Origin of the sequence: Streptomyces sp. NPDC002809, from assembly GCF_040295435.1 — a bacterium.
Taxonomy (GTDB): Bacteria; Actinomycetota; Actinomycetes; order Streptomycetales; family Streptomycetaceae; genus Streptomyces.
In genome coordinates this window covers 1-56257 of record NZ_JBEOVJ010000043.1, presented here as the reverse complement: position 1 = coordinate 56257, position 56257 = coordinate 1, and the positions used below count along the sequence as shown (strand labels likewise).

The 56257-nt window shown below is 70.4% G+C and carries 54 protein-coding genes (1 of these 54 cut by a window edge); 34 read left to right on the top strand and 20 right to left on the bottom strand.

The features are described 5' to 3' along the window. Positions 1-355, bottom strand: the 5' portion of a protein-coding gene (locus tag ABT025_RS24080; protein ID WP_350998091.1) for a hypothetical protein. 134 nt of this gene lie to the left of the window's left edge; 355 of the gene's 489 nt are visible here — the first part of the coding sequence; it begins with the start codon at positions 353-355; its stop codon lies off the left edge, out of view. A 251-nt stretch (positions 356-606) separates the two neighbouring features. On the opposite strand from ABT025_RS24080, the gene ABT025_RS24075 reads away from it, so the two are divergent. Beyond that, a complete protein-coding gene (locus ABT025_RS24075) occupies positions 607-849 on the top strand; it encodes a DUF397 domain-containing protein (protein WP_350998088.1) in 243 nt (80 codons plus the stop codon). A gap of 166 nt (positions 850-1015) precedes the next feature. On the opposite strand, the gene ABT025_RS24070 is transcribed toward ABT025_RS24075, so the two are convergent. After that, the gene (locus ABT025_RS24070) at positions 1016-1516 is read right to left on the bottom strand and encodes an ATP-binding protein (protein ID WP_350998085.1); all 501 of its coding nucleotides are present in this window, start codon (positions 1514-1516) and stop codon (positions 1016-1018) included. A 331-nt stretch (positions 1517-1847) separates the two neighbouring features. On the opposite strand from ABT025_RS24070, the gene ABT025_RS24065 reads away from it, so the two are divergent. Genes ABT025_RS24065 through ABT025_RS24055 form a run of 3 tightly spaced genes read left to right on the top strand, consistent with a single transcriptional unit; the run spans position 1848 to position 4924 of the window. Continuing rightward, positions 1848-2729, top strand: a complete 882-nt coding sequence (locus tag ABT025_RS24065; protein WP_350998082.1) for a Sco1979 family transcriptional regulator — start codon at positions 1848-1850, stop codon at positions 2727-2729. A 54-nt stretch (positions 2730-2783) separates the two neighbouring features. Then, entirely contained in the window at positions 2784-4241 is a 1458-nt protein-coding gene (locus ABT025_RS24060; protein WP_350998079.1) for an aldehyde dehydrogenase family protein, read from the top strand. A gap of 47 nt (positions 4242-4288) precedes the next feature. Continuing rightward, the gene (locus tag ABT025_RS24055; RefSeq protein ID WP_350998076.1) at positions 4289-4924 is read left to right on the top strand and encodes a PadR family transcriptional regulator; all 636 of its coding nucleotides are present in this window, start codon (positions 4289-4291) and stop codon (positions 4922-4924) included. A 34-nt stretch (positions 4925-4958) separates the two neighbouring features. On the opposite strand, the gene gad is transcribed toward ABT025_RS24055, so the two are convergent. Beyond that, a complete protein-coding gene (gene gad, locus ABT025_RS24050; RefSeq protein WP_350998073.1) occupies positions 4959-6383 on the bottom strand; it encodes a glutamate decarboxylase in 1425 nt (474 codons plus the stop codon). A gap of 124 nt (positions 6384-6507) precedes the next feature. Beyond that, positions 6508-7794, bottom strand: coding sequence for an ion channel protein (locus ABT025_RS24045; RefSeq protein ID WP_350998071.1), 1287 nt, complete (start codon positions 7792-7794; stop codon positions 6508-6510). A gap of 136 nt (positions 7795-7930) precedes the next feature. Here ABT025_RS24045 and ABT025_RS24040 point away from each other — a divergent pair, with 136 nt between their 5' ends. Beyond that, entirely contained in the window at positions 7931-8689 is a 759-nt protein-coding gene (locus ABT025_RS24040; protein WP_350998068.1) for a MerR family transcriptional regulator, read from the top strand. Between the two features lie 59 nt (positions 8690-8748). Here ABT025_RS24040 and ABT025_RS24035 read toward each other — a convergent pair whose 3' ends face one another. Next, positions 8749-9114, bottom strand: coding sequence for a YbjQ family protein (locus ABT025_RS24035; RefSeq protein ID WP_350998065.1), 366 nt, complete (start codon positions 9112-9114; stop codon positions 8749-8751). A 148-nt stretch (positions 9115-9262) separates the two neighbouring features. On the opposite strand from ABT025_RS24035, the gene ABT025_RS24030 reads away from it, so the two are divergent. After that, positions 9263-9979, top strand: coding sequence for a DedA family protein (locus ABT025_RS24030; protein WP_350998062.1), 717 nt, complete (start codon positions 9263-9265; stop codon positions 9977-9979). Between the two features lie 31 nt (positions 9980-10010). On the opposite strand, the gene ABT025_RS24025 is transcribed toward ABT025_RS24030, so the two are convergent. Further along, positions 10011-11708: a threonine/serine exporter family protein gene (locus tag ABT025_RS24025; protein WP_350998059.1), complete on the bottom strand. Its 1698-nt coding sequence runs from the start codon at positions 11706-11708 to the stop codon at positions 10011-10013. A 140-nt stretch (positions 11709-11848) separates the two neighbouring features. After that, positions 11849-12343: an inorganic diphosphatase gene (locus ABT025_RS24020; RefSeq protein WP_123525235.1), complete on the bottom strand. Its 495-nt coding sequence runs from the start codon at positions 12341-12343 to the stop codon at positions 11849-11851. Between the two features lie 86 nt (positions 12344-12429). Here ABT025_RS24020 and dacB point away from each other — a divergent pair, with 86 nt between their 5' ends. The 6 genes from dacB to folE all read left to right on the top strand — a co-directional run bounded on the left by dacB (position 12430) and on the right by folE (position 20113). After that, positions 12430-13935 (top strand): D-alanyl-D-alanine carboxypeptidase/D-alanyl-D-alanine endopeptidase, encoded by a 1506-nt coding sequence (dacB, locus tag ABT025_RS24015; RefSeq protein WP_350998056.1) that lies wholly within the window; start codon positions 12430-12432, stop codon positions 13933-13935. A 62-nt stretch (positions 13936-13997) separates the two neighbouring features. Then, positions 13998-15131, top strand: a complete 1134-nt coding sequence (locus ABT025_RS24010; RefSeq protein WP_350998053.1) for an Rv3626c family coenzyme F420 biosynthesis-associated protein — start codon at positions 13998-14000, stop codon at positions 15129-15131. Positions 15132-15332: 201 nt separating this feature from the next. After that, a complete protein-coding gene (tilS, locus tag ABT025_RS24005; protein WP_350998050.1) occupies positions 15333-16415 on the top strand; it encodes a tRNA lysidine(34) synthetase TilS in 1083 nt (360 codons plus the stop codon). Between the two features lie 99 nt (positions 16416-16514). Then, complete coding sequence (gene hpt, locus ABT025_RS24000) at positions 16515-17054, top strand: hypoxanthine phosphoribosyltransferase (RefSeq protein WP_350998112.1); 540 nt, start codon at positions 16515-16517, stop codon at positions 17052-17054. Positions 17055-17249: 195 nt separating this feature from the next. Continuing rightward, positions 17250-19286: an ATP-dependent zinc metalloprotease FtsH gene (gene ftsH, locus ABT025_RS23995; protein WP_350998048.1), complete on the top strand. Its 2037-nt coding sequence runs from the start codon at positions 17250-17252 to the stop codon at positions 19284-19286. A 221-nt stretch (positions 19287-19507) separates the two neighbouring features. Next, positions 19508-20113: a GTP cyclohydrolase I FolE gene (gene folE, locus ABT025_RS23990; RefSeq protein ID WP_350998047.1), complete on the top strand. Its 606-nt coding sequence runs from the start codon at positions 19508-19510 to the stop codon at positions 20111-20113. A gap of 67 nt (positions 20114-20180) precedes the next feature. On the opposite strand, the gene ABT025_RS23985 is transcribed toward folE, so the two are convergent. From ABT025_RS23985 to ABT025_RS23960, 6 genes are all read right to left on the bottom strand, one after another. After that, entirely contained in the window at positions 20181-20663 is a 483-nt protein-coding gene (locus tag ABT025_RS23985) for a DUF3180 domain-containing protein (protein WP_350998044.1), read from the bottom strand. A 58-nt stretch (positions 20664-20721) separates the two neighbouring features. Then, positions 20722-21333, bottom strand: a complete 612-nt coding sequence (gene folK / locus ABT025_RS23980) for a 2-amino-4-hydroxy-6-hydroxymethyldihydropteridine diphosphokinase (protein WP_350998041.1) — start codon at positions 21331-21333, stop codon at positions 20722-20724. After that, positions 21330-21689, bottom strand: coding sequence for a dihydroneopterin aldolase (folB, locus tag ABT025_RS23975; RefSeq protein WP_328894785.1), 360 nt, complete (start codon positions 21687-21689; stop codon positions 21330-21332). The genes folK and folB overlap by 4 nt, the downstream gene beginning before the upstream one ends. A gap of 230 nt (positions 21690-21919) precedes the next feature. Next, positions 21920-22402: a nuclear transport factor 2 family protein gene (locus tag ABT025_RS23970; RefSeq protein WP_350998037.1), complete on the bottom strand. Its 483-nt coding sequence runs from the start codon at positions 22400-22402 to the stop codon at positions 21920-21922. Continuing rightward, the gene (folP, locus tag ABT025_RS23965; protein ID WP_502972013.1) at positions 22399-23259 is read right to left on the bottom strand and encodes a dihydropteroate synthase; all 861 of its coding nucleotides are present in this window, start codon (positions 23257-23259) and stop codon (positions 22399-22401) included. The genes ABT025_RS23970 and folP overlap by 4 nt, the downstream gene beginning before the upstream one ends. A gap of 42 nt (positions 23260-23301) precedes the next feature. After that, entirely contained in the window at positions 23302-25143 is a 1842-nt protein-coding gene (locus ABT025_RS23960; RefSeq protein WP_350998034.1) for a phosphatidylglycerol lysyltransferase domain-containing protein, read from the bottom strand. 140 nt (positions 25144-25283) lie between these two features. On the opposite strand from ABT025_RS23960, the gene ABT025_RS23955 reads away from it, so the two are divergent. After that, entirely contained in the window at positions 25284-26405 is a 1122-nt protein-coding gene (locus ABT025_RS23955; RefSeq protein ID WP_350998031.1) for an alpha/beta hydrolase, read from the top strand. Between the two features lie 32 nt (positions 26406-26437). Here the strand turns inward: ABT025_RS23955 and ABT025_RS23950 are convergent, their stop codons facing one another. Beyond that, the gene (locus tag ABT025_RS23950; RefSeq protein ID WP_350998028.1) at positions 26438-27634 is read right to left on the bottom strand and encodes a betaine/proline/choline family ABC transporter ATP-binding protein; all 1197 of its coding nucleotides are present in this window, start codon (positions 27632-27634) and stop codon (positions 26438-26440) included. A 129-nt stretch (positions 27635-27763) separates the two neighbouring features. On the opposite strand from ABT025_RS23950, the gene ABT025_RS23945 reads away from it, so the two are divergent. The 4 genes from ABT025_RS23945 (at position 27764) to ABT025_RS23930 (ending at position 31452) form a co-directional block, all read left to right on the top strand. Continuing rightward, entirely contained in the window at positions 27764-28477 is a 714-nt protein-coding gene (locus tag ABT025_RS23945) for an ABC transporter permease (RefSeq protein ID WP_350998025.1), read from the top strand. A 4-nt stretch (positions 28478-28481) separates the two neighbouring features. Further along, complete coding sequence (locus tag ABT025_RS23940) at positions 28482-29156, top strand: ABC transporter permease (RefSeq protein ID WP_350998023.1); 675 nt, start codon at positions 28482-28484, stop codon at positions 29154-29156. Between the two features lie 70 nt (positions 29157-29226). Then, positions 29227-30213 carry an ABC transporter substrate-binding protein gene (locus ABT025_RS23935; protein ID WP_350998020.1) on the top strand — a complete coding sequence of 329 codons (987 nt, stop codon included), beginning with the start codon at positions 29227-29229 and terminating at the stop codon, positions 30211-30213. A 192-nt stretch (positions 30214-30405) separates the two neighbouring features. Then, positions 30406-31452 (top strand): hypothetical protein, encoded by a 1047-nt coding sequence (locus ABT025_RS23930; protein ID WP_350998018.1) that lies wholly within the window; start codon positions 30406-30408, stop codon positions 31450-31452. Between the two features lie 45 nt (positions 31453-31497). Here ABT025_RS23930 and ABT025_RS23925 read toward each other — a convergent pair whose 3' ends face one another. Together ABT025_RS23925 and ABT025_RS23920 are read right to left on the bottom strand one after the other, a co-directional pair. Further along, positions 31498-32640 (bottom strand): NADH-quinone oxidoreductase subunit D, encoded by a 1143-nt coding sequence (locus ABT025_RS23925; protein WP_136326460.1) that lies wholly within the window; start codon positions 32638-32640, stop codon positions 31498-31500. A 60-nt stretch (positions 32641-32700) separates the two neighbouring features. Continuing rightward, positions 32701-33708 (bottom strand): SAM-dependent methyltransferase, encoded by a 1008-nt coding sequence (locus ABT025_RS23920; protein ID WP_350998014.1) that lies wholly within the window; start codon positions 33706-33708, stop codon positions 32701-32703. A gap of 96 nt (positions 33709-33804) precedes the next feature. On the opposite strand from ABT025_RS23920, the gene ABT025_RS23915 reads away from it, so the two are divergent. The 3 genes from ABT025_RS23915 to ABT025_RS23905 all read left to right on the top strand — a co-directional run bounded on the left by ABT025_RS23915 (position 33805) and on the right by ABT025_RS23905 (position 36409). After that, positions 33805-35019 (top strand): sensor histidine kinase, encoded by a 1215-nt coding sequence (locus tag ABT025_RS23915; protein ID WP_350998011.1) that lies wholly within the window; start codon positions 33805-33807, stop codon positions 35017-35019. A 103-nt stretch (positions 35020-35122) separates the two neighbouring features. Continuing rightward, positions 35123-35797, top strand: coding sequence for a response regulator transcription factor (locus ABT025_RS23910; protein WP_350998009.1), 675 nt, complete (start codon positions 35123-35125; stop codon positions 35795-35797). A gap of 3 nt (positions 35798-35800) precedes the next feature. Then, positions 35801-36409: an AAA family ATPase gene (locus ABT025_RS23905; protein WP_350998006.1), complete on the top strand. Its 609-nt coding sequence runs from the start codon at positions 35801-35803 to the stop codon at positions 36407-36409. A 214-nt stretch (positions 36410-36623) separates the two neighbouring features. Here ABT025_RS23905 and ABT025_RS23900 read toward each other — a convergent pair whose 3' ends face one another. Continuing rightward, positions 36624-37742, bottom strand: a complete 1119-nt coding sequence (locus tag ABT025_RS23900) for a DUF5937 family protein (protein ID WP_350998004.1) — start codon at positions 37740-37742, stop codon at positions 36624-36626. Between the two features lie 253 nt (positions 37743-37995). Continuing rightward, positions 37996-39213: a threonine aldolase family protein gene (locus ABT025_RS23895; RefSeq protein WP_350998002.1), complete on the bottom strand. Its 1218-nt coding sequence runs from the start codon at positions 39211-39213 to the stop codon at positions 37996-37998. A 186-nt stretch (positions 39214-39399) separates the two neighbouring features. Here ABT025_RS23895 and ABT025_RS23890 point away from each other — a divergent pair, with 186 nt between their 5' ends. The 10 genes from ABT025_RS23890 (at position 39400) to ABT025_RS23845 (ending at position 47583) form a co-directional block, all read left to right on the top strand. After that, positions 39400-40356 (top strand): Rossmann-like and DUF2520 domain-containing protein, encoded by a 957-nt coding sequence (locus ABT025_RS23890; RefSeq protein ID WP_350998000.1) that lies wholly within the window; start codon positions 39400-39402, stop codon positions 40354-40356. After that, entirely contained in the window at positions 40353-41399 is a 1047-nt protein-coding gene (panC, locus tag ABT025_RS23885) for a pantoate--beta-alanine ligase (RefSeq protein ID WP_350997998.1), read from the top strand. Before ABT025_RS23890 ends, panC begins: the two co-directional genes overlap by 4 nt. Then, positions 41396-43129 carry an L-aspartate oxidase gene (locus tag ABT025_RS23880; protein WP_350997995.1) on the top strand — a complete coding sequence of 578 codons (1734 nt, stop codon included), beginning with the start codon at positions 41396-41398 and terminating at the stop codon, positions 43127-43129. Before panC ends, ABT025_RS23880 begins: the two co-directional genes overlap by 4 nt. Before the next feature lie 2 nt (positions 43130-43131). Continuing rightward, positions 43132-44175 (top strand): carboxylating nicotinate-nucleotide diphosphorylase, encoded by a 1044-nt coding sequence (gene nadC / locus ABT025_RS23875; RefSeq protein ID WP_350997992.1) that lies wholly within the window; start codon positions 43132-43134, stop codon positions 44173-44175. Next, a complete protein-coding gene (locus ABT025_RS23870; RefSeq protein ID WP_350997989.1) occupies positions 44175-44972 on the top strand; it encodes a type III pantothenate kinase in 798 nt (265 codons plus the stop codon). The genes nadC and ABT025_RS23870 overlap by 1 nt, the downstream gene beginning before the upstream one ends. A 181-nt stretch (positions 44973-45153) precedes the next feature. Continuing rightward, the gene (locus tag ABT025_RS23865) at positions 45154-45729 is read left to right on the top strand and encodes a hypothetical protein (protein ID WP_350998106.1); all 576 of its coding nucleotides are present in this window, start codon (positions 45154-45156) and stop codon (positions 45727-45729) included. Positions 45730-45772: 43 nt separating this feature from the next. Beyond that, on the top strand, positions 45773-45952 hold the full coding sequence (locus ABT025_RS23860; protein WP_350997986.1) for a hypothetical protein: 180 nt from the start codon (positions 45773-45775) through the stop codon (positions 45950-45952). Positions 45953-46074: 122 nt separating this feature from the next. After that, positions 46075-46536: a BlaI/MecI/CopY family transcriptional regulator gene (locus ABT025_RS23855; protein ID WP_350997983.1), complete on the top strand. Its 462-nt coding sequence runs from the start codon at positions 46075-46077 to the stop codon at positions 46534-46536. Positions 46537-46545: 9 nt separating this feature from the next. Beyond that, positions 46546-47103, top strand: coding sequence for an amino-acid N-acetyltransferase (locus tag ABT025_RS23850; RefSeq protein WP_350997980.1), 558 nt, complete (start codon positions 46546-46548; stop codon positions 47101-47103). Between the two features lie 144 nt (positions 47104-47247). Continuing rightward, entirely contained in the window at positions 47248-47583 is a 336-nt protein-coding gene (locus ABT025_RS23845) for a histone-like nucleoid-structuring protein Lsr2 (RefSeq protein ID WP_350997977.1), read from the top strand. Here the strand turns inward: ABT025_RS23845 and ABT025_RS23840 are convergent. Beyond that, positions 47562-48182: an SCO3374 family protein gene (locus ABT025_RS23840; protein WP_350997974.1), complete on the bottom strand. Its 621-nt coding sequence runs from the start codon at positions 48180-48182 to the stop codon at positions 47562-47564. The genes ABT025_RS23845 and ABT025_RS23840 overlap by 22 nt on opposite strands. Positions 48183-48612: 430 nt before the next feature. On the opposite strand from ABT025_RS23840, the gene ABT025_RS23835 reads away from it, so the two are divergent. The 3 genes from ABT025_RS23835 (at position 48613) to ABT025_RS23825 (ending at position 53852) form a co-directional block, all read left to right on the top strand. Continuing rightward, complete coding sequence (locus tag ABT025_RS23835) at positions 48613-51141, top strand: ATP-dependent Clp protease ATP-binding subunit (protein ID WP_350997971.1); 2529 nt, start codon at positions 48613-48615, stop codon at positions 51139-51141. A gap of 220 nt (positions 51142-51361) precedes the next feature. Beyond that, positions 51362-52555 (top strand): outer membrane protein assembly factor BamB family protein, encoded by a 1194-nt coding sequence (locus ABT025_RS23830; RefSeq protein ID WP_350997968.1) that lies wholly within the window; start codon positions 51362-51364, stop codon positions 52553-52555. A gap of 571 nt (positions 52556-53126) precedes the next feature. Beyond that, complete coding sequence (locus tag ABT025_RS23825) at positions 53127-53852, top strand: M23 family metallopeptidase (RefSeq protein ID WP_350997965.1); 726 nt, start codon at positions 53127-53129, stop codon at positions 53850-53852. Between the two features lie 21 nt (positions 53853-53873). On the opposite strand, the gene ABT025_RS23820 is transcribed toward ABT025_RS23825, so the two are convergent. Continuing rightward, on the bottom strand, positions 53874-54458 hold the full coding sequence (locus tag ABT025_RS23820) for a TetR/AcrR family transcriptional regulator (protein WP_350997962.1): 585 nt from the start codon (positions 54456-54458) through the stop codon (positions 53874-53876). Between the two features lie 123 nt (positions 54459-54581). On the opposite strand from ABT025_RS23820, the gene ABT025_RS23815 reads away from it, so the two are divergent. Next, complete coding sequence (locus tag ABT025_RS23815) at positions 54582-56156, top strand: MDR family MFS transporter (RefSeq protein WP_350997953.1); 1575 nt, start codon at positions 54582-54584, stop codon at positions 56154-56156. Positions 56157-56257 lie beyond the last annotated feature (101 nt).

Here is a 56257-nt window from a genome sequence, read left to right as displayed (position 1 = left end):
CGGTGTCGCCGTCGGCACATGTCAGCGCCAGCATCGGCTTGTTGCCCATGTCCTTGGCGGTGCCCGAGCAGACGTGGGAGTCCGCGACGACCACGGCCTTCCCGGATGCGACGGAGAGCACGACGGCCTTGCCGTCCGTCTGCCCGGCCCAGGCGCCCTCCAGCGCCTTGAGGCCGCCGGTGGCTTCGTCCGCCCCCGAGCCGGGGTCGCTGCTGCCGGCGGGCGGCGGGGTGGCGGTGGAGCCGGATGCCTTGTCCGCGCCGTCCTTGTCGCTGTCACTGCTGCACCCGGTGAGGGCGAGCGCGGTCAGCAGTCCGGTGGCGACGACGGCGCCGGTACGTACGAGCTTGTGCATGCTGAATTCCCCCTGGATGACGAATGACCGTCCAAGCTACCAGTGGGTCGCAACCTGGGCGGAACGGTCAACTTCCGGAATCGGGAGCCGAACAGGCCGTTCGCTCGTCTTTCTCCTGTGGAGAGCTGTAACCGAAGGAACACCCCGCGTGCACGTGCATCTGCCCATGCATCCGCTCATGCACGGGAAATTGAACACAGCTATGATCCGAGACAGTTGACACTTGCACTTTGCAACTCGGGGAGCGTCCTGTGGACCACGTGTACAACGGCATGGCGGCCACAGAGCTTCGCGGAGTCGTATGGCAGAAGAGCAGGCACAGCAACTCCCAGGGATCCTGCGTGGAGTTCGCGAAGCTGCCCGGCGGCGACGTGGCGATGCGCAATTCGCGCCACCCCGACGGGCCGGCGCTGGTCTATACGACCGCGGAGATAGAGGCCCTGCTGCTCGGTGTGAAGGACGGCGAGTTCGACCACCTCATAGCGGAGGCCTGAGCGCCTTCATGACGGAGGCCTGAGCGCCGTCACGACGGACGTCCGAGCGCTGTCATGACGAAGGGGCGAGCGCTGTCATGACGAAGGGCCGGGTGTCGTCATGACGGGGCGTCGGTCTTCGGCGGCGCGGCGCGTTCTCGTCCGCGCCACGCCCGAGGCCCATGCGTCACGCAGGGTCGGACAGCCGGAAGAGCGCCCAGACGACCTTTCCGCGCGGCACCGGTCCGGCGACGGTGCTCTCCGTCGTCAGTACGGGTGAAGGGTGCCAGCCCCAGCAGTCGCTGAAGGAATCCACCAGGAAGAGGCCACGGCCGGACTCCGCGCAGTCCGCGGCCTCCGACGCGACGGGGCTCGCCTGGCTGGGGTCGCGCACGGCACACACCAGTCGTGAGGTCCAGCGCATCAGGTGCAGCCGCACGGGCGGGTCCTGGGACTCGCGCGCGGTCTCGGCCGGCAGGGCGTGCCGCAGGGCGTTGGTGACCAGTTCGGAGACGACCAGTGCGACGTCGTCGAAGCGTTCGCTCAGGCCCCAGCCGCTCAGCGTCGACCGGGTGAACTGCCTTGCGCCGCCGACGGCTTCGTAGCGGGCGGGCAGGGCGCAGGTGGCAGATCCCGAGACGGCGGAGGGATCGATGGGGGGGAGCCCCTGTCGTAAGGGCTCGAGCATCGTCGATCCATTCGTCCCCATGCGAGGCACTCCCGGGATTCGCGGCTGTATCGGTACTGCGGGTACACGGGTACAGCGGCACAACACGAACGAGCACGCAGGTGTGCGAGGCCCATGGTTCCGAATGCGCAGAGCAGATGCAAGGGCAGATGCACGTGCACGCGCCTGACCTGTCCGATACCGTGCCGGTTCTTGGTCATTTCTTCCTGTACGGAGTTTCGAGACCTCGGGGAAGTCTTCCCATTTCCGTAATCGAATGTGTACGGGCTGAAGCATTTTGATGGCAGAATCCGGCTCTTGGGGTTCGGGGGACCCCGATGTCCAGGAAGCGATGGGGAAGGCTGGACCGGTGGCGGCAGGCGAGTCGAGTGGATCCGTGGTGCGACGCATCCTGCTGGGGTCGCAACTCAGGCGACTGCGGGACTCGCGTGGCATCACCCGTGAGGCGGCCGGCTACTCCATCCGGGCTTCCGAATCGAAGATCAGCCGCATGGAGTTGGGACGGGTGAGCTTCAAGGCCAGGGACGTCGAGGACCTGCTCACGCTCTACGGAGTCACGGACGAGGCGGAGCGCGGCTCCCTGCTCGGACTGGCCCGCGAGGCCAACGTGGCGGGCTGGTGGCACAGTTACGGGGACGTGCTGCCCGGCTGGTTCCAGACGTACATCGGTCTGGAGGGTGCGGCCTCGCTCATCCGGATCTACGAAGTCCAGTTCGTGCACGGTCTGTTGCAGACCGAGGACTATGCGCACGCGGTCGTCTCGCGAGGCATGCGCGGGGCCCCTGCCGCCGAGATCGACCGCCGGGTCGCGCTGCGTCTGGCCAGGCAGAAGGCCCTCGTCTCCGAACGGGCTCCCCGATTCCACGCCGTACTGGATGAGGCGGCACTGCGCCGCCCCTACGGCGGACGGGAGGTGATGCGCGCCCAATTGCGGCATCTGATCGAAATGTCGGAGCAGCCGAACATCACTCTCCAGGTGATGCCGTTCAGCTTCGGCGGGCATGCGGGTGAGAGCGGTTCCTTTACGATGCTGCGATTCCCGGAATCCGATCTGTCGGACATTGTCTATTTGGAGCAGCTGACAAGTGCGCTCTATCTGGACAAGGCCGAAGAAGTCGCCCAGTACGAAAAGGCGATGGTGCGGCTCCACGAAGACAGCCCGGGCCCGGAGGAGAGCCGCGATCTGCTCCGAGGGCTTCTCCAACTCTCCTGATATTTCAGTACGATGACGTGCCGACAGGAGTCTGCACCTGCAGTAAGGGATCGCATGTCCTTCTTCCACGAGCTGGCAGCGCAGTACATCGACGGTGAATGGCGCACCGGCACCGGCTCGTGGGACATCATCGATTTCAATCCCTACAACGGGGAAAAGCTCGCCGCCATCACCATCGCCACCGCGGACGAGGTCGACCAGGCCTACCGCGCCGCCGAGCGCGCCCAGCGGGACTGGGCCGCCACAAGTCCGTACGAGCGCCGAGGCGTTCTGGAGCGGGCCGCGCGGATCACGGAGGAACTGGCCGACGACATCGTCGAGGCGGTCATCGACGAACTGGGCGGCACCCGGGCGAAGGCGCTGTACGAGCTGAGCGCCGCCCAGGACTTCCTGCGCGAGGCGGCGCATCAGGCGCTGCACCCCGAGGGCCGGATCCTGCCCTCCCCGGTGGACGGCAAGGAGAACCGCCTCTACCGGCTGCCGGTCGGCGTCATCGGCGTCATCAGCCCCTTCAACTTCCCTTTCCTGGTGACGATGAAGTCGGTCGCACCGGCCCTGGCGCTCGGCAACGCGGTCGTCATCAAGCCCAACCAGAACGCGCCGGTCACCGGCGGCGGGCTGATCGCCCGCATCTTCGAGAGGGCCGGGCTGCCGGCCGGGCTGCTCAACGTCGTCGTCACCGACATAGCCGAGATAGGCGACGCGTTCATCGAGCACCCCGTCCCCAAGGTGATCTCCTTCGCGGGGTCGGACCGGGTGGGCCGCCATGTCGCCGCGACCGCGGGCGCGCTCTTCAAGCGCACCATTCTCGAACTCAGCGGCAACAGCGCCCTGGTGGTGCTCGACGACGCGGACATCGACTACGCCGTCGACTCCGCCGTCTTCAGCCGCTTCGTCTACCAGGGCCAGGTCTGCATGGCCGCCAACCGGATGCTGGTGGACCGGTCGGTCGCCCCCGAGTTCACCGAGAAGTTCGTCGCCCGGGTGGCCGCGCTCCGGGCCGGTGACCCGCGTGACCCGGAGACACAGATAGGCCCGGTCATCGACACCTTCCAGGCCGACGCGCTGACCGCCCTGGTCGATCAGGCGCTCGCGGAGGGAGCCACGGCGCTGGTCCGGGGCCGGACCCGCGGCAACCTCGTCGAGCCCACCGTGCTCACCGGGCTCCCGGACGGCTCTCCGCTGCTCTCCCAGGAGATCTTCGGCCCGGTGGCGCTGCTGATGGAGTTCGACGGCGAGGAGGAGGCCGTACGGATCGCCGACGACAGCCCCTACGGGCTCAGCGGCGCCGTGCACACCGCCGACGCCGAACGCGGGGTGCGATTCGCCCAGCGGATCGACAGCGGCATGTTCCACGTCAACGACGCCACCGTCCAGGACGATCCGCTGGTCGCCTTCGGCGGCGAGAAGAAGTCCGGGACCGGCCGGCTGAACGGCGAGGCGACCGTGGAGGCGTTCACCACCCAGAAGTGGATATCGATACAGCACGGCCGGAGCCCTTTCCCGCTCTGACCGGCGCACCACTACTCTCGTCAAAGTTGAGTAGAGAGGTGGGTGGGATGTCCGCGATCCGGTTGTTGGTCCTGTGCGCCGTGCGGCAGCACGGCCGGGCGCACGGCTATCAGATCCGCAACGACCTGGAGTACTGGGGCGCGCACGAGTGGTCCCACGCCAAGCCGGGGTCGATCTATCACGCACTGAAGCAGATGGCGAAGCAGGGCGTCCTGCTCGCCCACGAGGTCGCCCCGAGCACGGTGGGCGGTCCGCCGCGTACCGAGTACGAGATCACCGAGCAGGGCGACGAGGAGTACTTCGCGCTCCTGCGTGCGGCGCTGACCTCGTACGACCAGAAGCTGGACGTGCTGTCGGCCGGGCTGGGCGGGATCGTCGACCTGGAACGGGCCGAGGCGGTGGCCCTGCTCAGGGAGCGGGTGGCCGGCCTGGCCCGGTGGCGGACTTCGGTCACCGAGTACTACACGCCCGAGGCAGGGCCCGAGTCGATCGGTCACATCGGCGAGATCATGAACATGTGGGTGCATTCCGCGGACGCGGGTGCGGAGTGGACGCTGGGGCTGATCGAGCGCATCGAGGGCGGGGCGTACACCTTCGCGGGTGAGGGCGCCCCGTTCGTCGGCGTGCTGGCCGAGGGCGAGAGGAATCCGTACGCGACCGGCTCCGCCGCCGACGAACGCTGACCGTTCCTTCCGGCGGTGGAGCGAGTCGTCCGTTCTAGTGGTGGAACGAGGTCGCCGGGCCGTGCTCGGTGCTCAGCGGGTGCGACTGGCTGCGAAGCTCCGGCAGCAGCAGTCGCAGGTCCTCCAGCAGCAGTTCGGCCAGGTCCGAGGAGAAGCCGTTGCGGCACACGATCCGGAGCACGGAGAGGTCCTCCCGGTTGGCCGGGAAGGTGTACGCGGGCACCAGCCAGCCGCGTTCGCGCAGCCGGCGTGACACGTCGAACACGTCGTACGCCGTCACCTCCGGCTTGGTGGTGAGCGCGAAGACGGGCAGTTGGTCGCCCCGGGTGAGCAGGCGGAAGTCGCCCAGTTCCTCGATCTTCTTCGCCAGTCCCGTCGCCACGTCCCGTGAGGCCTGCTGCACGGCCCGGTAGCCCTCCCGGCCCAGCCGCAGGAAGGTGTAGTACTGCGCCACGACCTGGGCGCCCGGGCGGGAGAAGTTCAGCGCGAAGGTCGGCATGTCGCCGCCCAGGTAGTTCACCCGGAAGACGAGCTCCTCGGGCAGTTCGTCGGGCGAGCGCCACAGCGCCCAGCCGACACCCGGGTAGACCAGGCCGTACTTGTGCCCGGAGGTGTTGATCGAGGAGACCCGGGGGAGGCGGAAGTCCCACACCAGGTCCTTGTCCAGGAACGGCGCCACCATCGCGCCCGATGCCCCGTCGACATGGACGGGGATGTCCAGGCCGGTGCGCTCCTGCAGGGCGTCGAGGGCGGCGCAGAGCTCGGCGATGGGCTCGTAGCTGCCGTCGAAGGTGGAGCCGAGGATGCCGACGACGCCGATGGTGTTCTCGTCGCAGAGATCGGCGGCTGCCTGCGGGTCGAGATGGAAGCGGTCACCGTCCATCGGGACGAGGCGCGGCTCGACCTCCCAGAAGGTGCAGAACTTGTCCCAGCAGACCTGCACGTTGACGCCCATGACGAGGTTGGGCCGCGCGGTCGCCGGATAGCGGTCGGCGTTCCTGGCCGACCAGCGGCGTTTGAGCGCCATGGCGGCCAGCATGCAGGCCTCGCTGGACCCGGTCGTCGAACAGCCGACGGCCGTGGCGGGGTCGGGGGCGTTCCAGAGGTCGGCGAGCATCGACACGCACCGCCGTTCCAGCTCGGCGGTGCGCGGGTACTCGTCCTTGTCGATCATGTTCTTGTCGCGGCACTCGCCCATCAGCACACCGGCCTGGGGTTCCATCCAGGTGGTGACGAACGTGGCGAGGTTGAGCCGGGAGTTGCCGTCGAGCATCAGCTCGTCATGGACGAGGCCGTAGGCGGTGGCGGGCGGCAGCGGTCCGTCCGGCAGCTTGTGCCGGGGCGGTGCGGACTCCATCCCGGCGGTCGGATCGGCCTCACCGAAGAACGGGTTGAGCGCGAGCCGGCGCCGCTCGTCGGACGGTTCACTGCGGTGTGCGGAGCCCTTGTGGAGCGGCATCGCTGACCTGCCCTTCTCGGTTCCCGGTGGCACGAGGCCGGATGAAACAGACGAATCAGACGATACGGAAATGAGGGGTGTTCGGCGCGCCGGGCGGCCGGCTGCGGTGCCGCCCGCACGGGTTTCACCGCAGCGGCGTACCGTCCGCGCGCAGCTGCATCCGAGGCCGCCCGGTCACCAGCAGCCAGGCCGGCAGTGTGGCGACGCACAGGAGGGGGAGCAGGTTCATGTCGGCGGCCAGTACGGCCGCGGTGAACAGGCTCAGCCAGCCCTGCCGGGTGACGGCCAGCAGGACGCCCAGCACCCCGCACGTCACGGCGAGGGCCACCGGCACCCCGTCGACGAGGGCGTGGGCGCACAGGCCGAGCGCGACGCCGCAGAACACCGCGGGGAAGATCCGGCCGCCCCGGAAGCCGCAGGTCGCCGCGATCACCAGGGCGACGGTCTTCACCACCGCCATCACGGCGAACTCACCCGCCGACCAGCCGCCCGGATCGGCGGCGAGCTCCTTCACCTCGTCGAGCCCCTTGAACAGGGTGAGGTGCCCGCCGAGGGCCCCGAGCAGGCCGAGCAGCAGTCCGCCCAGGGTCAGCGCCAGGACCGGATGCCGCAGGGCGCGGAAGGCGCGGTGCGCATACGGGAAGGCGTACACCGCCGCCAGTCCGAGCACCGCTCCCGCGGAGGCGATCACACAGGCGGAGAGCAGGTCGCCCCAGTCGGCGTGGGTGTAGTCGGGCAGCGACAGGTCGAAGCTGGGGTGGGCGGTCAGCGTCATGGTGAGCGCGCCCGCGGCCCCCGCGGCGAGGGGCCCGAAGAGCCGGTCCCAGAGTGCCCCGGGCTCGGCGCGGGAGGCGAGCGTCTCGGAGAGGATCAGTGCGGCGGCGACCGGGGTGCCGAAGAGCGCGCCGATGGTGCCCGCCGCGGCGAGCGAGACCCACAGTGCGGCGGGGGTGCCGGGTGCGAACCGGCGCCCGGCCCAGTAGGCCAGTGCGATGTTGGCGGCGGTGATCGGATTCTCCGGACCGAGGCTGACGCCGCCCGCCAGGGCCAGCACGGTCACCACCAGCAGCCCCGGCACCACCCCCGGCGCCAGCGGCGGGTCGACCAGCCCCGTGGTCGCCGGGTCCGGCCCGGCCCGGCCGGGCACCGCCCGGATGACCAGGCCGGTCACCAGGCCCGTCGCGGTGAGCATCACGATCATCCACAGCGAGGAGTACCGGCCGACCGACAGTGCGTCGGGCAGCGTCTCCCAGAGGACGTCCTGCAACTGCTCCGCGAGCAGGCTGACGCCGAGCAGGACCAGGGCCGAGACCACACCCACGGCCAGTGCGGGCACGATGAGCAGCAGCAGCCGGAGTGCGGGGGCCGGTTCGGCGGAGACGGCGGAATCTGCGGCAGGTTCGGTGGCCATCGGCTCACCATAGCGATGCAAAAGGCCTATAACCCCTCAAATGGTGCAGTGCTTGAGGTGTTTCGGGCTTGCACCTCACGTCACGTCAGGGCCGAGGCTCGGACACGTACCCGCCGCACGGAAGGAGTGGGGAGCCATGGAGCACTCCGTGGGACAGGTCGCCGGATACGCCGGAGTCACGGTGCGCACCCTGCACCACTACGACGGCATCGGACTGCTCTCGCCCGGCGGGCGCAGTCACGCGGGTCACCGGCGGTACGACGACGCCGACCTCGACCGGCTGCAGCAGATCCTGTTCCACCGGGAGCTCGGCTTCCCGCTCGACGAGATCGCGGCGCTGCTCGACGACCCGGACGCGGACCCGCAGGAGCACCTGCGCCGCCGGCACGCGCTGCTGTCGCACCGGATCGCCGAACTGCAGCGCATGGCCACAGCCGTCGAGACAGCCATGGAGGCACGGAAGATGGGCATCGACCTCACGCCCGAGGAGAAGTTCGAGGTCTTCGGGGACAAGGACCCGGAGCAGTACGCGGACGAGGCCGGACGCCGCTGGGGCGGCAGCGACACGTACGCCGAGTCGCAGCGCCGGGCCGCCCGCTGCACCAAGGAGGACTGGCAGCGGATGCAGGCCGAGGTCACCTCCTGGGGCGAGCGCTACGACGCGCTCATGGAGGCCGGTGAGCCGGCCACCGGCGAGCGGGCGATGGACCTCGCCGAGGAACACCGGCTCCACATCACGACCTGGTTCTACGACTGCACGACGGAGATCCACCGGGGGCTCGGCGCGATGTACGTCGCCGATCCGCGGTTCAAGGCGTTCTACGAGTCCATGCGGCCGGGACTGGCCGAGCACCTCCGTGACGCGATCGACGCCAACGCGGAGCGCCAGGAGTAGCCGGATGTGCGGTCACGGGGGCGGGGCGGTCGGGGAGACGCCCGCCCCCGTGGCGCTGCTCAGTTCCGGCTGATCACCGCGGCGGTTCCGTACGCGCAGACCTCCGTGCCCACGTCGGCCGCCTCGGTCACGTCGAACCGCATCATCAGCACCGCGTTGGCGCCGCGCGCCTTCGCCTGCTCGACCAGCCGCTCCATGGCCTGGTTGCGGGTCTCGACGAGCGTCTTGGTCAGCCCCTTCAGCTCGCCGCCGATCATGGACTTCAGCCCGGCGCCGATCTGGCTGCCCAGGTGGCGGGAGCGGACGGTCAGCCCGAACACCTCGCCGATGACCTGGGTCACCTGATGGCCGGGTACGTCATTGGTGGTGACGACCAGCACATCGGACTGTGCCGTCTGGCCGCCGCCGTAATCGTCAATGCCCATGGGATGGCACCTCCTGGAGAAGAGTTTTGCCCTGGTTCATCCCTTGTGCATCTCCACGGGGGCCAGTGGAACCCGGAAGCGCTTCACGGCGTTGATAGCTTTGGGCGGCCACGCAGCCGCCATCGACCACATCCTGGAGTCCGGACCCTTGAATACGCTTGCGCTCGGACCCAGCTGGCTGGACCCGGACCATCTCATCGGGCAGTTCGGGCTGATCGGCGTGCTGGTCGTCGTCTTCGCCGAGTCCGGGCTGCTGATCGGGTTCTTCCTGCCCGGCGACTCGCTCCTGTTCACCACGGGTCTGCTGGTGACGACGGACAAGCTGGACACCCCGCTGTGGCTGGTCTGTGTCCTGGTCGCCCTGGCGGCGATCATCGGCGACCAGGTGGGCTATCTCTTCGGCCGCAAGGTCGGCCCCTCGCTCTTCAACCGCCCGGACTCCCGCCTCTTCAAGCAGGAGAACGTCGAGAAGGCCCACGAGTTCTTCGAGAAGTACGGGCCGAAGTCGCTGATCCTGGCCCGCTTCGTGCCCATCGTGCGGACGTTCACGCCGATCATCGCCGGTGTCAGCCGGATGAACTACCGCTCGTTCATCACGTTCAACATCATCGGCGGAGTCCTCTGGGGCGTCGGGGTGACGCTCCTCGGCGCGGGGCTCGGCCGGATCGAGTTCGTGCACAAGAACATCGAGGCCATGCTGATCCTGATCGTGCTGATCTCGGTCGTGCCGATCGGCATCGAGTTCCTGCGCGCCCGCGGCAAGGCGAAGAAGGAAGCGGTGCAGGGCGAGGGCGAGGAGCAGGGCCCGGCCACCGGTGGCAGCTCGGTCGCGAGCCGACGCGGCGGCCGTCACGCCAAGCGCTGAGGCCGGTCCCGAAGGGCCGCGGGCCCCCGTGTCAGAAGCCGCGTGTCCGCTTGGCCGCGCGGCGGTTCGCTCCGCCGACCGCCCCCGGCACCCGCATGAACAGCCGGGAGATCTCGCTTCCCAGGTTCACCCCGATCGCGATGGCCAGCGCCGTCGCCACCGCGGTCGACAGTGAGGCGAGCCCCCGGTCCAGCTCGTTCTGCGCGACGCCCAGCAGACCGAAGTACGTGGCGGATCCGGGCAGCAGCGGGCCGATCGCAGCCGTGATGAACGGCAGCGACGAGGTGTAGCGGTAGCGCGAGAACAACTGCCCGAACAGCCCGACGAGACCGGCCGCGGCAGCGGTGGCCGCCACTGGGGAGAGGCCGCCCGTCCGGGCCATAGCCCCGTAGACGACCCAGGCCACGCCCCCGTTGAGGGTCACCGCCAGCACCGTGGCCCGCTCCTGCTGGAGCAGGATCGCGAAGGCCAGGGTCAGCACCATCGACGCCAGGATCTGCACCACCGGCCGGTCATGGGTGATGAACCGTGCCTCCGGGTCCAGCTCGGCCCCCAGCTGAAGCCCCCCGTAGAGGGCCAGCAGCACCCCGGCGACGATGGCGATGAAGAAGTACATGACCTCCAGCAGCCGCGCCGATGCGGTGATGTAGTAGCCGGTCAGGCCGTCCTGCACGCCCGCGACCAGCGCCCGTCCCGGCAGCAGCGCGAACAGGCCACCCGTGATCACCGCCGACGGCCGAACGTCCGACCAGTGGGTGAGGGTCAGCGCCACACCCATCGCGGCCGGCGGCATCGCCGCCACGACGAACTGGTAGAACTCCGGAAGCCCCCGGCCGGCACACAGCCAGGCCAGCCGGTCACCGAGCATCGCGCCGAGCGCCGCGATCAGGAACACCACGGGACCGCCGCCGACCAGCACCGATGCCGCGCCCGCGAGCCCGCCGGCGGCCAGCGTGAGCACCCAGCCGGGGTAGGGGTGCCGGTTCCGGCGGATCTCCGCCAGGCGCCGGTAGGCCTCCTCCAGCGAGATCTCGCCCTCTTCGGTGGTGATGTCGTCGATGAGTCGGAAGACGGCGGCCAGTCGGGTGTAGTCGGTGCCGCGGCGGCGTACGGTACGGCTCGCAGTCACCGGGTCCTCGACCAGCGACGGCTGGTGCGAGATCGACAGCAGCGTGAAGGTGACGGTCGGTTCGCAGCGGTCGAGACCGTAGCTGCGGGTCACCGCGAACATCGCAGCCTCGACGTCCTCGGCCCCCTCACCGCCGGCGAGCAGCAGCTCCCCGATACGCAGGGTCAGGTCGAGTACGCGCGGCACCGCGGGGCCCGCGTCGTCGTGCCGCTGGACCGGTTCCGGTGCCGGGCGTTCGGCGACCGGCATCCGCAGCATCGTGCGCATCCGGTCCTGCCAAGGGGCCTCCTTGGTCAGCTGGATCATCGGGATGCCGTGCGCGGGCGTGAAGGCGGGCGGGGAGTTCCGGGCGTCGTACGTGCGCGGCGGGGCAAAAGCGGAGCCGATCGTGTCCGAGCCGGAAGCGGAACCCGTCCCCTGGCCGGACGCCGGCCCCTGCGACTCGGGTGCCAGACCGGACGGCAGGGAGAACTCGGACGTCGGATGGTCGTCGTCCGACGACGGGGCGGACTTCCCGACCCCGGCGGGCTGGGAGAAGGCGCTGCGCGCCTCGTCGGACTGGGGCTTCTGGTCATCTGGACCGCCCGGTTCCGCCACCACTCGACCTCGATCCTCATCGGCTGCGCGTCCTCGGCTGCGCTCCTGCCCAGTATGGCCGCGCCCATGGGCGGTCATGCGAACGGGCGGCACACCCGTGAAGGTGTGCCGCCCGGCAGCTGCTCAGAACCGCAAGCGGAACGTCAGTGCGCGCCGCCCTGCGCCTCGAGGCGCTTGTACGAGTTCTCGATCTCGGCCTCGGCCTCGACGCGGCCGACCCAGTCGGCGCCCTCGACGGACTTGCCGGGCTCCAGGTCCTTGTAGACCTCGAAGAAGTGCTGGATCTCCAGGCGGTCGAACTCCGACACGTGGTGGATGTCGCGCAGGTGCTCCACCCGGGGGTCGGAGGCCGGCACGCACAGCAGCTTGTCGTCGCCGCCGGCCTCGTCCGTCATGCGGAACATGCCGATGGCACGGCACTTGATGAGGCAGCCGGGGAACGTCGGCTCCTCCAGGATGACCAGCGCGTCCAGCGGGTCGCCGTCCTCGCCGAGGGTGTTCTCGACGAAACCGTAGTCCGCCGGGTAGCTGGTCGAGGTGAAGAGTCGACGGTCCAGGCGGATCCGACCGGTCTCGTGGTCCACCTCGTACTTGTTCCGCGAACCCTTCGGGATCTCGATAACGACGTCGAACTCCACGGGTGGCTCCTCCATGATCAACACATACGACTGATGGTTAAGTGTCCCTCACGGAGATGTGTGCTCGCGAAAGGGGCTGTTCAACGGTGGCCGAGCCGGTGAAAAGACCGTCGATCAACCCGTTCTCCCGCGTCGACAGGACGGCCCTCGCGGACCGCCTGGGCATGCGTAACGGACTGAGCAACCGGCAGTTCACGGCCGTTTCCGCCGTCCTGGGCCTGGCGCTCGCAGCCGGCGCCGTCCTTGCCGCCGGTCCCTGGGACTCGGGTCAGCGTAAGGCCGAGCACGACCGGGCGGCCTCCCAGGACCGCACAGGTGGCGCACATCACGAGCCCGCCGCGCCCTCGGGGCCGGCCCCGGCACCCAGCGCACCGGCCGTCCTCGCCGCGCTGGGCACCGGCGCCGACCACTCCGAGCCGGACGCCGCGGTTGCCCCGGACGGAGCAGCGGACGGACTGCGCGACGTGCTGGGCCCGCTGCTGAAGGACCCCGCGCTCGGCACCCGGCGCAGCGCCGTCGTCATCGACACCGCCACCGGCAAGCGGCTGTACGGGCTGGGGGCCGACGCCCCCATGACGCCCGCGTCCACCGTCAAGATCGCCACCACGGCCGCGGCCCTGACCGCGCTCGGCCCCGCCCACCGCATCCCCACGACCGTCCGGGCCTCCGCCGACCTGCGCACCGTGACGCTGGTCGGCGGCGGCGACCCCACCCTCGACCGGGCGGCCCTGCGCACCCTGGCCGCCGACACGGCCCGCGCCCTCAAGGAAGGCGGGGTCCGCTCGGTGCGGCTGCGGTACGACACCTCCGGCTACTCGGGGCCCGCACTCCACCCGATCGGCCCCAACGAGAACATCGCTCCCGTGAGCGCTCTGATGATCGACGAGGGGCGGCTCGACGACACCTCGAGCGGACCGGCGCCGCGCAGCGGTGACCCGGCCCGCGACGCCGCGGACGCCTTCGGCGAACTGCTGGACGAGGCAGGGGTCGCCACAGCCGACAGCCCGGCCCCCGGCCGGGCGGCCGCCAAGTCCCGGCCCGTGGCCAGGCATCTCTCCGCCCCGCTGTCCGCCCTCGTCGAGCGGGCGCTGACCAACAGCGACAACGACATCGCCGAGGCACTCGCCCGGCAGACCGCGCTCGCCACGGGCGAGACGGCCGACTTCAAGGGCGGCCGACGGGCCGTCACCACGCAGCTGAAGAAGCTGGGTCTGCCGCTGAAGGGCGTGGTCGTCGCCGACGGCAGCGGGCTCAACCGCAAGGACAAGGTCACCGCCGCCCTGCTCGCCGGACTCCTCGCCCGCGCGGCCGACCGGGACCACCCGGAGCTGCGGCCCGTGCTCACGGGTCTTCCGGTGGCCGGCTTCAGCGGCACGCTCAGCGGCCGTTACACCACGAAATCCGGCGGCACCGGGCTGATCCGCGCCAAGACGGGCACCCTCACGGGCGTCAACAGCCTCTCCGGCACGGTCGTCGACCCGCACGGCCGGCTGCTCGCGTTCGCCTTCCTCGCGTCGGGCACCACCGCCCCGTCCGAGGCACAGTCGGCCCTCGACGCGCTCGCGACCGCTCTGGCCGCCGGCAGACGCTGAGCGGCTCGACACCGCCCCCCATTTCCCGGTCGCTCCAAGGGCCGAGCACGTACGGTTGAGCCATGACGAGCGTCGGTGGTGCCGGGATGGTCGACTGGAATCTCGCGGTCGCGACTGCGACCCGGCTTGTACGGCCGGGTCCCGAGATCAGCCGCGAGGAGGCCCGCGAGGTCGTCGCGGAGCTGCGCAGGCATGCCAAGGCGGCGGAGGAGCACGTCCGTTCTTTCACCCGGATGATCCCGGAAGGGACCGAGCCGGAGGACACCCCGGTCCTGGTCGTCGACCGGGCGGGCTGGATCAAGGCGAACGTCGCGGGCTTCCGGGAACTGCTCCGCCCCCTCCTGGAGAAGATGGAGGAGCGGCGCGGCGGCGGCACGGGCGGTGCCGTGCTCGGCGCGGTCGGCTCCAAGGTGACCGGTGTGGAGGTGGGGATGCTGCTGTCGTTCCTGGCCTCCCGGGTCCTCGGACAGTACGAGACGTTCGCCCCCGCCACCCGTGAGCTCCCGGCCTCGGCCGACGGCGGCGGCAGGCTCCTGCTGGTCGCCCCGAACATCGTCCACGTCGAGCGGGAGCTGGAGGTCGACCCGCACGACTTCCGTCTCTGGGTCGCCCTCCACGAGGAGACGCACCGCACGCAGTTCACCGCGGTGCCCTGGCTCCGCGACCATCTGCAGGGCGAGATCCAGTCATTCCTCGACGAGACCGACGTCGACCCGATGACGGTGCTCGAACGGCTCCGCGAGGCCGCCCAGTCGCTGGCCGGCGGCCGGCCCGAGGGCGAGGAGGGCGAGGACGGCGGCCGCAGCCTCGTCGAAATCGTTCAGACGCCCGCCCAGCGGGAGATCCTCGGCCGGCTCACCGCGGTGATGTCCCTCCTGGAAGGGCATGCCGACTACGTGATGGACGGCGTCGGCCCCGAAGTGGTGTCCTCCGTCGGCGAGATCCGGGAGAAGTTCCAGCAGCGCAGGGCGCGCGGCGCGAGCCGTCTCGACCTGGCGCTGCGCAAGCTCCTGGGGCTCGACGCCAAGCTCCGCCAGTACCGGGACGGCGAGCGGTTCGTGCGCGCCGTGGTCGACGAGGTCGGCATGGACGGCTTCAACCGGGTCTGGACCTCGCCCAACACCCTTCCGACGAAGGCGGAGATCGCCAAGCCGGAGGACTGGATCGCGCGGGTGCACCGTAAGGCAGAGTCATGATCACGGCCTGTGCGCAGGGCGGGGACCCGAGGGCAACGCGCCGGTAATCACCCATCCGAGGGACCGTAGGGGCATGGGAAGGCGTGCAATGCTCGATGAACGGCATTGCTCTGTCACCATCGACGCACTCTGAGTGACGGCACTTTTCTCCGTCCCGGCACTCGGAGGCACCTCTCCAGAACTTCACGAAGGGCACCGGACATGGGTCCCCATCCTGCGGTCGCGGCGATACGCCTGGCGGTCCGCCGCGTACTCCACGACGTACTCACCGAATTCGCCGATCAGACCGAACGCACCGGACACGCACCGCACCCCGAGCTCGCCGAAGCCGGGTCGGGCAGGCGGCGCCCCGCACTTCCCGAACGCACCGATACCCCCCTGGTACTGGTCGCATGCTCCGGCGGCGCCGATTCCATGGCGCTCGCCTCCGCCCTCGCCTTCGAGGCCCGCAAACTCGCCGTCCGGGCCGGCGGCATCACCGTCGACCACGGCCTCCAGAGTGGCTCCGACACCCGCGCCACCGAGGTCGTAGCCCGCCTCACCGCCATGGACCTCGACCCGGTCGAGGCCGTGGCGGTGCGCGTCGGCCACGACGGTGGCCCCGAGGCCGCGGCCCGCGACGCCCGCTACGCGGCTCTGGACGCCGCCGCCGAACGTCACGGCGCCGCAGCCGTCCTGCTCGGCCACACCCGCGACGACCAGGCGGAGACGGTGCTACTGGGCCTCGCCCGCGGCTCCGGCATCCGCTCCCTCTCCGGCATGGCCGCCGCGTCCGGGCCGGCGGGCCGCTACCGCCGGCCCTTCCTCCAGCTCGACCGGCAGACCGCCCGCACTGCCTGCCTGGCCCAGTCCCTGCCCGTCTGGGACGACCCGCACAACATCGACCCCGCCTACACCCGCTCCCGGCTGCGCCACGAGGGCCTGCCCGCCCTGGAGAAGGCGCTGGGCAAGGGAGTCGTCGAGGCGCTGGCCCGCACGGCACAGCTCTCCCGCGACGACGCCGACGCCCTGGACACCTGGGCCGCCGAGGCCGGACGTGACGTTCGCGACGACGCGGGCCGGCTGGAGTGCGCCAAACTGCACGCGCTGCCGTCCGCCGTCCGCCGCCGCGTCCTGCGCCGGGCGGCCATAGAGGCGGGTTCCCCGGCGGGTTCCCTGTTCGCCCGGCACATCGAGGAAGTCGACCGTCTCATCACCGGCTGGCGCGGCCAGCAGGCCATCAACCTCCCCGGCCGCGTCGAAGCCCTGCGCCAGGGTGGCAGACTGGTGATTCGGCAGAGCTGACGCACAAGCGGCTGACATGCAGGCGAGCGGCCGCGCAGGCCCGGGACACCACCCCGGACCCGGCAGGCAAAGAAAGAGACGCGGGTGAACGAGAAGGACATGGGCACCGACCTTCAGTCGGTGCTCCTCACCAAGGAAGAGATCGACGCGAAGCTCGTCGAACTGGCCGCGAAGGTCGACGCGGAGTACGCGGGCAAGGACCTGCTCCTCGTCGGAGTCCTCAAGGGCGCGGTGATGGTCATGGCGGACCTGGCGCGCGCGCTGTCCACCCCCGTCACCATGGACTGGATGGCCGTCTCGTCGTACGGCGCGGGCACCCAGTCCTCCGGTGTCGTCCGGATCCTCAAGGACCTGGACACCGACATCAAGGGCAAGCACGTCCTGATCGTCGAGGACATCATCGACTCGGGTCTGACCCTGTCCTGGCTGATGTCGAACCTGGGCTCGCGCGAGCCCGCATCGCTGGAGATCTGCACCCTGCTGCGCAAGCCGGACGCGGCGAAGGTCGCGCTCGACTGCAAGTGGGTCGGCTTCGACATCCCCAACGAGTTCGTCGTCGGCTACGGGCTGGACTACGCGGAGAAGTACCGCAACCTCCCCTTCGTCGGCACCCTCGCCCCGCACGTCTACGGAGGCTGACCGCGGTGCGGCGCAGCCCGCGCCGGCTCCGGGAACCCTCATAGCTCTCCCGCCGTTGAGCCTTCGAAGGCGGGTTTGACAGACTTCCTCGGCGGTCGTCGGTACCAATGCCGGTGTACCGTCCGAAGAACAGTCTTAACTCACAGCAGCATTTACCTACGGGCAGGAGGGACGGGGCGACTTCGCTCCGTATGGATGGACGTGAAGCGATACTTCCGTGGGCCGGTCATGTGGATCGTGCTGGCCGTCCTCGCCGTGGTCGTGGTGATGAATGTCGTCGGTTCCGGCGGCGGCTACAAGTCGGTGGACACCGGCGAGGTAATCCAGGCGATCAGTAAGAACCAGGTGGAGCAGGCCGAGCTGACCACCGGTGACGATCACATCATCAAGATCGAGCTGAAGGACAACCAGAAACTCTCCGGCGAGTCCGGCAGCAAGTCCGGCAGCAAGTTCCAGGCGAGCTACATCGGCGACCAGGGCGTCCAGCTCGCCGACATGCTGCAGAAGAAGTTCGAGAGCGGTGACATCGAGAAGGGTTACACCGTCTCGCCGTCGAAGCAGTCCCCGTTCGTCTCGATCCTCTTCTCGCTGCTGCCGTTCGTCCTCATCGTGGTCGTCTTCCTGTTTCTGATGAACCAGATGCAGGGTGGCGGCTCCAAGGTCATGCAGTTCGGCAAGTCCAAGGCCAAGCTGATCACCAAGGACACCCCCAAGACGACGTTCGCCGATGTGGCGGGGTCGGACGAGGCGGTCGAGGAGCTCCACGAGATCAAGGAGTTCCTCCAGGAGCCGGCGAAGTTCCAGGCCGTCGGCGCCAAGATCCCCAAGGGTGTGCTGCTGTACGGGCCTCCCGGTACGGGCAAGACGCTGCTCGCACGCGCCGTCGCCGGCGAAGCGGGCGTCCCGTTCTACTCGATCTCCGGTTCCGACTTCGTCGAGATGTTCGTCGGTGTCGGCGCCTCCCGTGTCCGTGACCTCTTCGAGCAGGCCAAGGCGAACGCCCCGGCGATCGTCTTCGTCGACGAGATCGACGCTGTCGGCCGGCACCGTGGTGCCGGTATGGGCGGCGGTCACGACGAGCGCGAGCAGACGCTGAACCAGCTGCTCGTGGAGATGGACGGCTTCGACGTGAAGGGCGGCGTCATCCTGATCGCCGCCACGAACCGTCCGGACATCCTCGACCCGGCGCTGCTGCGTCCGGGCCGTTTCGACCGGCAGATCGCGGTCGACCGGCCGGACATGCTGGGCCGTCTGGAGATCCTCAAGGTCCACCAGAAGGGCAAGCCGGTCGCACCGGACGTCGATCTCGGCGCCGTCGCCCGTCGTACGCCCGGCTTCACCGGTGCCGACCTGTCGAACGTGCTGAACGAGGCCGCGCTCCTCACCGCGCGCGGCAATCTGAAGCTGATCGACAACAACATGCTCGACGAGGCCATCGACCGCGTCGTGGCGGGTCCGCAGAAGCGGACCCGGATCATGTCCGAGAAGGAGAAGAAGATCACCGCGTACCACGAGGGCGGACACGCCCTGGTCGCGGCGGCCTCACCTCAGTCGGACCCGGTCCACAAGATCACGATCCTCTCCCGCGGCCGCGCCCTCGGTTACACGATGGTGCTCCCGGAGGAGGACAAGTACTCCACGACGCGCAACGAGATGCTCGACCAGCTGGCTTACATGCTGGGCGGGCGCGCGGCGGAGGAGCTGGTCTTCCACGACCCGACGACCGGCGCTGCGAACGACATCGAGAAGGCCACGGCAACGGCCCGCGCGATGGTCACGCAGTACGGCATGACGGAGCGCCTCGGCGCGATCAAGTTCGGTGGCGACAACACCGAGCCGTTCGTGGGCCGCGAGATGGGTCACCAGCGCGACTACTCGGAAGAGGTCGCCGCGCTGGTCGACGAAGAGGTCAAGAAGCTCATCGAGACCGCGCACAACGACGCGTGGGAGATCCTCGTCGAGAACCGCGACGTTCTGGACGCCCTGGTTCTCCAGCTCCTTGAGAAGGAGACCCTCGGCAAGGCGGAGATCGCCGAGATCTTCGCTCCGATCGTCAAGCGCCCGGCACGTCCGGCGTGGACCGGCTCCGCCCGGCGCACGCCGTCCACCCGGCCGCCGGTGCTCTCCCCGAAGGAGCTCGCCCTCACCAACGGCGCCACCACGGCGAACGGCTCGGTCACGGACACGGTTCCGGCGACCGAGGCGGTCCCCGAGGAGCGTCCCGAGAGCTAGACACCGACCCCGGTGTGGCCCCTGTCACGGGGGCTTCACCGGGCCCGGAATGGATGCCGCGCCCCCCAGGTTTTAGCCTGTGGGGGCGCGGCTTTTCCCTTGAGGCCTGTCCGGCGGATCATGGCCGGGGTCGCGGTGTCCGGCACGACCTTGATCCGCCGGACAGGCTCTACACCTGCGTGGATGTCCACGCAGTGACAGTTCAGAGGAACGAGGCACAGATGACCGACCCGGTGACGCTGGACGGCCAGGGTTCGATCGGCGAGTTCGACGAGAAGCGGGCCGAGGCGGCCGTGCGCGAGCTGCTCATCGCCGTCGGGGAGGACCCGGACCGGGAAGGGCTGCGGGAGACGCCGGGGCGGGTGGCGCGGGCGTACAAGGAGATATTCGCGGGCCTGTACCAGGAGCCCGAGGACGTCCTGACGACCACGTTCGACCTGGGCCACGACGAGATGGTGCTGGTCAAGGACATCGAAGTGTTCAGCACGTGTGAACACCACCTGGTGCCGTTCCGCGGAGTGGCGCACGTCGGATACATTCCGGCGACCAGCGGCAAGATCACCGGTCTGTCGAAGCTGGCCCGTCTCGTCGACGTCTACGCCCGCCGGCCGCAGGTCCAGGAGCGGCTCACGACGCAGATCGCCGAGTCCCTGATGGAGATTCTGGAGCCGCGCGGAGTCATCGTCGTCGTGGAGTGCGAGCACATGTGCATGTCGATGCGCGGGATCCGCAAGCCCGGGGCGAAGACGCTGACCTCGGCGGTTCGCGGACAGCTCCGCGACCCCGCGACGCGTGCCGAGGCCATGAGCCTGATCATGGCGCGCTGACGCACCGGCCCGGACAGGAAGGGGCGGTGGCCCGCGCCGCCGCGTTCCTGCTGGCGTCGGCGGTGTCCTACGCCGCCGCCGCGTTCTTGTTGTCGTCCTCGTCGTCCGGGAGCTTGCAGACGCGCTCCAGGAACAGGGCGGCCGCGATCACGGCGATGCCCGCCAGAACCGCGAGGCCCGCGTAGATGGCCTGATCGCGGCGGGGCGGGTTGTCGAGGGAGCCGAGCAGGAAGACGCCCGTGCCGCCGTACACCCCGGCGACCAGGGCCGCGACGAGGGCGCTCGCCTGGCCGAAGACCACGGCGCGGGCCGCCATCAGGGGCTCGACGCCCTTCGCGCCCGGCCGGCGCTCGCGCTGGGCCCGCAGCCGGGAGCGGATGGAGAGCGCGGTCGCCAGCAGGACCACGGCGATCACCGCGAGGACGATGGGCGCGGCCAGCGGCACGCTCGGCAGGGTGCCGAGGGCGCTCCAGAGGCGGGCGCCGCCCCAGGACAGCACACCGGCGGCGGCGAAGAGGCCGGCCAGTACTCCGAGCCGTAGTTGCTTCACCGGGTGAGCCGCCCTTCGCCGCCTGTGGATGTCCTGCTGTCTTCTTCGAGCCTAACGACTACTCGGGCAGCCGGAGTTCCAGGTCGGCCCGGGGCAGTACGCCGCCGCGGCCCACGCCGGCCAGCAGGTCGGCGACGGGGCCGGCACCGGGCAGCCGGGCCTCGGGATCCACGTCGTGCCACGGAGCGAGGACGAAGGCGCGCTCGCGGGCGCGGGGGTGGGGGAGGGTGAGCTCCGGGTCGTCGGAGACGACGTCCGCGTACGCGACGATGTCCACGTCGATGGTGCGCGGCCCCCAGCGCTCCGCGCGTACCCGGTCGAAGGCCTCTTCGATGGCCTGGCCGCGCTCCAGGAGTGAGGACGGGGGGAGCGTCGTCTTCACGACGACGACCGCGTTGAAGTACGAGGGCTGGGAACCGGGGTCGACGCCCCACGGCTCTGTCTCGTACACCGGGGAGACCGCCTTGACCCGGAGGCCCGGAGTGTCCTCCAGGGCGTCGATGGCGCCCTGGAGGGTCTCCAGGCGGTTGCCCAGGTTGGAGCCCAGGGAGATCACGGCGCGTTTGGGATTGGAGAGGGTGATGTCCGCGGCGTCCACCTGCTCGACCACGGAGGCGGGAACCGGCTGTACGGTCGGGTCGCTCTGCCCCTCGGTAGAAAATGCAGTCATGCTCGGCTCCGGGTGATGGTGACGGTGACGTCGTCGAAGGGGACGGTGATGGGCGCATCCGGCTTGTGGACCACGACCTCCACCTCCTCGACGCCTTCGTGCTTGAGGCACTGCTGGGCGATGCGCTCCGCGAGTGTCTCGATCAGATCGACCGGCTCGCCCTGGACCACAGCGACGACCTCTTCCGCGACCACGCCGTAGTGCACGGTCCTGGTGAGGTCGTCCGCGGCTGCCGCGGGGCGGGTGTCGAGGCCGAGCACCAGGTCGACGATGAACGTCTGTCCCTCTTCCCGTTCCCGGGGAAAGACGCCATGGTGCCCACGGGCCTTGAGGCCGCGCAGCGCGACACGATCCACGCGAATCACTCCTGATGTTGTTGTCGAAGGGGCACGGAACCACGTGCGGGCGGCTGCGTACCCTTTTCCGAATCTACCCGCGGGCGCCGACAGTCCTCCCCCGCGGGGGCTATGGACACGGCGGCACGGGACTGGTAGCCGCTGATACCCCGATGTCCCCGGTTCCAATCCCTCGGGCGGCCTTTCGTGCCTCCGAAGGTCCTGATGCCCGCTCGGAACGTCCGGAACGTTCAGGAAGGTGAGTCCTCGTCCTCGTCCTCATCGGACTCGGCCAGGACGGGCGAGCCGTGATGGGACCAGAGCTTCCAGCCATCCGGAGTGCGGCGGAACACATTGGTCGCGACGACCAGTTGGCCGACGAGCGGACCCAGGGAGCTGCCCTCCTCGGCGGGGCCTCCGCTGAGGATGTTCTCGGTACAGGTCACCAGGGCGGTGTCGCCCGTCATGGAGACCCCGACATCCGTCAGGAAGAACTGGATGTACTCGGTGTTCGCCATGATCAGGGCGTAACTGCGCAGCACCTCGCCGCGTCCTGTGAGCACCGGCCAGCCGGGGTGGACGCAGGAGACCGTGAGGTCCTCCCCGGGCAGCCAGAGCCCGGTCAGCTCGGCCAGGTCGCCGCGCTCCAGGGCCTCGTAGAAAGCGGTGTTGGCCCGCTCGACCGCCTCGATGTCGTCGGCGGCGGAGGGCTGTTCGTCCTGCGGCTCGTTCACGCGGCTCCCTCGACCGCGCGGGCGACCCGGACGGCGTCGGCGGTGGCCCGTACCTCGTGGACCCGGACGGCCCAGGCACCGGCCCGGGCGGAGAGTGCGGAGACCGCGGCGGTGGCGGCGTCGCGCTCGCGGGCGGGAGGCGGGGCCGCGCCCTCACCGGCCAGTACGTGCCCCAGGAACCGCTTGCGGGAGGCGGCGACCAGCAGCGGGCGGCCGAGGCCGTGCAGCGCGTCGAGGCGGGCGATGAGCGAGAGGTCGTGGGCGGCGTCCTTGGCGAAGCCGAGGCCCGGGTCGATCACGATCCGTTCGGGGGCGACACCCCCGGCGACCACGGCGTCCATCCTGATCCGCAGCTCCTCGACGACCTCGGCGACGACGTCCTCGTACACCGCTCTGCTGTTCATGGACTCGCTGAAACCGCGCCAGTGCATGACGACGAACGGCACCGCGGCCGCGGCGACGACCGGGACCATGTCCGGGTCGGCGAGCCCGCCGCTCACGTCGTTGACCAGGACCGCTCCCGCGGCGACGGCCTGCTCGGCGACCCGGGCCCGCATGGTGTCCACGGAGACCGTGACCCCTTCCGAGGCCAGGCCGCGGACCACCGGGACCACCCGCCGCAGCTCCTCGGACTCGTCCACCCGGCTCGCGCCGGGACGGGTGGACTCACCGCCGACGTCGACCAGGTCGGCACCCTCGCCGACCAGGTCCAGGCCGTGCTTCACGGCCGCCGTGGTGTCGAACCAGCGGCCCCCGTCGGAGAAGGAGTCGGGGGTCACGTTGACGACACCCATGACCGCGCAGCGGTCCCACTCCGGCAGGCCCTGCACCGTGCCTCGTCCATGCAACGTACTCATACGACCAGCCTAGAGCCTGTCCGGAGCCCGTACGGAGACAGCTCACACCGGGTGGACGCCCTGCTCTCCCGTGTGGGCCCGGACATGCGCACAGGGGCGCTGCCCGCCCGCGGGCAGGCGCCGGGCCAGGGGGCGGGGGAGCGTGAAGTTCACGAAGCCCTCGGCCTGCATGGCCGCGAGGGAGATCCGGGGCAGGTCGCGGGCGGTCCGGTAGACCACGAACCGGGGCTCCCAGCGGGGCCGGAACTTGGCGTTGAACTTGTACAGGGACTCGATCTGGAACCAGCGCGACAGGAAGACCAGCAGCCCCCGCCAGACCCGCAGCACCGGTCCGGCCCCCAGCTTCTCGCCGCGGGCCAGGGCGGAGCGGAACATCGCGAAGTTCAGCGAGACGCGTGTGATGCCGAGCCTGGGCGCGGCCTGCAGGGAGGCGACGATCAGCAGCTCGTTCATCCCCGGGTCCGCGGCGCGGTCGCGGCGCATCAGGTCCAGGGACATGCCGTCGGTGCCCCACGGGACGAAGTGGAGCACGGCCTTCAGGTCGCCGTACAGGGAGTCCGCGTCCTGTTCCTCGGCCTTGTGTGCGGTGGCGACGAAGCAGTCCGGGTCGGCGCCGTCGCCGATCCGGCCGAGAGCCATGGAGAAGCCCCGCTCGTTGTCCGTGCCCCGCCAGTCGGCGGCGGCTCGCCGGATGCGGGCCAGTTCGGCTTCGCCGATGTCCGCCACGCGCCGGACCCGCGTCTCGTACCCGCCGCGCTCAATGCGCTTCACCATCTGGCGCACGTTGCGCATCGCGCGTCCGGCGAGCGAGAAATCCGCGACATCCACCACCGCCTCGTCGCCGAGTTCCAGGGCGTCGAGTCCGGTCTCGCGGGTCCAGACCTCGCCGCCGGTCTCGCTGCAGCCCATCACGGCGGGGGTCCAGGAGTGCGCCCTGGCCTCGTCCATGAAGCGTTCGATGGCGCCGGGCCAGGCCTCCACGTCGCCGATCGGGTCGCCGCTGGCCAGCATCACCCCGGACACCACGCGGTAGCAGACGGCGGCCTTGCCACTGGGCGAGAAGACGACGGCCTTGTCGCGGCGGAGCGCGAAGTGGCCCAGCGAGTCGCGGCCGCCGTGCCGCTCCAGCAGGGCGCGCAGCCGGGCCTCGTCGTCCTCGGTGAGCCGGGCGGCCGGGTGCTCGGGCCGGAACGCGAGGTAGATCGTGGTGACGGCGGTCAGCAGTCCGAGCGCGCCCAGCGAGTAGCCCACGGTCCAGGAGGTGTCACCGGCGTAGTCGACCGGGCCCTCGAAGCCGAACAGCCCGTACAGCACGTGCTGGAGCCGGTCGGCGATGCTGGGGTTCCCGACCAGCCGGCCCGGGTGGACGCTGACGATGACCAGGCCGAGGCCGAGCGAACCCGCGCCGAGCAGGACGAAGTTGGCCAGTGCCCTCCAACGGCTGCGCGGGTCGGGCAGTGCGGCGAATTCACTCCGGTGGCGTACCAGCAGAATGCACAGCACCAGCGAGACGATGGCGCCCAGGACCGAGTGCCGGTAGACGAACTGGGCCACCGCACCGGCCGGGAGCAGGACGACGGCGGCCCGCCAGGCCCGTCGCTTGTGCCGCTTCAGGCCGTGGGCCAGGAGCAGCAGCAGGACGCCGGCGCTCAGTGAGAGCGCGGCGGCGAAGGGGCCGAGGGCTCCGGGGAGCACCTCGGCGAGGGTGTGCATCCGGCTGTGCCGGAAGCGCGGGAAGACACCCGCGGCGACGTCGATCAGGCCGACGGCGGCGCAGGCGGTGCCGACGAGTGCCGGCACGGTCTCGGGCGGCGGTCCGTATGCGAACTTGCGTACGCCCTTCGGAACCAATCCCGATTTATCCCCATCTAGCGTGACAGACATCGCTTCCCGTGGTTCCGCGAGAGATTCTTGGAGTCCGTCGGCCGGAGCCCTGCGGACGATGTGCGACCTCTAGGACGAGGCTTCCGGGCTGCGGGTTCACCCGTGACCCGGAAATTTCCTGACAAGAAAGTTCAACCGTCATGGGCCTTACCGGTAACGCAGTTCTGATCCTGGCGATCGTGCTTGCCGTCGCGCTGTTCGCCGTCACGATCTGGTTCTGGCCGAGGCTCGCCCGGCGCAGCGTCTCCGCAATCTTCGGCAGGGTGGGGCTGCTGCTGGCCACCCAGGTGGCGGTCTTCGTCTCCGTCGGCCTGATGGCCAACAACTCGTTCCTCTTCTACGGCTCCTGGGCCGACCTGTTCGGCCAGAAGCAGGAGCTGGGCGTGGTGACCGACCACGCTCAGGGGACCCTGGCGGAGAGGAACATCGTCCGGGTGGGGACGCAGCGGCCCGACGTACCGGGAGGGTCGCGGCCCGCCCTGGCCGGCCGGATCGACAAGGTCGTGATCGCGGGGCGGCAATCGGGGATAGAGACCTCGGCGTACGTGTACCTGCCGCCGGAGTACTTCCAGGAGGCGTACGCCCGGCGGAGGTTCCCCGCGGTCGTGGTCCTCACCGGATACCCGGGCACCTCGGAGAACCTCATCAAGGGGCTGGCCTACCCCAAGACGTCACTCGAACGGGTCCGGGCGGGCCGCTCGCAGCCGATGATCCTGGTGATGCTGCGACCGACCCTGGCACCGCCCCGGGACACCGAGTGCGTGGACATAAAGGGCGGACCGAAGACCGAGACGTTCTTCGCGGACGACCTGCCGCACGCGATCTCGGCCGGCTACCGGGTCGGGCGGCACGCCCGCAACTGGGGCATCATCGGCAACTCGACCGGTGGCTACTGCGCCCTGAAGATCGGCCTGCACCATCCGGCACGCTTCACGGCGAGCGCGGGACTCTCCGCGTACTACAAGGCGGCCGAGGACCCGACGACCGGTGACCTCTTCCACGGCGACCAGGGGGCGCGCGAGCGTGCCGACCTCCTGTGGTTCCTGGACCACCGGCCGCAGCCCGACTCGTCCTTCCTGGTGACGACGTCCCGCACGGGCGAGTCGAACTACGCCGACACACGGAAGTTCGTGGCCAAGGTGAAGCGGCCCGCCCAGGTCTCGTCGATCGTGCTCGACAGCGGCGGGCACAACTTCAACACCTGGCGCCGGGAGATCCCCGCGACCCTGGACTGGATGAGCAGCCGGCTCAGCGAGAACTGACCGGGGAGGGCCGCCGCCCGCCGCGAGGTGCCTCAGTGCCCCGCGGTCTTCGCGACGCCGGCGACGCCCGCGACGCTCTCCACGGCGACCTCGGCGCGCGGTACGGCCCGGTCGTCCGCGTTGATCGAACGGCGCAGTGCCTCGTGGAGGCGGGCCGGGGTGAGCACCCCCAGGAAGCGGCCCTCGCCCTGTTCGTCGATGACCGCGATCCAGCCGGCGTCGTGCTGGAGCATGGTGGCGAACGCCTGCTTGAGCGGTGCGCCGACGGGCAGCCAGGCCTCCATCCGCCGGGCGTGCTCGCGGACCGTGCCCCCGGCGCCGGTGAGTGCGTCACCGGCCGGGATCCAGCCGTGCAGCCGGCCGTCGCCGTCCAGCACCACGGCCCACCGTGCCCCGTCCGCGCGCAGCCGCTCGGTCGCCCTGGCCAGCGGGTCGTCGAGGTGGACGACCGGCGGCCGGTCGAGGTCGCTCTCCTCGACGGGGGTGACCGAGAGCCGCTTGAGCCCGCGGTCCGCACCGACGAAGTCGGCCACGTAGTCGGTGGCGGGGGCGCCGAGCACGGTGGCCGGTGAGTCGAACTGTTCGATCGAGCCCTGTCCGTAGACGGCGATACGGTCGCCGAGCCGGACGGCCTCCTCGATGTCGTGGGTGACGAACAGCACGGTCTTGCGGACCTGGGCCTGAAGCCGCAGGAATTCGTTCTGAAGCCGTTCCCTGACCACCGGGTCGACCGCGCCGAAAGGTTCGTCCATCAGCAGCACCGGCGGGTCCGCGGCCAATGCCCTGGCGACACCCACGCGTTGGCGCTGGCCGCCGGACAACTGTTCCGGATAGCGGTCACCATAAACGGAGGGATCGAGTCCGACCAGGTCGAGGAGTTCCGCGGCGCGGGCGCGGCCCTTTCCGCGTTTCCAGCCGAGGAGATGGGGGACGGTCGCGGTGTTCTCCAGCACCGTCCGGTGCGGAAACAGGCCGACCTGCTGGATGACATAGCCGATGCGGCGCCGGAGCCGGACCGGGTCGATGGCGGATATGTCGTCCCCGTCGAGGAATATCCGGCCCTCGGTCGGTTCGATCAGCCGGTTCACCATCTTCATGGTGGTCGTCTTGCCGCAGCCCGACGGTCCGACGAGCGTGACGAGTTCACCTTCGGCGACCTCGAAGGAAAGATCGTCGACGGCGGTCGTGCCGTCCGCATACCGCTTGGTGACGTGCTCGAAACGGATCATGGTTCCCCATTGTGACGCGTGTTCTGTGAAGGACGTGTTGCTGGAATACAACGGCCTCGGCGATTGTCAGTGGTCGAGGATAGGCTCGCCGGACATCAGTACGAGAGGCGATCGGGAGGTGGGGGACGGATGGCCGGACAGAACTGCCTGGTGACGAACGACTGGATCTGCGGGGAGTATCTCCGTTCCCGCAGCCAGGAGTTGACCGATGCGACGGTTCAGCACATTTGGATCACCGCGGTCTCGGTGACGATCGGGATCGCCGTGGCCTTTCCGCTGGCGCTGCTCGCCCGCCGCGGCCGGCACTTCGCCGGACCGGTTCTCGGGCTGACGACGGTGCTCTACACGGTGCCTTCGCTGGCGATGTTCTCGCTCCTGCTGCCCCTGTTCGGGCTCTCGGCGGCGCTCGTCGTCACCGGGCTCGTGCTCTATTCGCTGACCATTCTCGTGCGGAACATCCTGGCGGGTCTGGAATCGGTTCCGCAGGAGGCGAAGGAAGCCGCCCGGGGCATGGGCTACGGCCCGGTGCGCCTGCTGTGGGAGGTCGAACTCCCACTCGCGATGCCCGCGTTGATGGCCGGGATACGGATCGCCACGGTGTCCACGATCGCGCTGACCACGGTCGGGTCGATCGTCGGCCGCGGCGGCCTGGGCAATCTCATCGAGGACGCCCTGCCGAGCTTCTTCAAGGCCCAGGTGCTGGCCGCCTCGGTGCTCTGCGTGCTGCTCGCGGTGGTCGCGGATCTGCTGCTGCTCGGTGTGCAGCGGCTGCTGACCCCCTGGACCCGAATACCGGCCACCCGTGATGCCGTGAGCGCGGCCGGCCCGGCGAAGGCGGTCTGAATCCATGGGAGTTCTCGGAGAGGCCTGGACCTGGCTCACCACCGGCGCCAACTGGTCGGGGGAGAGCGGGGTGGCCCACCGGCTCGGCGAGCATCTGTACGTCAGCGGCGTGGCGCTCGCCCTGTCCTGCGCCATCGCGCTGCCCATCGCCCTGTACCTGGGACACATCGGCAAGGGCGGTGCGCTGGCCGTCAACATCTCCAACGTGGGGCGCGCGATCCCGGTCTTCGCGGTGCTGGCCCTCTTCATGGTCTCGCCCCTGCGCAACGCGGGATACATACCGACGATCATCGCCCTGGTGCTGTTCGCCGTGCCGCCGCTGCTGACCAACGCCTACGTCGGGATGACGGAGGTGGACCGTTCGGTGGCGGAGGCCGCGCGGGGGATGGGCATGTCGGGCGGTCAGCTCTTCCTCCGGGTCGAACTCCCACTGGCCTATCCGATGATCATGACGGGGCTGCGTTCGGCCTCGGTGCAGGTCGTGGCCACGGCGACGATCGCCGCGATGGTCGGCCAGGGCGGCCTCGGCCGGATCATCACCGCCGGCTTCAACACGTACAACACCCCGCAGGTGGTCGCGGGCGCCCTGCTGGTCGCCGCGCTCGCCCTGCTGGTGGAGACGGCCCTGGTCTGCATCGACCGGCTGCTGTCACCGCTGCGCCGCCGCCGGACGGCATGAGGGTCCGGCCGGCTCAACCAACCGTTACCGCTTATCGCATATGGCCTCGTTGCCGTGGACGGAGAACATCATGAGCAGGACCTCGCGCATAGCCGGCGCGGTCATCGGCATCGTCGCGCTCGCGGGCTCGCTCGCCGCCTGCGGTGGCGACAGCCTGGAGAAGGACAAGGACGGATCCGCCGCGTCCGCCGGGGACAAGGGGTCGGGGAAGAAGGGCTCGCTGGTCGTCGGCGCCGCCGCCTTCACCGAGTCCAAGGTGCTCGCGGAGCTGTACGCCGGAGTTCTGTCCGACGCCGGATACAGCACGTCGGTCACCACGGTGAAGAACCGTGAACTCTACGAACCCTCGCTGGAGAAGGGCGAGATCGACGTCGTACCGGAATACGCGGCGACGATCGCGGAATTCCTCAACGCCAAGGTGAACGGGGCGAAGACGGCCGAGGCCGAGCCGGTCGCCTCGGGCGACGCCGCGGCCACGGTCGCCGCGCTGGAGAAGCTCGCCACCCCGCGCGGGCTGAAGGTGCTGCCGGCCGGTGAGGCCGTCGACCAGAACGCCTTCGCGGTCACGAAGGAATTCGCGGACAAGAACAAGCTCAAGACTCTTTCGGATCTCGGCGCTTCCAAGATCAAAGTGAAGATCGCGGCAGGTGACGAGTGCGAGGTGCGGCCGTTCTGCGCACCCGGGCTGAAGAAGACGTACGGCATCGACGTCACCGGCATCGACCCCAAGGGGGTCGGTACCCCGCAGTCCAAGCAGGCGGTCAAGGACGGTATCGACCAGCTGGTCCTCACCACCACCACGGACGCGGTGCTGGACACCTTCGGTCTCGTTTTCCTGGAGGACGACAAGAAGCTCCAGAACGCGGACAACGTGCTGCCCGTCCTCAATGCCGAGGACGCCGGCGCCCAGGACGTCGCCGATGCCCTCGGCAAGCTCACCGACGCACTCACCACTCAGGATCTGGCGGAGCTGAACCGCAAGGTCGACGCCGAGCGCGCCAAGCCCGCCGATGTGGCCAGGGAATACCTGGAGACGAAAGGTCTGATCAAGAAGTAGCGAACGCCCGGCAACGCCCCGCAAGTCTCCGAAAGGGCCGTGCGGGGCGAGCTCCGCAGTGTCCCGGAAGGCGTACGGGAACTCTCTCCGGCAGGAGTGGAGTGAGTGATTCAGGGGCCGTCAGGTAACTGGCCGGGAACAGATTGCCGGGCGGCCCCCCAAGCGGCCCGTACGCACGGTAAATTTCAGGCCATGTCACGTGGACGCCACCGCCATTCGCCACCTCTGCACAGAATCCTTCCGCCTTCGGCCGTCGCCGGAGCCGCGGTCCTCTGTGCCGCGGGAGCCTGGCTGCTCGCCGAGCCGCTGGTCCTGCGCGGACTGGTCGCCGCCGCGGCGGCCGCCGCGGTCACCGGCGCGTATCTGATGCGCAGCTGGGACCGGGAGGCGGGCCGTCGCGTCGCGGAGCTGACGCGTGCCCGCGCCAGTGACGAATGGCGCGCCGAGGAACGCGTGGCGGAACTGGAAGCCGATCTGGAGGAGTCGCGCGAGCTGCGCGCCCGTCTGGAGACGAAGCTGCGCCGCAAGCGTGTGGAGCTCGCCGGGCTGCGGGGCGAGCACGCCGCGCTGCTGCGGCGGTACGCCAACGCCGAGACCGAGCGCGCCAGTGTGCTGGAGAGCCGTCGTCAGCTCGCGCTGGAGGCGGCCGCGCCGCCCCGCGAACTGCCCGCCGCGCGCAGCACCCCCACCCCGTCCGCGTATCTGCGCGCCGCCCAGGCCCTCGACGACCTCACGCGCAACGGGGCGCTCCAGGAGGCGCGGCGCACCGCCGAGCAGGCCAGGAAGCGCGATCTCGCGGAGCGGGCCAGGGAGGCGGAGGAGCCGCAGGGGAAGCACGCGGCCACCGGCTCCCCGGCAGCCGCCGGGCAGGCGGCCGACGTCCGCCCGGGCGCCGAGCAGCGTCGCCGCCCGCAGGCCGCCCTGCCCGCGACCCGGCCGTCCCAGGCCCTGCCCGCACCGCGCCCGATGCCGGCCGCCAGCGCGGTCGTTCCGTACGCGGCGGCCCGCCGTCACCTGGTGCCGCAGGGCAGCTTCGACTTCTTCGGCACGCAGAAGGCGCACGCCGCGATCGAGTCCGTGCAGAACGAGGACCTCGCCGACGTGGTGGGCGAGGAGGCGCTGGCCGCGCACCGTACGGGCGCGGCCGAGAACCGGGCCGTCGGCAAGGTCATCGACCTGACCGCGCACGACGAGACCGAGCAGCTGGACGTGGCGGAGCTGCGCAGCGCGATCTCGTAGGACGGAACGGGCGGCAGCCGCCCCGGGGGGCCGGGTCGGGCGGCGCTACTTGTCGATGTCGCCGACGACGAAGAACAACGACCCCAGGATCGCCACCATGTCGGCGACGAGTGTGCCCGGCAGCAGTTCCGTGAGCGCCTGGATGTTGTTGAACGAGGCGGAGCGGAGCTTCAGCCGGTACGGGGTCTTCTCGCCCTTGGACACCAGGTAGTAGCCGTTGACGCCGAGCGGGTTCTCGGTCCAGGCGTAGGTGTGGCCCTCGGGCGCCTTCAGCACCTTGGGCAGCCGCTGGTTGATCGGACCGGGCGCCAGATCGGCCATCCGGTCCAGGCAGGCGTCCGCCAGGTCCAGGGCGTTGTGCGTCTGGTCCAGCAGGCACTCGAACCGGGCCAGGCAGTCGCCCTCGGTACGGGTGACGACCTTCAGGGTGTCCTGGAGCTCTCCGTAGGCGAGGTACGGCTCGTCGCGCCGCAGGTCGAAGTCGACACCCGAGGCACGGGCGATCGGCCCGGACACCCCGTAGGCGTGCACGGCCTCGGCCGAGAGCACCCCGACCCCGCGGGTACGGCCCCGGAAGATCTCGTTGCCCAGCACCAGCTTGTCGTAGACGTCCATCCGGGAGCGGACCGAGGCGACGGCGTCCCGGGCGCGGCCGAGCCAGCCCGCCGGGAGGTCCTCCTTGAGGCCGCCGACCCGGTTGAACATGTAGTGCATCCGGCCGCCGGAGACCTCCTCCATCACGGCCTGGAGCTCCTCGCGCTCCCGGAACGCGTAGAACACCGGGGTGATCCCGCCGAGCTCCAGCGGGTACGAGCCGAGGAACATCAGGTGGTTGAGGACCCGGTTCAGCTCGGCGAGCAGGGTGCGGGTCCAGACCGCGCGCTCCGGCACCTCCATGCCGAGCATCCGCTCGACGGCCATCACGACGCCCAGCTCGTTGGAGAACGCCGACAGCCAGTCGTGGCGGTTGGCGAGCATCACGATCTGCCGGTAGTCGCGCGCCTCGAAGAGCTTCTCCGCGCCGCGGTGCATGTAGCCGATGACCGGTTCGGCGTGCTGGATGCGCTCGCCGTCCAGGACGATGCGCAGACGGAGCACGCCGTGCGTGGAGGGGTGCTGGGGGCCGATGTTGAGCACCATGTCGGTGCTCTCCGCCGCGCCGCCGATGCCGACTGTCGTCTCCGTCATGGGGGACAGTATTGCCTGCGGGCCCGATTCCGGGGGGCGCTGCCCCCGGACCCCCGCTCCTCAAGCGCCGCAGGGGCTCGAATGCGCGTCGGCGAGGCTCGGAACCCGCTGCGTCAGCCAGCCGAAATCGCCCAGGCCGCCCCGGGCCGTGAGCTCCGCGGCCTGGCCCGCGGACGCCAGGGCGCGCACGTATCCGGCCGGGTCGCCCGACGCCAGGGAGAGCGGCGGGCGTTCACCGCTGACGCCCAGCTCCCGCAGCGCCTCGCGCTGGGTGCGGATCTCCGCGCCCGGGCCGCCCGCCGCCGCGCACGCGTCCAGGGCCACGTGCGAGGTGAGGTCGCAGCTGCCGTCCGGCACCGGGCGCACCTCCCGCCCCGCCCGGAAGCCGGTCAGCGTGCCGAACGGCGGCCGCTCCTCCCGTACGTGCATGTAGTCCACCGCCACCGCGAGCCCAGCGGTCAGCGCGGAGACCGCGCCCGCCCACGCCTCGTCGCGCGGTCGGCCGATCTCGGCCCTGCTGCCCGGCCCCGCCGACGGCCACCAGCGGTGCAGCCAGCGCGCGTCCGCCCCGCTCACCGGTTCGCCCAGCCGCTCCGCGCCGTCCGCCGTCCGCACCAGGACGTACCGCCGGACGCCGTCCGGATCCGTCTCGGCGACCGGCACCGGCACGTTGTCCAGCCACTCGTTGGCGAACAGCAGCCCGCGCACGCCCTGCGGCGGCTCGGCGCACCACTCCACCCGCGGGTCCAGACCGGGCGGGCGGGCGGCGAGCTCGACGGCGTACGCCCGCACCGTGAGACCGTCGCCGCCCTCGGCCGGCAGCGCCGCGAGCACGCCCGTCAACAGCTCTCCGCGCCCCGCCCCCAGATCCACCAGGTCCACGTCCGGCGTCCCCAGTTCCGCGGCCGTTCCGACCAGCAGCCGGGCGACGGCCGCGGCGAACAGCGGGGAGGCGTGCACGGAGGTACGGAAATGTCCGGCGGGCCCTTCGGGGCTCCGGTAAAACCCCTCGTCCCCGTACAAAGCGGTCTCGGCCGCCTCCTGCCACCCACGCCACTCATCCGTCACGTTCCCAAGTCTCCACCTTGGGGAGTACGGTCTCCGGACCTGGATCGGTCCTTCGGCTGACCCACGCACCCATTGGCTTTCCCTACGCTGGGTTACGTGCAGCGCCTCTACGACTTCATCCGCAGACACCCGACGGGCGTCGACTGCTTCTGGGCCGTCTTCCTCCTCGGGATCTCCGGCATGACGATCGTGGTCGGCGACATGGGGCGGGGTGACCGCGCGGAGCGCATCGCCATAGTCCCGGTCGTCATCGCCCTCTGCGTCGTCGTCGCGCTGCGCCGGCGCGCGCCGGAGAAGATGCTGCTGCTCGCCATCGCGACGGGCGTGGCCCAGCTGGTGATCGGGGTCAGACCGACCATCGCGAACTTCGCCATGCTGGTGATCACCTTCACCGTGGCCACGGTCGGCGAACGCTGGGCGTCCCGGCTGGCCCTGGCCTGCAGCCTGTGTGCGGCGGGTCTCTCCCAGCTCCGCTGGCCGGAGCAGGAGGGGGCGCCGCGCGGCTGGGTGGAGTCGGTGTTCCTCGTCGTCGTGATGACGGTGCCGTTCGTCCTGGCCTGGGTGCTCGGCGACTCGATGCGGACCCGGCGGGCCTACTTCGATCAGCTGGAGGAGCGCGCCGCCCGGCTGGAGCGGGAGCGCGAGGCGCAGTCGAAGGTCGCGGTGGCGGCCGAGCGGGCCCGTATCGCCCGCGAGCTCCACGACGTCGTCGCGCACAACGTCTCCGTGATGGTGGTGCAGGCGGACGGCGCCGCCTATGTGATGGACGCGGCCCCCGACCAGGCCCGGCAGGCGCTGGAGACCATCTCCAGCACCGGCCGCCAGGCGCTCGCGGAGATGCGGCGACTGCTGGGGGTGCTGCGCACGGGGGACGCCCCGGAGACGGGGGAGTACGTCCCGCAACCCGACGTCGGGCAGATCGAGGACCTGATCGCCCAGGTCAGGGCGGCCGGTCTGGCCGTCGACTTCAAGATCGAGGGCACCCCGCGCCCGCTGCCCAGCGGAGTGGAGCTGACGGCGTACCGCATCGTGCAGGAAGCCCTGACCAACACGCGCAAGCACGGCGGCCCGAACGCCGGGGCCAGCGTGCGGCTGGTCTACTTCGACGACGGGCTGGGCCTGCTGGTGGAGGACGACGGCCGGGGTGCGGCGCACGAGCTGTACGAGGACGGCGGCGCCGACGGCGCGGGCCACGGCATGATCGGCATGCGCGAACGGGTCGGCATGGTCGGCGGCACGCTGGACGCCGGACCGCGGCCCGGCGGCGGATTCCGGATCAGCGCGCTGCTGCCGCTCAAGGCCGCGAACTAGGTCCTCTCGTCCGGACGAGCCCCAGCCCGGTCCGGACGAAGGGCCCTGCCGGCTTCCGTCAGGACGAAACCGACCGCAGAACGAAACAGGAGACAGGGACCCCATGGCGATCCGCGTAATGCTCGTCGACGACCAGGCGCTGCTGCGTACCGGCTTCCGGATGGTGCTTGCCGCACAGCCGGACATGGAGGTCGTCGCCGAGGCCGGCGACGGCGCGGAGGCGATCGAGAACCTCCGCTCCACCGCAGTCGACGTGGTGCTGATGGACGTGCGCATGCCCAGGCTGGACGGCGTCGAGGCGACCCGTCGCATCTGCGCCCGGCCCGATGCGCCCAAGGTGCTCATCCTGACGACGTTCGACCTCGACGAGTACGCGTTCTCGGGCCTGAAGGCCGGGGCCAGCGGCTTCATGCTCAAGGACGTGCCGCCGGGCGAACTGCTCGCCGCGATCCGCTCCGTGCACAGCGGCGACGCCGTCGTCGCCCCGTCCACCACCCGCCGGCTGCTCGACCGCTTCTCGTCGATGCTGCCCAGTGGCACGGCCGAACCGCAGCACAAGGACGTCGCCAAGCTCACCGAACGCGAACGCGAGGTGATGCTCCTGGTGGCCCAGGGGCTGTCGAACGGCGAGATCGCCGGGCGGCTGGTGCTCTCCGAGGCGACCGTGAAGACGCATGTCGGCCGCATCCTGACCAAGCTGGGCCTGCGCGACCGGGTGCAGGTCGTCGTCCTCGCGTACGAGACCGGGCTGGTGCGCGCCGGGGGCGGGGCGGGCTGAGCGATGGGCGCGCTGGTGTGGGTCAACGGCCCGTTCGGCGGCGGCAAGACACAGACGGCGTACGAGCTGCGGCGTCGGCTGCCCGGCAGCGTGGTCTGCGATCCCGAGCATGTCGGTTTCGGGCTGCACCGGACGCTGCCGCCCGCGCTGCGCGGGGACTTCCAGGATCTGCCGGCCTGGCGGCAGGGGGTGCACGACATGCTCGCTCTCGCCCTGCGCGGACATCCCGGCACGGTCATCGCTCCGATGACCCTGGTCGACGCCGGCTACTTCGCGGAGATCGTCGGGCGGCTGCGCGAGGACGGGTACGCGGTGCACCACTTCGCCCTGCTCGCCGAGCGCGAAACGGTGCTGGGACGCCTGCGCGAACGAGGGCTGGGGCGCGGGCTCAGGCGCGAGAGCTTCGCCGTCGCCGGACTGGACCACTGCCTGGAGCGGCTCGCGGCCCCGGAGTTCGCCGAGCACATCCGTACCGACCGGCTGACGGTCCCCCGGGTCGCCGACCGGATCGCCGCGTCGGCGGGCCTCACCCTGCTGCCGGACACGGACAGCGCGCTGCGGCACCGGGTGCGGCGGGCCTGGACCGGCATCCGCCACATCCGGTTCGACTGAGACCGACAGGCCCCGCGACGCCGGTCCTTGCCGGTCGGTCGGAGTGCCTGCCCTTCCCCGTCGGGCGAACCGCCTGCCACACCGCCCAGGCCGAACCGCCGGCCGCACCGACCTGGCCCCGCGACGCCTGCCCTTCCCGGTCGGCCGGACCGCCGCCCCTTGCCCCCTTGCCGGTCGGCCGCACCCCCCCCGGCCGCACCGCACCGCCCCTGCCTCAGCGCAGGATCCCCTCCAGGAAGTCGCTGCCGAGCCGCGCCACCACCGTCAGGTCCAGCTGGTGCAGCACGTACCGGCCGCGGCGCCGCGTCGTGACCAGGCCGGCCTTCTTGAGGACCGTGAGGTGGCGGGAGACCTCGGGGGCTGTGATCCCGTTCGTGTCGGCGAGCTCGCCGGTCGTGTACGGCGAGCGGGCGATGTTGCGGCACAGCCGCATCCGCATCGGGTGGGCCAGGGCCTCCATCCTGAGCTGGAGCTGTTCCACGGAGGCGGGTGAGGGCAGCTCCGGCCGGTGCACGGGATAGTGGATCACCGGTCGCCAGCCCGGGGCGTGCAGCACCATCAGGTGCGGCCAGCCGAAGCTGGTCGGGATGAGGGTGAGCCCCGCACCGACCGAGGGATCGGTGGCGTCGGTCGAGCCCTCGGTCAGTTTGTCGACGCTGATCCGTTCGCCGTTCTCGTCGACGGAGAGCGCGGGAGAGACGGCCCGCACGGCTTCGGCGAGCCCCTTGTGCCGCAGCAGATCCGTCTTGTGCCGCGCGTCGGCCACCAGCTGGACCCGCACCCGCTGCCAGTTGTCGGCGAAGAAGGCCTGGTCGCAGTCCTCGAAGAGGCGCCGGACCCAGAGGCGTACGGGGGCGGGGTCGGCCAGCAGCCGCTGGGTGAACTCCACCTGCTTCGGGCCGCGCGCCGCCGCCAGGTCCAGGGCCCGGTCCCGCATGCCGGGATCGTGGAGGGGGGAGGCCGCGCCGGTCCCGTACAGGTTGGCGCAGGTGAACTCCAGGGCTGCGGAGACGAACCGCTCGTCGTCCAGCCGGTCCAGGATGTCCAGGTCCTCGGAGAGGTCGGCGCCCGTCCTCCCGTTGCCGCCGAGGACGCCGGCGAACGGCATGAAGATGTCCGAGAACGTGTTCCGCCACAGGAACTCGGCCTCGTGCAGCCGGTCGGCCAGGTCCGGTTCCAGGGAGGTGGTGGTGGCCGTCGCCCAGCCGTGCAGCCCGGGGTGGTGCCCCGGCTCGGAGAGCGCGTGCAGGGCGACCCCCAGCTCGACGAGGGGCGAGGTCTCGAAGATGACGCGGCCGGGGTCGAGCCCCGCGATGTCGATGGTTACGCTCACCCGTCCATGGTGCGGGGTGAGCGGGACGGCCCGAACCCCGATTGACGGCCGGCGTCAATCGGGGCGGCCGGCGCGGTGAACCGCGCGCCGGGCGGAACGGGGTCCCGTCCGGCGCGGCGCGGCGCGGCACGGTCAGCCGCAGCCGCAGCCGCAGCCGCAGCCGCAGCCGCAGCCGCAGCCGCAGTCGGCGGTCGGCGTCGAACGGGGCGCGCGCCGGAGCGGCCGGGGCGTCTGCCGACCGGTCCGGCGCGCCTCACGACTGCTGAGCCACCCGCTTCAGGAACTCGCCCAGGGCCGCCTTCACGTCCGCCGCGGTCCACTCCAGCCCCGCCTCCGACACCGTGACCTCCGTGAACGAGACCCCGGGCGGGCCTGCGGCAGCCGGGTGCCACAGGCGGAACAGGGCCACGCCCGTCTCTTCCACCTGGCGCAGGGACGCTTCCTCCAGGACGTCCGCCGGGTAGGGCAGCCAGACCTGGAACTGGTGTGTGTGCGGTGGTTCCGGGTGCACCCGGAACCACCCGGCACCGGCCTCGGCGAACCCCTCGGCGAGCGCGGCGGCCACCACCTTCGCCTGCGCCACGTACGACGGCAGCTTCGGCAGCTCCTGGTCCAGGCCGATCAGCGCGGCGAGCGCCGCCGGGAACTGCTGGAAGAGCTGACCGCCGTACCGGTGCCGCCAGGTGCGGGCCTCGTCGATCAGCGAGGCCGAACCGGCGAGCGCCGCCCCGGAGATTCCGCCGAGGGTCTTGTAGAACGACACGTACACACTGTCCGCGAGGGCCGCGATCTCCGGCAGTTCGCGCCCGAAGCGGGAGGCGCACTCCCACAGCCGCGCCCCGTCGAAATGCACCACGGCGTCGCGCTCGCGAGCCGCCGCCACCACGGCCTCCAGCTCCTCCCACGTGGGCAGGACGAAGCCGGCGTCGCGCAGCGGCAGCTCCAGCATCAGGGTGCCGAACGGCTCCGCGAAGTCGCGGACCTCGTCCGCCGTGGGCAGCCGCGGCTCGGTCGTCGGATGGACCGTGCGCAGCCCGGTGACCGCGGACAGTGCGCCGCGCTCGTGCACCTCGGGGTGGGCGAGCGGATGCAGGGCCACCGTCGGGTTGCCGGTGCGCCCGGCCCAGCAGCGCAGCGCGACCTGCTGCGCCATCGTCCCGGTCGGGAAGAACGCGGCGGCCTCGGTGCCCAGCAGTCCGGCGATCCGCTGCTCAAGATCGGCGACGATGCCGTTGCCGTAGATGTCGGCGGGCCGGCCGGGATCGGTGACCGTGGCCGCGCCCGCGGTCAGGGACGCCAGCTGCTCGCCGAGCGAGCGGTCCACCGGCGACCGGGACAGGAGCCTTCGGGCCTGCCGCCACGCGGCGATGCGGCGCAGCCGCTGCGGATCGGGTTCCTCTTCCCCGTGTCCGCCGGGGCCCTGCGGCCCGTCCGTCGCCTCGTCGCGCACCTGCTCGTATCCGTCTGCCATGGGACGATCATCACGCAGAAGGCAGCCCCTGCCCACAGGATAAAGAGGCCCCCGGCCCGCAGGTGTCGCCACGGCCGGGAGTTTCCACAGCCTGTGGACAGCCGGGGGCCCGGACGAAACGCTGGCGTAGCATGCAGAGAAATCGTCCGGTACCCCCCGCGGACTGGAACGGAAGGCCACCGCCGCGTGAATGCAACAACGCCCAAGGAGCCCCTCGACGCGAGGGACCGCCCCGCCCGGCTCACCGTCGGCGTCGTGGGCGCGGGCCGTGTCGGCCCCGCCCTCGCCGCAGCCCTGGCCCTCGCCGGGCACCGCCCCGTCGCCGTGTCGGGTGTCTCCGACGCCTCGGTGCGCCGCGCCGCCACCCTGCTTCCCGACGTCCCCCTCGTGCCGCCCGCCGAAGTCCTCGCGCGCGCCGAGCTCGTCCTGCTGACCGTGCCCGACGACGCCCTTCCGGGGCTCGTCGAGGGCCTCGCCGAGACCGGTGCGGTCCGCCCCGGACAGCTGATCGTCCACACTTCGGGGCGGTACGGGACGAAGGTGCTGGATCCCGCCCTGCGGGCCGGCGCCCTGCCGCTGGCCCTGCACCCGGCGATGACGTTCACGGGTACCTCAGTGGACGTCCAGCGGCTGGCCGGCTGCTCCTTCGGGGTCACGGCCCCCGAGCAGCTGCGGCTCGCCGCCGAGGCGCTGGTCATCGAGATGGGCGGCGAACCCGAGTGGATCGCCGAGGAGTCCCGTCCGCTCTACCACGCGGCGCTCGCCCTCGGCGCGAACCACCTGGTCACCCTCGTCACCCAGTCGATGGAGCTGCTGCGCACGGCAGGGGTCACCGCCCCCGACCGGATGCTCGGCCCGCTGCTCGGCGCCGCCCTGGACAACGCCCTGCGCTCCGGTGACGCCGCCCTGACCGGCCCGGTGGCCCGGGGCGACGCGGGCACGGTCGCCGCGCACATCGGCGAGCTGCGCACCCACGCCCCGCAGACGGTGGCCGGCTACGTCGCGATGGCCCGCGCCACCGCCGACCGCGCGCTCGCCAACGGCATGCTCAAGCCGGAGCTCGCCGAGGACCTGCTCGACGTCCTGGCCGACGGCTCGGCCGCATCCGGCAGCGCCGGTACCGGACCGGAGGAGTCCCGATGACCGCATCCGCCGCCACCCTGCTCCGCACCGCCGCCGAGCTGGCGGCCTACGCCCCGGACCGGGACCGGGCCGCCCCCGCCGGAGCTCCGGCCACCCGGGCCGAGCGTGCCGTCGTCATGACGATGGGCGCTCTGCACGAGGGCCACGCCTCCCTGATACAAACCGCACGCGCGGTTGTCGGCGCGGCCGGCCAGGTCGTCGTCACCGTCTTCGTCAACCCGCTCCAGTTCGGGGAGAGCGCCGACCTCGACCGCTACCCGCGCACCCTGGACGCCGATCTCGCGGTGGCCGGCGCGGCCGGCGCCGACGTGGTCTTCGCACCGTCCGTCGACGAGGTCTACCCCGGCGGCGAACCGCAGGTCCGTATCTCCGCGGGCCCGATGGGCGAGCGCCTCGAAGGCGCCTCGCGCCCCGGGCACTTCGACGGCATGCTCACCGTCGTCGCCAAGCTGCTCCACCTCACCCGCCCCGATGTCGCGTTCTTCGGGCAGAAGGACGCTCAGCAGCTGGCGCTGATCCGCCGCATGGTGCGCGATCTGAACTTCCCCGTGGAGATCGTGGGCGTGGAGACGGCCCGGGAGCCCGACGGTCTCGCGCGCTCCAGCCGCAACCGCTTCCTCGACCCGCACGAGCGCCACACAGCGCTCGCCCTGTCCCGGGCGCTGTTCGCGGCCCGTGACCGGCTCGCCGCCCAGCAGGCGCTGCATGCCCGCGCGCAGACCACCGGGGCGACGGAGGGCCGGGCCGCCGGACTCACCCGGCTGGGCGAGGCCAGACTGGCGGCCGACGCCCAGGCGGTCGCCCGGGCCCGGCCGGAAGGCGGCCCCGCCGCGGTGCGGGCCGCCGCACGCTCGATCCTGGACGACGCGGCGGCCGAGCAGCCCCCGCTCGCCCTCGACTACCTGGCGCTCGTGGACCCGGCGGACTTCACCGAGATCCCCGACGACCGCACCGCCGGTGACGCGATCCTCGCCGTCGCCGCACGGGTGGGCGCCACCCGCCTCATCGACAACATCCCGCTGACCTTCGGAGCCACCACGTGACCGGAATACGGCTGACCGCCCCCGCCCCCGGCTGGTCCATCGACGCCGATGTCGTGGTCGTCGGCTCCGGCGTGGCCGGACTCACCACCGCGCTGCGCTGCGCCGCCGCGGGCCTCGCCACCGTCGTCGTCACCAAGGCCCGCCTCGACGACGGCTCCACCCGCTGGGCCCAGGGCGGCGTCGCGGCCGCACTCGGTGAGGGCGACACTCCCGAGCAGCACCTGGACGACACCCTGGTCGCCGGCGCGGGCCTCTGCGACGAGGCGGCGGTGCGCACCCTGGTCACCGAGGGACCCGACGCCGTGCGCCGGCTCATCGGCACCGGTGCGCACTTCGACACCGCGGACGACGGCTCCATCGCGCTGACCCGCGAGGGCGGCCACCACCGCCGCCGCATCGCCCACGCGGGCGGCGACGCGACCGGCGCGGAGATCTCCCGCGCCCTGGTCGAGGCGGTCCGCGAAGCCGCCCTGCACACCGTCGAGAACGCCCTCGTGCTCGACCTCCTCACCGACGCCGAAGGCCGTACCGCCGGGGTCACCCTGCACGTCATGGGCGAGGGCCAGCACGACGGCGTCGGCGCGGTCAACGCCCCCGCGGTGGTCCTCGCCACCGGCGGCATGGGCCAGGTCTTCTCCGCCACCACGAACCCGCCCGTCTCCACCGGCGACGGTGTGGCCCTGGCGCTGCGGGCCGGGGCGGAGGTCTCGGACCTCGAGTTCGTCCAGTTCCACCCCACCGTCCTCTTCCTCGGATCCGGTTCCGAGGGCCAGCAGCCCCTCGTGTCGGAGGCGGTACGGGGAGAGGGCGCCCATCTCGTCGACGCGTCCGGCACACGCTTCATGCTCGGGCAGCACGAACTGGCGGAGCTCGCCCCGCGCGACGTCGTCGCCAAGGCCATCACCCGCCAGATGCAGCTGCACGGCACCGAGCACATGTACCTCGACGCCCGTCACTTCGGTGCCGAGATGTGGGAGCGGCGCTTCCCCACGATCCTGGCCGCCTGCCGGGCCCACGGCATCGACCCGATCACCGAGGCGATACCGGTCGCCCCGGCCGCGCACCACGCCTCCGGCGGCATCCGTACCGATCTGCGGGGCCGCACCACCGTGCCCGGCCTGTACGCCTGCGGCGAGGTCGCCTGCACCGGAGTGCACGGCGCCAACCGGCTGGCGTCCAACTCGCTCCTCGAAGGGCTCGTCTTCGCCGAGCGCATCGCGGCGGACATCGTCGAGCAGAGGCCCCGCGCGGGCGAGGCCGTCAACACGCACCCCGCACCCTCCCCGCTCATGGCCCCCGAGGCGCGGGTCACCATCCAGCGCATCATGACCCGCGGAGCCGGTGTCCTGCGCTCGGCGGACAGCCTCGTCACCGCCGCCGAGGAGCTGGAGGACCTGCACCGCAGCGCGTTCCTCCAGGCCGGGGCCGCCGAGCCGAAGAACGCGGTGCCCGGGGTCGAGGCCTGGGAGGTCACCAACCTGCTGCTGGTCTCCCGGGTCCTGGTCGCCGCAGCCCGGCAGCGCGAGGAGACCCGCGGCTGCCACTGGCGCAAGGACCGGCCCGAGCGCGACGACGAGAACTGGCGCCGCCACCTCGTCGTCCGGCTCACCCCGGACCGGCAGCTCGTCCTCCGTCGGACGGATACCGAGGCATTCGGGCCCGTAGGCCCCTCCGGGGCAGCAGACTGCGCAGCAACAGGCACCACCCACCCCACTCCCGAGGAGCCGTAACCGTGAGCACGCCCGAAGAGAATCCGCGCCCCACACCCGTGGACGTACCGCTGATCCAGATCGGGGCGCCCGCACCTGCCGCGGGCGGCTGCGGGGACGGCTGCGGCTGCGGCGGGGAGGACGGCTACGACCTGGACGCCCTGGAGTGCGGTCTGGACCCCGCGCTCGCCCAGCTCCTCGCCGACGCGGGCCTGGACCCGGTCACCGTCGAGGACGTCGCGCACGTCGCCATCGAGGAGGACCTCGACGGCGGAGTGGACGTCACCACCGTCGCGACCGTGTCCGAGGACGCGGTGGCCACCGGCGACTTCACCGCCCGTGAGGCGGGCGTCGTGGCCGGCCTGCGCGTCGCCGAGGCCGTTCTCTCCATCGTCTGTACGGACGAGTTCGAGGTCGAGCGGCACGTCGAGGACGGGGACCGTGTCGTTCCCGGCCAGAAGCTGCTGACGGTCACCACGCGCACCCGCGACCTCCTCACCGGCGAGCGCAGCGCGCTCAACCTGCTGTGCAGGCTCTCCGGCATCGCCACCGCCACCCGCGCCTGGGCCGACGTGCTGGAGGGCACGAAGGCCAGGGTCCGCGACACCCGCAAGACGACCCCGGGCCTGCGCGCCCTGGAGAAGTACGCGGTGCGCTGCGGCGGCGGGGTCAACCACCGCATGTCGCTGTCCGACGCCGCCCTGGTCAAGGACAACCACGTGATCGCGGCGGGCGGGGTCGCCGAGGCGTTCAAGCGGGTCAGGGAGGAGTTCCCGGACCTCGCGATCGAGGTCGAGGTCGACACGATGCAGCAGGTCACCGAGGTCCTGGACGCCGGTGCCGATCTGATCCTGCTGGACAACTTCACCCCGTCGCAGACCGCCGAGGCCGTCGCGCTCGTCGGCGGCCGAGCGGTCCTGGAGTCCTCGGGCCGGCTGTCCCTCGGCTCGGCCCGCGCCTACGCCGAGGCCGGTGTGGACTACCTGGCCGTCGGCGCGCTGACCCACTCCTCGCCGATCCTCGACATCGGTCTGGACTTCCGCGACACCGACGGGGCCGGCGTCTGATGCTGCTCACCATCGACGTCGGCAACACCCACACGGTCCTCGGGCTGTTCGACGGCGAGGAGATCGTCGAGCACTGGCGCATCTCCACCGACGCCCGCCGCACCGCCGACGAGCTCGCGGTGCTCCTCCAGGGCCTGATGGGCATGCATCCGCTGCTGGGCATGGAGCTGGGCGACGGCATCGAGGGCATCGCGATCTGCTCCACCGTCCCGGCCGTCCTGCACGAGCTGCGCGAGGTGACCCGCCGCTACTACGGCGACGTCCCCGCCGTGCTCGTCGAACCGGGCATCAAGACCGGGGTGCCGATCCTCATGGACAACCCGAAGGAGGTCGGCGCGGACCGCATCATCAACGCGGTCGCCGCCGTCGACCTGTACGGCGGCCCGGCGATCGTCGTCGACTTCGGCACGGCCACCACCTTCGACGCGGTCTCCGCCCGGGGCGAGTACACGGGCGGCGTCATCGCTCCCGGCATCGAGATCTCGGTCGAGGCGCTCGGCGTCAAGGGCGCCCAGCTGCGCAAGATCGAGCTGGCCCGGCCGCGCAGCGTGATCGGGAAGAACACCGTCGAGGCCATGCAGGCGGGCATCATCTACGGCTTCGCCGGCCAGGTCGACGGTGTCGTCGGACGGATGAAGAAGGAACTGGCGGCCGACCCCGACGACGTCACCGTCATCGCGACCGGCGGCCTTGCTCCGATGGTGTTGAACGAGGCCTCCGTCATCGACGAGCACGAGCCCTGGCTCACGCTCATCGGGCTGCGCCTGGTGTACGAGCGGAACGTCTCGCGCCTCTGAGCCGTGGCCGGGAGGCCGCGTCCGGCCTGCGGACACGCCCAGGAGTGCGCGGCCCCGACCGGTGGGTTCCCGGCGCGGTGGCTCACGGAGCCGCCGCGCCGCCGACGGCCAGTTAAACGGATTTTGTCCATTTAGCACGTATTGTCGCGCTATGCCCACGCCCTACGGATCACGCGGCGGTATGGCGTTCAGCGCGGACGAGCTGCGAGTGCTCCGCCGTGCCCTCGCCATCGCCCTCCACCCCGCGCCCCTGCCCGACGAGGACGTCCAGGACTGCCTGCGGCTAGCGGGCTCCGTCGACGAGGCGGTCGGTGAGGCCGGACGGCTGCGCGCCTTCCTCCTCGCCGACCTCGTCCGCTACCGAAACGCCCTCCCCGGCTCCCTCAGCGGGTACCTGGAGCGCCTCCAGGACGCCCTGGCCGCCGAGTACGACCCCCGCCCCGAGGATCTCGCCGCCCTGCGTGCCCTGCGCGGCGGACCGGTCGCCGCGGCACTCCTGGAGCGCTGTCAGGTGCTCGCGGAGCGTTCGGTGCGGGCCCGCCTCGCCGGGCGAGCGGTGTCCGCGTCGGCGCCCGCGCCCCGCAGCCGGCTGCTCGCGCTGCCCGGCGGCCGTGCCGCGGAGCCCGAGAAGCCGAAGGCCCCGGCGGCCCCGGCCCGTCCGGCGGCGCCGTCCGAACGCCCGGCGCCGAAGCCTTCGGAGGTCTTCCCGCCCCGCCGTCGCCCGGTTCCACCGCCACAGCAGCGCGCCGCGGGGTAGGGCCTCTCACCGTGCCCGGTGAGTGCTCGCTACTCTGGACGCCATGGACTACGTATCCGCGCTCGTGCCCCCCGTGGTGATGGCCGCTTTCTTCATCGGCCTGGTCGTGACGATCGTCAAGAGCCAGGGCGGGCCGAACAAGGCCAAGGAGGACGCGGCCGTGGACGCCGCGATCAGCCGCGCGGAATCGGCCCCGCGGACGCCGCGCGCCGACGGGGTCTGAACTCCGGTCCGCGCTTCCCGCGCACCGCACGCGTACGAAGGGCGTACGGCTCCCGAGAGCCGTACGCCCTTTTGCTGTGTAAATAACCGGCTATTCCAGACATCTGGCACTAGGGTGACGCTGTGCCCCGCCAATTGGGAGAGCTGGAAGACGCCGTGATGACGCGGGTCTGGCAATGGAACCGACCGGTCACCGTGCGGGAAGTCCTTGAGGACCTTCAGCAGGAGCGGTCCATCGCCTACACCACCGTCATGACGGTTATGGACAATCTCCATCAGAAGGGCTGGGTACGCCGGGAAGTGGACGGCCGCGCATATCGATATACGGCGGTCTCCACCCGAGCCGCGTACTCGGCCGCACTGATGAACGAAGCATGGTCACAGAGCGACAACCCCGCCGCCGCGCTGGTCGCGTTCTTCGGCATGATGTCGGCCGAGCAGCGTGAGGCCCTTCGGGACGCCATGAGGATCGTTCTGCCCACTCTTCCCGAGGACATCGTGCAGCCGGCCGTTGAAGCGGCCGGTGAAGGTGGTGCGGAAGGCGCCGAAGCGGCCGATGACGCGGAGCCGGACCCCGGGCGATAGCGTCGGGGTATGTCCTCAGAGCTTCCCCATACCGATTTCCAGACCGATCCGTCGGTTATAAACGTCGCCATCACCGTCCGCCGCGCGAGGACGAGCGATGTGGCCTCGGTCCGGCGTCTCCTCGACGGCTACGTACGAGAAGGCATCCTGCTCGACAAAGCGACGGTGACGCTTTACGAGGACATCCAGGAGTTCTGGATCGCCGAACGCGACGAGGATGCCAGGGTCATCGGCTGCGGCGCACTGCACGTGATGTGGGAAGACCTGGCCGAAGTCCGTACTCTCGCCGTCGACCACAGCATCAAGGGGGCCGGAGTCGGGCATCAAGTGCTGGACAAGTTGTTGCAGACGGCCCGCTGGCTGGGTGTGCGACGGGTTTTCTGTCTCACCTTCGAAGTCGACTTCTTCGCGAAGCACGGCTTCGTGGAGATCGGAGAGACACCGGTCGACGGAGATGTCTACAGTGAGCTGCTGCGTTCCTATGACGAGGGAGTCGCGGAGTTCCTGGGTCTCGAACGAGTGAAGCCGAACACCTTGGGCAACAGCCGGATGCTTCTGCACCTGTGACCGTCGGAAGAAGCGCGATCCCTATGTCCGAATCGCGCACGTTTCCCGGCTTCTTGCGCTCCTGAACCTCTCCCGGGGGTTTGTGTTTTCCGGGGAAAAGCGGTTTCCTTTCCGCGTACTCCATTTTCGATGAAAGGAAATCCGGTGGCACAGAAGGTTCAGGTCCTTCTTGTTGACGACCTCGACGGCGGCGAGGCGGACGAGACCGTGACGTTCGCTCTCGATGGCAAGACGTACGAGATTGACCTCACCACGGGCAACGCGGACAAGCTCCGGAGTCTTCTTGAGCCCTACGCGAAGAGCGGCCGGCGTACCGGTGGCCGTGCGGCGTCCGGTCGCGGCAAGGGCCGCGCCGTTCCCGGCGGCAACAAGGACACCGCCGAGATCCGTAAGTGGGCGCGCGAGAACGGCCACAATGTGAATGACCGTGGCCGCGTTCCCGCGGAGATCCGTGAGGCTTACGAGAAGGCCAACGGCTGATCAGCCGTTTCATCGGGGGACATCCCCGTCCGGGCGCGCGTCAAGCGGGCCCGGTGGCATTCCGTCGCCACGGCGTCCACGAGCCGGATGAGATCGGGAGCATCCCCACCCCTGCTCCCGAAGCCGGAGAGGGCCGGGAACACCGGCTCCCCCTCCTGCTCGTGCGTTGGGCAGGGGGGCCGCAGCCATACGGCGGCCCCCGGCGGACCCGGCCGCCCCGGCGGCGGCGGTGCGGTGATCCGCCCGCCCGAGCCGACAGCGGTCAGCGCGAGGGCGACCCCGCCCCACTCCAGCCAGTCGAGCAGCCCGGGCAGCTCGTCGGCGCTTCCCGGTGCCACCAGCAGACTCATCCGCCGGCCCGTCAGTGCCACCGGACCGGTACGGCCCACCCGCCGCAGCGCCGCGTGGCCGGCGTCGGCAGGGACCACGAGCGCGTCGAACCGCAACCCGGTCAGCAGCCGCACCGGTGAGCTGCCGGCCGTCGCCCAGCCGAGCTCCCGCTCGTACCACCGGGCGCACGCGCCCCGTGACGCACCATCGGCACGGCCGCCCCGCTCTGCGGGGAGCGCGGTGCGGGGAGGAGGGACGGTGAGGGTCATGACGGAAGAACTCCCGATCCACGCCATGGGTTACGCAGAGTTCTTGATCGAACGCATAGTGTGTCCGGGTTGGGGGCGTACGGGCGTATTCGGGAGTACGAAGATGTTCGCCCGTAGCGGAGGGAACCCGCGTAAGCCGCATGGACTGTCTGTAATTGCGGGTAAGACATCCCTAGTGGGAAGGGCGACACACCAGCCACCGGACGTCTCACGTTCGCCATCGGCGTACTGGCGATAGGGGTATCTGCCTGGCCTGCGGGAACATCGTCTCGCAGGATCGGGTTGGAGCAGTTGTCGGCGTTCGGGGCAGGAGGCCATCGACGGGTGTCGGCAGTTGAAATGAGCGGTCCCCGCTTGCGGGACTAAGCTGCGGAAGGACAGGGAGGGGACCGACCCCTTACTGCCTGACCGCTCTGAGGAGCGATTAACGATGTTCGAGAGGTTCACCGACCGCGCGCGGCGGGTTGTCGTCCTGGCTCAGGAAGAAGCCCGGATGCTCAACCACAACTACATCGGCACCGAGCACATCCTCCTGGGCCTGATCCACGAGGGTGAGGGTGTCGCCGCTAAGGCCCTGGAGAGCCTCGGGATTTCGCTCGAGGCGGTCCGCCAGCAGGTGGAGGAGATCATCGGTCAGGGCCAGCAGGCCCCGTCCGGGCACATCCCCTTCACACCCCGAGCCAAGAAGGTCCTGGAGCTGTCGCTCCGCGAGGCCCTTCAGCTCGGCCACAACTACATCGGCACCGAGCACATCCTGCTCGGCCTGATCCGCGAGGGCGAGGGCGTCGCAGCCCAGGTCCTCGTGAAGCTGGGCGCCGACCTCAACCGGGTGCGCCAGCAGGTCATCCAGCTGCTGTCCGGTTACTCCGGCGGCAAGGAGGCGGCCACAGCGGGCGGCCCCGCGGAGGGCACGCCCTCCACGTCGCTGGTGCTCGACCAGTTCGGCCGGAACCTCACCCAGGCCGCTCGTGAATCCAAGCTCGACCCGGTCATCGGGCGCGAGAAGGAGATCGAGCGGGTCATGCAGGTGCTGTCCCGCCGTACGAAGAACAACCCGGTCCTCATCGGCGAGCCCGGCGTCGGCAAGACGGCGGTCGTCGAGGGCCTGGCGCAGGCCATCGTCAAGGGCGAGGTGCCCGAGACCCTCAAGGACAAGCACCTCTACACCCTCGACCTCGGTGCGCTGGTCGCCGGGTCCCGCTACCGCGGTGACTTCGAGGAGCGCCTGAAGAAGGTGCTCAAGGAGATCCGCACCCGCGGCGACATCATCCTGTTCATCGACGAGCTCCACACCCTGGTGGGTGCGGGCGCCGCCGAGGGCGCGATCGACGCGGCGAGCATCCTCAAGCCCATGCTGGCGCGAGGCGAGCTCCAGACCATCGGTGCCACCACGCTCGACGAGTACCGCAAGCACCTGGAGAAGGACGCCGCTCTCGAGCGCCGCTTCCAGCCGATCCAGGTCGCGGAGCCGTCGCTGCCGCACACCATCGAGATCCTCAAGGGTCTGCGCGACCGCTACGAGGCCCACCACCGCGTGTCCATCACGGACGAGGCGCTGGTCCAGGCCGCGACGCTGGCCGACCGCTACATCTCGGACCGCTTCCTTCCGGACAAGGCGATCGACCTGATCGACGAGGCCGGATCCCGGATGCGCATCCGCCGGATGACCGCGCCGCCGGACCTCCGCGAGTTCGACGAGAAGATCGCGGGCGTGCGTCGCGACAAGGAGTCGGCCATCGACTCCCAGGACTTCGAGAAGGCGGCGTCTCTCCGCGACAAGGAGAAGCAGCTGCTGGCGGCGAAGGCCAAGCGCGAGAAGGAGTGGAAGGCCGGCGACATGGACGTCGTGGCCGAGGTCGACGGCGAGCTCATCGCCGAGGTCCTCGCCACCGCCACCGGCATCCCGGTCTTCAAGCTGACGGAGGAGGAGTCCTCCCGTCTGCTGCGCATGGAGGACGAGCTCCACAAGCGCGTCATCGGCCAGAAGGACGCCATCAAGGCCCTCTCGCAGGCGATCCGCCGTACGCGAGCCGGTCTGAAGGACCCGAAGCGCCCCGGTGGCTCGTTCATCTTCGCCGGTCCGTCCGGTGTCGGTAAGACCGAGCTGTCCAAGACGCTCGCCGAGTTCCTCTTCGGTGACGAGGACGCGCTGATCGCCCTCGACATGTCGGAGTTCAGCGAGAAGCACACGGTCTCGCGGCTCTTCGGTTCTCCCCCCGGTTACGTGGGATACGAGGAGGGCGGCCAGCTCACCGAGAAGGTGCGCCGCAAGCCGTTCTCCGTCGTCCTCTTCGACGAGGTCGAGAAGGCCCACCCCGACATCTTCAACTCCCTGCTCCAGATCCTGGAGGACGGTCGCCTGACCGACTCCCAGGGCCGGGTCGTGGACTTCAAGAACACGGTCATCATCATGACGACCAACCTCGGGACCCGGGACATCTCCAAGGGCTTCAACCTGGGCTTCGCCGCCCAGGGCGACGTGAAGACGAACTACGAGCGGATGAAGACCAAGGTCAACGAAGAGCTCAAGCAGCACTTCCGGCCCGAGTTCCTCAACCGTGTCGACGACACGGTCGTCTTCCACCAGCTCACCGAGGAAGACATCATCCAGATCGTCGACCTCATGCTCGCCAAGGTGGACGAGCGCCTGCGGGACCGCGACATGGGCATCGAGCTGAGCCCGGCCGCCAAGTCCCTGCTGGCGAAGAAGGGCTACGACCCCGTGATGGGCGCCCGGCCGCTGCGCCGGACGATCCAGCGCGAGATCGAGGACATCCTCTCCGAGAAGATCCTCTTCGGTGAGCTGCGCCCCGGTCACATCGTGGTCGTCGGCACCGAGGGCGAGGGTGAGGAGCAGAAGTTCACCTTCCGCGGCGAGGAGAAGTCGGCTCTGCCCGACGTCCCCCCGATCGAGCAGGCGGCAGGCGGCGCCGGCCCGAACATGACGAAGGAAGCGTGAGCGGCGCCTAGCGCCCGAGCGTACGAAGGGGCGGCCCCGGACCGGTTTCGACTGGTCCGGGGCCGTCTCTTTGCTGTTGCGTACATAGTGACGGTGACGTCACAGGCGTGTCCCGGTCGGGTCCGTGGCGTATGGAGGCGGAAAATCGCTGGCTAGTCTGGCCCCGGCTCCGGACGCTTCGTCCGGACGTGGACGAACGGCGAGGGGGACGGGGCAGATCATGCGCAGAAGCGATGTGTCACGCAGACAGATGATGAAGCTGGCCGGAGCCGGGCTGGTGCTTCTGGGCGCCGGTACGGCGGCCTGCGGTCCGGAGGAGGATCCGGTCGGCAAGGAGACGGACAAGCCGGGGGAGGCGGCCGGCACTCCGGTGCCGGGGTCCAAGCCGCAGCCCGCCTGGCAGCAGACCTCGGCCTACGACGGACTGGCCTGGATCTCCGCGCTCGCCGTGGTCGGCAACGTGGTGCTCGTCTCCGGCGACCCGCTGAAGGCCCTCGACATATCCACCGGCAAGGAGATCTGGTCCCGCGCGGAGGTCACCGTCCCCGGCGCCAACATGCTCATCGGGGACGGGACGCTCTATCTCGCGAGTGCCCGGTACGACGGGAACATCGTCGGCCTGGATCCGGCGACGGGCAAGGACACCTGGCGGAGCCGGCTGGGGGACCAGTACTCCCAGCCCCGGCCCATCGCCGCGGACGCGAACCACGTCTACGTCGTCGCGGGAATCCTGGACAAGGAGTTCAGGACGCCGGAGAACGTGATCGCCGCGATCGACAGCACATCGGGCAAGGTCGTCTGGCGGGAGAAGCGTGACCACGGCACGGAGGAGAACGGCATCACCGCCCGGGTGATCGGCAACCGTCTCGTCTACACGGACTTCCGGGAGAACCTCACGGTGCGCGACACCGCGACCGGCCGTCAGGTCTGGACGAAGAAGATCGGTCGGTCCAACAACCGCGGCTTCGTGGTCCACGACGGCCTCGCCATCCTCGCCAACGGGCAGCAGATGCGCGCCCACGACCTGGCCGACGGCAAGGAACGCTGGTCCTTCGCGACCGAGGAGTTCAGCCGGTTCAACGATCCGGCGGTCCTGGACGGCGTCCTCTACGTCTCCGACAGCGCGCACGGCCTCTGGGCGGCCGACCCCGCGACCGGGAAGAGGCACTGGCACGACAAGGGGAGCCTGGACGTCGCGGCCCCCTGGCAGTTCGCCAAGGTGGGCGACGTCCTCTACGGGGCGACGGAGTTCGACGAGCACGGCGGCATCCACTCCTACGACGCCGGCAGCGGGAAGCTGCGCTGGACGTACAACGACGGCTCCGGCGACCTCCAGCGGTGGTACCTGGCGGCAGGCGGCAAGCAGCTCGTGGCCCTGCACGCGAAGAAGGTGACGGGGCTGCCCGCCGTCTGAGGGCTGCCCCGCAATCCCTGGCAGGCGCACGAGGACGGCCTCGCCGCGTTGTCTGCCGGAACGCCCGAATGCATCCGGTACGCGGACGGCCCTCCGCCTTGCGACGCACCGCATCCGACGCCGCGCGCTGATCCGCCACGGATTACGGGACAGCCCCTGGGGCACCGGGCCGAAGGTCCCGAAACGGACAGCCCTTGGTCCCACCGCCGGTGACAAGGCGCACAGCCCTTTCGGGGCCTACTAGGCGCCCTAGGAGAAACGGCCATGATCGCGGCAGGGACTTTCGGCCCGGTGTCGGGCAAGGCTTTCGAGGGTTTGGGGGTAAAGGCCTGGATGACGGTGCTGTGTCCGGTATGGACGGTTTGGAACTGGGGTTAAACCTGCCTCGGCGAAGACTTTCGGCGGCCGCCCGGGGGTCCGGAACGGGATCGGTGGCGGCGAATTCCCGGGCCCCCGGCTACGGCTTTTCTTCGTAGATGGGGGGTTTGAGTGCACCCGGGGGTGCGGGTTACCAAGGTATGGCCAGCCCGGCGCAACGCCGGGTCCAGTCATCTCCGGAGGTTTTCCGCTTATGTCGAAGCGCGTTACGTTCCAGTCCCGCCGCCCGTCCGCTTCCCGTGTCCGTGGCGCCGTGGTGGCAGCCGGCCTGGGGACGTCGATGGTTCTCGGTGCGGGCGCTGCGTTCGCGGCCGGCACGACGGGGACCGCCGGCACCGCGAGCCCGGCCGGTGCGACCACCGCCCACTCGGTCGCCCAGCAGGCGGCCGCGCAGGGCAAGGCGGCCGAGCACACCGCAGCGAAGAAGGCCGAGGCGGCCAAGAAGAAGGCTGCCGCGGCGAAGAAGAAGGCGGCCGCCAAGAAGAAGGCCGCCGCGAAGCTCGCCTGGGAGACCCCGGTCGACCGCTACCAGCTGAGCGCGAGCTTCGGCAACGACGGCAGCCGCTGGTCGCACAAGCACTCCGGCCAGGACTTCGCCGTGCCGATCGGCACCAAGGTCGAGGCCGCGCACAAGGGCATCATCGTGAAGGCCGGCCCGAACGGCGGCGGCGACGGTCCCGCGTACGGCAACGCCATCGTGATCAAGCACAGCAACGGCACGTACTCGCAGTACGCGCACCTGTCGAAGATCGACGTGCACATCGGCCAGTCCGTGAAGAAGGGCGAGAAGATCGCCCTCTCCGGCAACACCGGGAACTCCAGCGGCCCGCACCTGCACTTCGAGATCCGGACCACCCCGAACTACGGTTCGGCGGTCAACCCGGTCGACTACCTGCACAAGGAGGGCGTCTCGGTCTGATCCGGCCGGGACACCACCCCGCTACTGGGCGGAACCCGGGTCGTGTGCCCGGGTGACCAGTTCGACGGCGACTTCGAGGACGGCCTTGCGCTTCTCCTCGGGGTCGCCGTCGATGTCTTTCAGCGCGAACATTCCGGCGTGCATCGTGAAGAGCGCGCTGAAGCACCGCACCTGGTCGGTGATCGGGGCCTCGGGGTCCCTGATCAGGTCCATGAGTGCCAGGACCCGGTCCTTGATCGTCACGCCGATGCTCAGGTCACGCACGGTCGCCTGGTTCTCCTGCATGAAGCGGAAGAGCGGGGCGGCGGCGGTCAGCGCCTCGCTGTAGCGGGCGAGGAGCTCCTTCTTCGTCTCCAGGGTGCGCGGCTGCTTCTCGCCCCAGGCGATCAGATCCTCGACGGGCCGGTTGAGGTCCTCGAAGATGCTGACGAGGATGTCTTCCTTGGTCTTGAAGTGGTAGTAGAGCGCGGCCTTGGTGACGTCGAGCTTCTCGGAGATCTCGCGCAGTGAGGTCTTCTCGTAACCCTGCTCGGCGAAGAGTTCCAGGGCGACGTCCTGAATGCGCTGGCGGGTGTTGCCCCGGCGCGGCTGCGGCGTGCTGCCCATCGTGCTCTCCCAATAACTTACTTGACGCCCGGCTAGTTACGGGACTAGTTTCCCCTAGTGTAGTCAACTAGCCGGGCGGCAAGTAAGTGCCCGGCGTACAGGGGATCTGGGGAGTTGGGGAACATGGCGGACCTGATGAAGGCGGCGGACGGGAAGGCGGACGCCCCGGCCGGACCGGCGGGAAAACCCGAACCGCAGCAGCGCAGTGTGCGGGTGGTGATGCTCGCCCTGATGATCGCCATGCTGCTGGCCATGCTCGACAACCTGATCGTCGGCACCGCCATGCCGACCATCGTCGGTGACCTCGGCGGGCTCGAGCACCTGTCCTGGGTCGTCACCGCCTACACCCTGGCCACCGCCGCCTCCACCCCCATCTGGGGAAAGCTCGGCGACATGTACGGGCGCAAGGGCATCTTCCTCACGTCCATCGTGCTCTTCCTGATCGGTTCGGTCCTCAGCGGCATGTCCCAGGACATGGGCCAGCTGATCGGCTTCCGGGCCGTCCAGGGTCTGGGCGCCGGCGGTCTGATGGTCGGCGTCATGGCGATCATCGGTGACCTCGTGCCGCCCCGCGAGCGCGGCAAGTACCAGGGCATGATGGCCGGCGTCATGGCGATCGCGATGATCGGCGGACCGCTGGTCGGCGGCACCATCACCGACCACCTCGGCTGGCGCTGGAGCTTCTACATCAACCTGCCGCTGGGCGCCGTCGCCCTGGCCATGATCACCGTCGTGCTGCACCTGCCCAAGCGGGAGCGCACCAAGGCGAAGGTCGACTACCTCGGCGCCGGGCTGCTCACCGTCGGCATCACCGCGATCGTGCTGGTGACCACCTGGGGCGGTTCGGAGTACGACTGGAACTCCGCCGTCATCATGGAGCTCATCGCGATCGGCGTCGCCTCGCTGGCCGGCTTCCTCTTCGTCGAGACCAAGGCCGCAGAACCGATCATCCCGCTGCACATCTTCCGCAACGCCAACTTCACGCTGATGTCCGTGGTCGGCTTCATGACTGGCTTCGTGATGTTCGGCGCGGTGCTCTACCTGCCGCTGTTCCAGCAGTCCGTCCAGGGCGCGTCCGCGACCAACTCCGGACTGCTGCTCCTGCCGATGCTCCTCGCGATGATGATCGTCTCGCTGGTTGCCGGGCGGATCACCACCAGCAGCGGCCGGTACAAGATCTTCCCGATCGTGGGATCGATCCTGATGGTCGCCGGACTCTTCCTGCTCTCGACGATGGACACCGGCACCACCCGGTTCACCTCAGGTATCTACATGGCGGTGCTCGGTGCGGGCATGGGCTTCCTGATGCAGATCACGATGCTCGTCGCGCAGAACAGCGTCGAGATGAAGGACATGGGTGTCGCCTCCTCCTCCACCACCCTGTTCCGTACGCTCGGCAGCTCCTTCGGTGTCGCCATCATGGGCGCGCTGTTCACCGGACGGGTGAGCGACGAGATGGCCGCCCGCGGCGGCGCGGGTGCCACCATGCACGGCGCCCAGCTGGACGCGGCGAGCCTGGCGAAGCTGCCGGTGCCGGTGCGCGAGGCGTACGAGTACGCGGTGGCGTCCGGCACGCACATCGCCTTCATGGTGGGCGCCTCGGTCGGACTGATCGCGGTGGTGGCCGCACTGTTCGTCAAGGAGGTGCCGCTGCGGGGCACCGGACCGGAGAAGGCCCCGATGGCCGAAGCCGTCTGAGGTTTTCGCAGCTTGTGTACGAGCCGCCACACCCGGCTCAGGCAGGTGTCGGAGTAGGCGTCCAGCAGGTCGGACGATCCGGTCGTGTGCTGACGCACCAG

Excerpts from the sequence above, each read along its gene's own strand:
- ABT025_RS24065 (WP_350998082.1), top strand. The coding sequence starts at position 1,848 with ATGGGGAAGGCTGGACCGGTGGCGGCAGGCGAGTCGAGTGGATCCGTG.
- ABT025_RS24040 (WP_350998068.1), top strand. The coding sequence starts at position 7,931 with ATGGAGCACTCCGTGGGACAGGTCGCCGGATACGCCGGAGTCACGGTG.
- ABT025_RS23830 (WP_350997968.1), top strand. The coding sequence starts at position 51,362 with ATGCGCAGAAGCGATGTGTCACGCAGACAGATGATGAAGCTGGCCGGA.
- ABT025_RS24010 (WP_350998053.1), top strand. The coding sequence starts at position 13,998 with ATGACGAGCGTCGGTGGTGCCGGGATGGTCGACTGGAATCTCGCGGTC.
- ABT025_RS23825 (WP_350997965.1), top strand. The coding sequence starts at position 53,127 with ATGTCGAAGCGCGTTACGTTCCAGTCCCGCCGCCCGTCCGCTTCCCGT.
- ABT025_RS23820 (WP_350997962.1), bottom strand. The coding sequence starts at position 54,458 with ATGGGCAGCACGCCGCAGCCGCGCCGGGGCAACACCCGCCAGCGCATT.
- ABT025_RS23960 (WP_350998034.1), bottom strand. The coding sequence starts at position 25,143 with ATGTCTGTCACGCTAGATGGGGATAAATCGGGATTGGTTCCGAAGGGC.
- ABT025_RS24035 (WP_350998065.1), bottom strand. The coding sequence starts at position 9,114 with ATGGGCATTGACGATTACGGCGGCGGCCAGACGGCACAGTCCGATGTG.
- ABT025_RS23910 (WP_350998009.1), top strand. The coding sequence starts at position 35,123 with ATGGCGATCCGCGTAATGCTCGTCGACGACCAGGCGCTGCTGCGTACC.
- ABT025_RS23850 (WP_350997980.1), top strand. The coding sequence starts at position 46,546 with ATGTCCTCAGAGCTTCCCCATACCGATTTCCAGACCGATCCGTCGGTT.
- ABT025_RS23835 (WP_350997971.1), top strand. The coding sequence starts at position 48,613 with ATGTTCGAGAGGTTCACCGACCGCGCGCGGCGGGTTGTCGTCCTGGCT.
- ABT025_RS23870 (WP_350997989.1), top strand. The coding sequence starts at position 44,175 with ATGCTGCTCACCATCGACGTCGGCAACACCCACACGGTCCTCGGGCTG.
- ABT025_RS23945 (WP_350998025.1), top strand. The coding sequence starts at position 27,764 with ATGGCCGGACAGAACTGCCTGGTGACGAACGACTGGATCTGCGGGGAG.
- ABT025_RS23950 (WP_350998028.1), bottom strand. The coding sequence starts at position 27,634 with ATGATCCGTTTCGAGCACGTCACCAAGCGGTATGCGGACGGCACGACC.
- ABT025_RS23860 (WP_350997986.1), top strand. The coding sequence starts at position 45,773 with ATGGACTACGTATCCGCGCTCGTGCCCCCCGTGGTGATGGCCGCTTTC.
- folK (WP_350998041.1), bottom strand. The coding sequence starts at position 21,333 with ATGACTGCATTTTCTACCGAGGGGCAGAGCGACCCGACCGTACAGCCG.
- panC (WP_350997998.1), top strand. The coding sequence starts at position 40,353 with ATGACCGCATCCGCCGCCACCCTGCTCCGCACCGCCGCCGAGCTGGCG.
- ABT025_RS24070 (WP_350998085.1), bottom strand. The coding sequence starts at position 1,516 with ATGCTCGAGCCCTTACGACAGGGGCTCCCCCCCATCGATCCCTCCGCC.
- ABT025_RS23905 (WP_350998006.1), top strand. The coding sequence starts at position 35,801 with ATGGGCGCGCTGGTGTGGGTCAACGGCCCGTTCGGCGGCGGCAAGACA.
- ABT025_RS23940 (WP_350998023.1), top strand. The coding sequence starts at position 28,482 with ATGGGAGTTCTCGGAGAGGCCTGGACCTGGCTCACCACCGGCGCCAAC.
- ABT025_RS24060 (WP_350998079.1), top strand. The coding sequence starts at position 2,784 with ATGTCCTTCTTCCACGAGCTGGCAGCGCAGTACATCGACGGTGAATGG.
- hpt (WP_350998112.1), top strand. The coding sequence starts at position 16,515 with ATGGGCACCGACCTTCAGTCGGTGCTCCTCACCAAGGAAGAGATCGAC.
- ABT025_RS23895 (WP_350998002.1), bottom strand. The coding sequence starts at position 39,213 with ATGGCAGACGGATACGAGCAGGTGCGCGACGAGGCGACGGACGGGCCG.
- ABT025_RS23865 (WP_350998106.1), top strand. The coding sequence starts at position 45,154 with ATGGCGTTCAGCGCGGACGAGCTGCGAGTGCTCCGCCGTGCCCTCGCC.
- tilS (WP_350998050.1), top strand. The coding sequence starts at position 15,333 with ATGGGTCCCCATCCTGCGGTCGCGGCGATACGCCTGGCGGTCCGCCGC.
- folE (WP_350998047.1), top strand. The coding sequence starts at position 19,508 with ATGACCGACCCGGTGACGCTGGACGGCCAGGGTTCGATCGGCGAGTTC.
- ABT025_RS24045 (WP_350998071.1), bottom strand. The coding sequence starts at position 7,794 with ATGGCCACCGAACCTGCCGCAGATTCCGCCGTCTCCGCCGAACCGGCC.
- ABT025_RS23935 (WP_350998020.1), top strand. The coding sequence starts at position 29,227 with ATGAGCAGGACCTCGCGCATAGCCGGCGCGGTCATCGGCATCGTCGCG.
- gad (WP_350998073.1), bottom strand. The coding sequence starts at position 6,383 with ATGCCGCTCCACAAGGGCTCCGCACACCGCAGTGAACCGTCCGACGAG.
- ABT025_RS23955 (WP_350998031.1), top strand. The coding sequence starts at position 25,284 with ATGGGCCTTACCGGTAACGCAGTTCTGATCCTGGCGATCGTGCTTGCC.
- folP (WP_502972013.1), bottom strand. The coding sequence starts at position 23,259 with ATGAGTACGTTGCATGGACGAGGCACGGTGCAGGGCCTGCCGGAGTGG.
- ABT025_RS23815 (WP_350997953.1), top strand. The coding sequence starts at position 54,582 with ATGGCGGACCTGATGAAGGCGGCGGACGGGAAGGCGGACGCCCCGGCC.
- ABT025_RS23925 (WP_136326460.1), bottom strand. The coding sequence starts at position 32,640 with ATGACGGAGACGACAGTCGGCATCGGCGGCGCGGCGGAGAGCACCGAC.
- ABT025_RS23840 (WP_350997974.1), bottom strand. The coding sequence starts at position 48,182 with ATGACCCTCACCGTCCCTCCTCCCCGCACCGCGCTCCCCGCAGAGCGG.
- ABT025_RS24055 (WP_350998076.1), top strand. The coding sequence starts at position 4,289 with ATGTCCGCGATCCGGTTGTTGGTCCTGTGCGCCGTGCGGCAGCACGGC.
- ftsH (WP_350998048.1), top strand. The coding sequence starts at position 17,250 with ATGGACGTGAAGCGATACTTCCGTGGGCCGGTCATGTGGATCGTGCTG.
- ABT025_RS23930 (WP_350998018.1), top strand. The coding sequence starts at position 30,406 with ATGTCACGTGGACGCCACCGCCATTCGCCACCTCTGCACAGAATCCTT.